This window comes from Streptomyces sp. NPDC085946 (assembly GCF_044540485.1).
GTDB lineage: Bacteria > Actinomycetota > Actinomycetes > Streptomycetales > Streptomycetaceae > Streptomyces.
In genome coordinates this window covers 1-56,664 of sequence record NZ_JBITSF010000010.1, presented here as the reverse complement: position 1 = coordinate 56,664, position 56,664 = coordinate 1, and the positions used below count along the sequence as shown (strand labels likewise).

The window sequence follows — 56,664 nt, the reverse complement described above, 5'->3', positions numbered from 1 at the left end:
CATCGGCACCGGCCTCTTCCTCGGCGCCGGCGGCCGCCTCCACAACGCCGGCCCGGCGCTCGCGCTGGCCTACCTGGTCTGCGGCGTCTTCGCCTTCTTCGTGGTCCGTGCGCTCGGCGAGCTGGTCCTGTACCGGCCGTCGTCGGGCTCCTTCGTGTCGTACGCGCGCGAGTTCCTCGGCGAGAAGGGCGCCTACGTCGCCGGCTGGATGTACTTCCTGAACTGGTCGACCACCGGCATCGCCGACATCACCGCGATCGCGCTGTACACCCACTACTGGAGCCTGTTCACCGACATCCCGCAGTGGGTGCTCGCCCTGATCGCCCTCGCGGTGGTGCTGGCCGTGAACCTGATCTCGGTGAAGATCTTCGGCGAGCTGGAGTTCTGGTTCGCGATCATCAAGGTGGCCACGCTGGTCGGCTTCATGCTGATCGGCGTCTTCCTGCTGGCCACCCGGCACGAGGTGGGCGGCCAGACCCCGGGTCTGAGCGTGATCACCGACAACGGCGGTGTCTTCCCGCACGGCCTGATGCCCGTCGTGCTGGTCATGCAGGGCGTGATCTTCGCCTACGCGGCGCTGGAACTGGTCGGCGTCGCCGCGGGCGAGACCGCCGAGCCGGAGAAGGTCGTCCCGCGCGCGGTGAACTCGATCATGTGGCGGGTCGGCCTGTTCTACGTCGGCTCGGTCGTCCTGCTGGCCCTGCTGCTGCCCGGCTCGGTGTACTCCGCCGACCAGAGCCCCTTCGTCACGGTCCTCTCCAAGATCGGCGTCCCGGCGGCCGGCGACGTGATGAACCTGGTCGTCCTCACGGCCGCGATGTCCTCCCTGAACTCCGGCCTGTACTCCACCGGCCGCATCCTGCGCTCCATGGCCATGGCCGGCTCGGCGCCGAAGTTCACCGCCCGCATGAACCGCAGCCAGGTGCCCTACGGCGGCATCCTGCTGACCTGCGCGGTGTGCGTGCTCGGCGTCGGCCTGAACTTCCTCGTGCCGAGCCAGGCCTTCGAGATCGTGCTGAACGTCGCCTCGCTCGGCATCATCAGCACGTGGGTGATCATCATGGTCTGCCACCTGGTCTTCGTCCGCCGCGCCAAGGCCGGCCTGGTCACCCGGCCGCACTTCCGGCTGCCCGGCAGCCCGGTCACGGAGATCGCCACGATCGCCTTCCTGGTGGCCTGCCTCGGCATGATGGGGAACGACCCGGAGGTCGGCCGCAAGACGCTGCTGCTCGTCCCGCTGATCGCCGTGGCGCTGGTCGCGGGCTGGTTCGGCGTCCGGCGCCGCGTGGCACGCGACGCCGACCGGGAGCTGTCGCAGCTCACCGAATAGCGGGCCGGGGCCATTGTCAGTGGCTCCGTCTACGGTGGCGTCATGTCGGGGATCACGTACGTCCGGGGTGACGCCACCGCGCCGTCGGCGAAGGGCGTCAAGATCATCGCCCATGTCTGCAACGACGTCGGCGGGTGGGGGAAGGGCTTCGTCGTGGCGCTGTCACGGCGCCGGCCGGAGCCGGAGGCGGCCTTCCGGGCCTGGTACCGGGGCCGGTCCTCCAACGACTTCGGCCTGGGCGCAGTCCAGCTCGTCCAGGTCGAGCCACATGTGTGGGTGGCCAATATGGTCGGCCGGCGCGGCATCCGGACCGGCAGCAAGGGGGTGCCGGTCCGCTACGAGGCGATCGACACCGCCCTCGGCCGGCTCGCCGGCCGGGCCGCCGGGCTCGGCACCTCCGTGCACATGCCGCGCATCGGCTGCGGCCTGGCCGGCGGCCGGTGGTCACGCGTCGAACCGCTCGTGGCCGACCGCCTGGTCCGCCGGGGAATACCCGTGACGGTGTACGACCACGAGGGCTGACCGGGCCGGGCGGAGGGCCCGGGCCTGCCCTCCGGAACGGTGCGGTTCCGCCCGTCTCGGCGTGCATCCGTGCCGACCCGTACGGGCGAGCGGGTAAGGCTCCGGCATGGAGTTCATTCCCATGGAGATCGGCCCGCTGAACCCGCGCGTCCGGGAGACGGTGCTCGCGGGCGTCCTGTTCGCCGTCTGCCACCTCGTCCTGACCCGGCTGCTCCGCAGGATCGACCGCGTCCTGGACGCCCGCGAGCAGGCGACGAGCGGGGCCGGCCGGCGGGCCGAGGAGGTGCGGGCCCACGCCGCGGACGTACGCGAGCGGACGCACGCCCTGCTCGCCGAGGCCCGCCACGACGCGGCCCGCATCCGGCAGCGGGCCCGGCAGGAAGGCGCCACCCTGCTCGCCGCCGCCCGCGACGACGGACTGCGCGAGCGCGACAGGCTCCTGGCCGAGGCCGGCGCCCGTCTGGCGGCCGAGCGCGAGGCGGCCGAGGCCGAGCTGCGAACCCGCGTCCCGCACCTCGCGGCGGAGCTGGCCGGCCGCGTCGTGGGGGAGCCGGTCGGCCCCGCGGCGCGGATGCCCTCGGCCGACGGCCGGCAGATCCCCGGGCCCTGATCACCGCCGCTCACGGCGGGGCGGGCCCGAGCGCGGTGCCCCGCCCGCCGGACGCGGGAGCCGCGCGGAGGCGTACGGGCGTCGGGGAGCCGGTCGGCCCCGCGGCGCGGATGCCCTCGGCCGACGGCCGGCAGATCCCCGTGCCCTGATCACCGCCGCTCACGGCGGGGCGGGCCCGAGCGCGGTGCCCCGCCCGCCGGACGCGGGAGCCGCGCGGAGGCGTACGGGCGTCGCCGGGGGCGTGGGCCCGCGTCGGAGCCGGGCGTGCGGCGGTGGCAGCGAGACGCGGCCCGGGCCCGAGAGGGCCGTGGCCCGCAGGGGTCGCGGTCGGCCCTCCGCCGTGGTCGGCCCTCCGCCGCGGACGGCCGGTCGGGAGGCGCCGCGTCGCCCGCCGCAGCCGAGGACGTGCCCGGGTGCGAGTCCCACGGGGTCGGCCGGACCGGTCACACCTCCGGTGCGAACGCCCGCAGCAGACACGCCGTGAACCGTGCCGCGATCTCCCCGTCCGGGTCCAGCCGGGGATTGAAGATCGTCACGCCCAGGCCGGCGGCACCGGTGTCCGACAGGGCCGTCCGCAGGACCGTCTCCAGCTCGCTCCAGCCCAGCCCGCCGGGCAGCCGGTAGTCGACCGCGGGCATGACCGCGTCGTCCAGCACGTCGGCGTCCAGGTGCACCCAGTACCCGGCGCCCGCGCCGTCGCCGGCCAGCAGGCCGACCGCGCGGCGTGCCGCCTCCCCGGCGCCCAGCGCCCGCACGGTGTCCAGGTCCATCGCGTGCAGTCCGGGCGGCAGCGGCTGCATCCCGGCCTCCGCGGACTCCTCCCCGTCGCGGAACCCGAACGCGACGACGTCCTCGTCCCGCACCAGCGGACCGAGCCCTTCCGGATCGGTCAGGACCCGAGGGCCCCGGCCGGTCGCCAGCGCGAGCTCCATGGAGGCCACCTCACCGGCCGGCTCCGCCGAGGGCTGGTAGAAGTCGGTGTGGCCGTCCAGGAACAGCAGCCCGGGCCGGCCCCGGCGGCGCAGCGCGAGCAGGTTCCCCAGCAGGGTGCTGCAGTCGCCGCCCAGCACCAGCGGGAACCGCCCCGCGTCGATCACCCCGCCCACCGCGTCGGCCAGCGCCAGGGAGTGGGCGGCGATGCCGTCCGGGTTGAGGACCCCGGTGCCGGGGTCCCGCTCCGGGTCGTACGGCGGCGGCTCGACGCGGCCCGCCCGGACCGTCCCGAGCCCGGCGGCCAGGCCGGCCCCCAGCAGGGCCTCCGGCAGCTCCTCCACACCGGTCGGCCGCAGCCCCAGCACGGACGGAGCCTCGATGATCGCCACGTCCCGCACGTCCGGCTCCCTCGTCGGCCCGGCGACGCCGGCCGGCCCACGTGCCCGGCGCGCATGGGCCCACCGTAGAACGCCGGGTACGGCGGGGCACGCCGGAGCGCACCCGCCCCGCACGGTCCGGGCGGCGCCGGCGGACACGGGCCGCCGGCGCCCGGCGCGGGCCCGGGACCGCGCGCCTACTCGTGGTCGTGGCCGTGGCCGTGCCCCTGCCCCCGCTCGTGCACCCCGTTCGTCGCGGCGATCTTCTTCCACGACCTCGGCTGCACGGCCGCGCTCCGCCCCGTCGCGAGGGACGCCGCGCGGGCCGCCGGGGCGTCCGGCTTCGACGGCTGGAGCAGCCACGTGTCGAACAGCGCGGCCAGCGGCTGCCGGGACACCTCCTCGGCGTACCGCCGGAAGTCGGCGACCGAGGCGTTGCCGTGGGCGTACCGGCTCGGCCATCCCTTGAGGATCGTGAAGAACGCCTCGTCGCCGATCTCGTTGCGCAGCGCCTGCAGGGCCAGCGCGCCCCGGTCGTACACCGCGAGGTGGAACTGGTTCTCCGGCCCCGGGTCGCCGGGCCGCACCGTCCAGAACGGATCGTCGGCCGGGTGCGAGGCGTACACGTGGTCGGCGAGCTCCTGCGCGGTGCCCTCGCCCTCGTGCTCGGACCACAGCCACTGCGCGTACCGCGCGAAGCCCTCGTTGATCCAGATGTCCTTCCACCCGGCCACGGAGACCGAGTCGCCGTACCACTGGTGGGCCAGTTCGTGCACGACGACGGAGGTGTTGGACCCGTTGGCGAACTGGCGCGGGCTGTAGTACGGCCGGGTCTGCGTCTCCAGGGCGTACCCGGTGGTCGTGTTCGGCACGTACCCGCCGAGCGCGTCGTACGGATACGGCCCGAAGTACCCGGTCAGCCAGTCGGCGACCTCCCCGGTCCGCTCGACGCTGGCCCGCGCCGCGCCGGCGAGCGCGCCGAGGTCCTTGCTGTACGCGTTGAGGACCGGGACGCCGTGCTCGGTGCGGCCGGTGGTGATGTCGAACTTCCCGACGGCGAGCGTGGCGAGGTACGTGGCCTGCGGCTTGGCGGACCGCCAGTTCCAGCGGGTCCAGCCCAGGCGCGAACTCGTCGACTGGAGCGTGCCGTTGGAGATGGCCTGGCTGCCGTCCGGCACCAGCACCGACACGTCGTAGGTGGCCTTGTCCAGCGGGTGGTCGTTGCTGGGGAACCACCACCAGGCCGCCTCGGGCTCGTTGGCCGCGACGCCGCCGTCCGGGGTGCGGTGCCAGCTGGTGAAGCCGTACGCCTGCTGCGACGACGGCACCCCGCGGTAGCGGACCACGACGGTGACGGAGGAGCCCTTGGCGAGCGGGGTCCTCGGGGTGATCTCCAGCTCGTGCTCGCCCGAGGCCGTGAAGGACGCCTTCGCGCCGTTGACCCGCACCTCGGACACGTCCAGCAGGAAGTCCAGGTTGAAGCGGGACAGGTCCTGCGTGGTGCGGGCCAGGAGGGTGGCCGTGCCCTCCAGTTCGTCGGTCGCCGGCTGGTACTTCAGCCGGAGGTCGTAGTGCGAGACGTCGTAGCCGCCGTTGCCGTAGGCCGGGTAGTAGGGGTCACCGACGCCCGGCGCGCCAGGGGTGTGGCTCGCCGCCGATGCCGGGATCGCCAGCAGCAGGGCGGCCGAGGTCAAAGCGCCCGGAACGATGATTCTGCGGTGCACGGAGAACTCCAAGTCGTCGGGTCACGAACGATGTCGGGAGCCTATTCAGACCCGGTGCCTCTCGGCATGTCCATGGCCACCGCTGTCACACGATCGCCATTCGGCCGTCACGCCGGGCCCGGCACCAGGAGTGCTTTCCGGCCACGGCCGACCCGCCGCTCCGTCAGGTGCGCCCTTCTGCACGGGAGTTGACCGTTGTACCGTCCGCGCATGCCGAAACGCATGCGCTTCCCGACCTGGAGACCGCTCGCGACGGCGGCCACCGCCGCCCTGACGGCCACGCTGCTCACCCCGGCCGCGGCGGACGCCGCCCCGCGGGAGAGCCGGCCCGTGTACTCCTACGACGACGCCGTCCGCGAGGCCGTCTGGGTGGACACCGGACTCGACGAGGACGGCGACGGCCGCACCGACCGGGTCGCCGTCGACGTCGTCCGCCCCCGCGAACCCGCCCGGCAGGGCCGGAAGATCCCCGTCATCATGGACGCCAGCCCGTACTACTCCTGCTGCGGGCGCGGCAACGAGAGCCAGAAGAAGACGTACGACGCCGACGGCGACGTCGTCGGCATGCCCCTGTACTACGACAACTACTTCGTGCCCCGCGGCTACGCCTTCGTCGGCGTGGACCTGGCCGGGACCAACCGCTCCGACGGCTGCGTCGACGTCGGCGGCCGCTCCGACGTCCGCTCCGCGAAGGCCGTCGTCGACTGGCTCAACGGCCGGGCGCGGGCCTACACCACCCGCACCGGCGGCGTCCGCGCCGAGGCCGGCTGGTCCAACGGCCGGACCGGCATGATCGGCAAGAGCTACGACGGCACGGTGGCCAACGGCGTCGCCGCCACCGGCGTCGAGGGCCTGGAGACCATCGTCCCGATCGGCGCCATCTCCTCCTGGTACGACTACTACTTCTCCCAGGGCGCCCCGCTCTACGACTCCGGCCCCGACTGGCTCTCGCACTACGTGGAGAGCCCCGACGCCCGCGCGCGGTGCGCCGCCGTCCAGCGCGCCCTCGTCGAGGGCGCCCCACGCACCGGCGACCGGACGCCGCTGTGGACCGCGCGCGACTACGTCCGCAGCGCCGCGAAGGTGCGGGCCAGCGTCTTCGCCGTGCACGGCCTGCAGGACCTCAACGTCCGCGCCCAGCACCTCGGCCCGTGGTGGGACGCCCTCGCCCGGCACGGCGTCGACCGCAAGATCTGGCTCTCGCAGACCGGGCACGTCGACCCCTTCGACTTCCGGCGCGCCGAGTGGGTCAGGACCCTGCACCGCTGGTTCGACCACGAACTCCTCGGCTACGACAACGGCATCGACCGCGAGCCGATGGCCGACATCGAACGCCACCCCGACCGGTGGGTCACCTCCGCGGTGTGGCCGCCGCGCGGCACCCGGGCGGCCACCCTCCGCCCGGCCCCCGGCGACCGTCCCGGCGCCGGCACCCTCGGACCGGCCCGCGGCCGCGGCACCGCGGTCTTCACCGACGACCCGCGGCTGGGCGAGACCGACTGGGCCGCGCGGATCGACACCGCGACACCGGACAAGGCCGGTTTCACCACCCGCCCCCTCACCCGCGACCTGCGCCTCGCGGGCTCCTCGCGGGTCACCGTCACCGCGACCCCCAGCACCCCGACGGCCCACCTGTCGGCCGTCCTCGTCGACCTCGGCCCGGCCACGATCCGCGACTACGCCGACGCCGGCGAAGGCATCACCACGCTCGCCGACCGCACCTGCTGGGGCGCGAGCACCACCGGCGACAGCGCCTGCTTCAAGGAGACCCGGGCGAAGACCGCCGACGTCGGCCACACGATCGTCAGCCGCGGCTGGGCCGACCTCGGCCACCGCGCCTCCGACGGCAAGGGCGCCCCGCTCACCCCGGGCACGCCCGTCACCGTCACCCTCGACCTGGCGCCGACCGACCACGTGGTGCCCGCGGGCCACCGCCTGGCGCTGATCGTCGCGGGCACCGACCAGGGCCTCCTCGAACCGCCCGCGGACACCCCGACGCTCACCCTCAACCTGGCGCGCACCTTTGCGCGCGTCCCGTTCGTCGGCGGCACGGCCGCGTTCGCCCGCGCGACCTCCGGCGCACCGGCCGGCCTTCCCGCGGTCACCGTGCCGGACGGCGTGCGCGAGCCGCGCACCGCCTCCCGCGTCCCGGAGGGAGGCCGGTGAACCGCCTGCGCGCCCTGACCCTCGCCGCGGCGGCGGTTCTCGCCGCCGGTGCCGTCGCGGTCCCCGCCCACGCCGCCGACGCCCCGCCGCGCACCGGCTTCGAGCGGACCGGCGGCGCCCGCTGGACCAGCCAGCCCGAGGAACAGGAGTTCCTCGCGGCCGTCGACCGGGCGAGCGACCGGGTGACCCTGGCCCGCATCGGCACGACGCGGCAGGGCCGCCCCCTCCGGCTCGTCCGGATCGGCACGCGCCCGAGCCCGCACAAGGTGCTCCTGGTGTGCAGCCAGCACGGCGACGAGCCCGCCGGCCGCGAGGCCTGCCTCACCACGGTCCGCGACCTGGCGTACGCCCGTGACCCGGGCACCCGCCGCTTCCTGGAGCGCACCACCGTGCTCGTCGTACCGACCGCCAACCCCGACGGCCGGGCCGCCGGCACCCGCGGCAACGCCGACGGCGTCGACGTCAACCGCGACCACCTCGCCCTCGCGACCGCCGAGGGCCGGGCCCTGGCCGCCGTCGTCCGCGACCGGCGGCCCGACGTGGTGTACGACCTGCACGAGTACGGCGCCACACCGTCGTACTACGACGAGGACCTGTTCGACCTGTGGCCGCGCAACCCGAACACGGCCGCAGCCGTCCACCGGGAGGCGCGCACCCTCTCCCGGGACTACGTACGCCCCGCCGCGTGGGCCGCCGGGTACTCCGCCGGCACGTACGGCATCTGGACCGACCCCGTCACCGGCGAGCCGGTCCGGCAGGTGGCCGGGGACGGCCAGGAGCGGATCCTGCGGAACACCTCCGGTGTCAAGCACGCGGTCGGCCTGCTCGTCGAGAGCCGCGTCGACCCCCTCACCGACGCCGAACAGGCGGACGAGGCGCTGAACAACCGGCGCCGCGTGCACTCCCAGCTCGCCGCGCTGAAGGGCTTGTCCGGCTTCGCGGACGAGCGCCGCGGACGCGTCGAGGCGGCCACCGGCGCCGCCCGGCTCGCCGGCTTCGCCGACACCGGCCCGGTGTACCTCGGCGGCGCCGACAACGACCCGCCCGAGGAGTCCGAAACCCTCCGGAACCCGCCCTGCGGCTACCGGCTCACCGCCGGCCAGTACGCGCAGGTCGGCGACGAACTGGCCCTGCACGGCGTCCACGTCCACCGGGACCGCCACGGCGTGCTCGTGCCGCTGCGCCAGTCCCTGCGCGCGCTCGTGCCGCTGCTGCTCGACGCGCGTGCCGCGTACCACCTGACGGCGGGCGAGCCCGACACGGACTGCTGAGAAAGGGGGTCTATTTTCCGCCACACGTGGTAGGGGCGTACCGGAGGACTGTGTTCCACCTCCCTCGCCCCGACGAAAGGTGCCACGTGTGACGGACGACCAGCACAGAGACAAGGAACGCCATGCGGGAGGCGCGCTGCCGGGCTCGGAAGCGGGCCTGGCGGGTCGGCAGCGGCCCCGGACCGACCGGATCGTGTTCGGGGTCACCGCCGCGCTCACCCTGGCCTTCGTGATCTGGGGCGCCGCCGCCACCGACTCGCTGGAGGCCGTCTCCACCAGCGCGCTCGGCGGGCTGATGCACAACGGCGGCTGGGCGTTCATGCTGGCCGCTTCGGGCTTCGTCGTCTTCGCGCTGTGGCTCGCCGCCAGCCGCTACGGCCGCATCCGCCTCGGCGCCGAGGGCGAGGAGCCGGAGTTCCGGACGGTGTCGTGGGTCGCGATGATGTTCAGCGCCGGCATGGGCATCGGCCTGATGTTCTACGGCGTGAGCGAGCCGCTCGCGCACTACGCGACGGCCCCGCCCGGCACCGACCCGGCCGACTCCGGCGCCCGCATGGAGACGGCCATGGCCACCACCCTCTTCCACTGGACGCTCCACCCCTGGGGCATCTACGCCGTGGTCGGCCTCGGCATCGCCTACAGCACCTTCCGCAGGCGCCGCCGGCAGACCATCAGTGCCGTCTTCACCCCGCTCATCGGGGAGAAGCACGCCAACGGGGCGGCCGGGCGGGTCATCGACATCCTCGCCATCGTCGCGACCGTCTTCGGCTCCGCCGCCTCACTGGGGCTCGGCACGCTCCAGATCGGCTCCGGCGTGCGGGAACTGGGCTGGATGGACGAGGTGAGCACCGCGCTGCTGGTCACCATCATCGTGGTGCTGACCGCCGCGTTCGTCGCCTCCGCGGTCTCGGGCGTGGAGCGGGGCATCCAGTGGCTGTCCAACACCAACATGGTGCTGGCGCTGGTCCTCGCCCTGTTCGTGTTCGTGGCCGGTCCGACCATCATCGTCCTCGACCTGCTGCCCACCTCCGTCTTCGCCTACCTCGGCGACCTGCCGCAGCTCGCCGGCCGCACCGAGGCCAGCGGCGGCGACGGGGTCGCGGACTGGCTCGGCAACTGGACCGTCTTCTACTGGGCGTGGTGGATCTCCTGGACGCCCTTCGTCGGCATGTTCATCGCCCGCATCAGCCGGGGCCGGACGATCCGGCAGTTCGTCGGCGGGGTCATCCTCGTGCCCAGCACGGTCAGCCTGGTGTGGTTCGCGGTCTTCGGCGGCTCGGCGATGAAGATGCGCGAGCAGGGCCGCCTCGGCGACGAGTCGACCCCGGAGGGCCAGCTCTTCGCCGTGCTGCGGGAGTTCCCGCTCGCCACCGTCACCAGCCTGCTGGTCATGATCCTCGTCGGCATCTTCTTCGTCTCCGGCGCCGACGCGGCCTCCATCGTGATGGGCAGCCTCTCCCAGCGGGGCGCGCTGGAACCGAGCCGCCCGGTGGTGGTGTTCTGGGGCGTGCTCACCGGCGCCGTGGCCGCGATCATGCTCCTGGTCGGCAGCGGGCAGGGCGACGCGCTGACCGGCCTGCAGAACCTCACGATCCTCGCGGCGGCCCCGTTCGTCGTCGTCATGGCCGTCATGTGCGTCGCCCTGCTGCGCGACCTGCGCAGGGACCCGGTCATCGTCCGCGGCGAGATGGGCTCCGAGGCCGTCGAACTCGCCGTCATCGAAGGCCACCGGAAGTACGACGGCGAGTTCGCGCTCCGCGTCGGCCCGGGCCGCGGCCCGGACGTGGAGGGCGACCCGATCGGCAAACACTGAGGCACACCGCCGCCGGCCGGGCCGGTCCCCCCGGGGGACCGGCCTGGCCGCGTTGCGCGCGCCCTCGGCCGGTCGCGTCCCGCGCGCACCCCGGGCCGGTCTTCCCCGCCGGATGAGCGCGGCCGGGTTCTCCCCGCGCCGCGGGCCCGTCCCCACCCACCCCCGGCCCGCCCCCGGCCGGGCATCGACCAACCCGCGCCCCGCACACGCCCCGTCCACCCCCTCAGCCGCACGCCAGCGCAGCCGCCTCCCGCGCGCACCCCCAGGCCACCGTCACGCCCGCGCCGCCGTGGCCGTAGTTGTGCACCAGCGCCCGGCCGTCCGGCAGGTCCTCCCGCTCCAGCCGCACCGCGGGCCGCGCGGGCCGCAGTCCCACCCGGTGCGCCAGCACCCGCGCCCCGGCGATCTCCGGCCGCAGCGCCGCGCACCGCGCGACGATCGCCTCCGCCACCGCCGGGTCCGGCTCCGTCGACCAGACGTCCTCCTGCGCGGTGCCGCCCAGCACGAGCCGCCCCGGCTGCGGGAAGACGTACGCCATCTCCGCGTCACCGGTGCCGGCGACGAGCCAGGTGTCGACGCCGGGGTTCGTCACGACGACCAGCTGCCCGCGCACGGGCCGCACGGCCGGGTCCGGCACCAGCTCCCGCGCGCCCAGCCCCGTGCAGTTGACCACGACCGGCGCCTGCGCCTCCGGGAACCCGGGGGAGACGGCACGGGTCTCGACCGTCCCGCCCGCCGCGAGCAGCCGCTCCCGCAGCCAGCGCAGATGAACCGGCATGTCGATGAGCGGCAGCCGCGCCCGGATCCCCGTCCCGGCGTACTCCTCGGCCGTCGCCGCCCGCAGCCCCGGCACCCGGCCGGCCGCCCACGCGTCCGCCTCGTCGAGGCCGGTCCCGCCCATGACCCCCTCGACCAGGCGGACGCCGGTCTCCCCGGGCCGGGCCGCCAGCTCCGCGTACACGTCCAGCGACCGCAGCGCCCACTCCCGGGCCGGCGCGAGCGGCTCGATGCGGTACGGCCACCACAGGGCCCCGGCCACCGCCGAGGTGGTCGCCTCGGCCGGCTCCCGCGTCCACACCCGCACCCGCGCGCCGCGCTCGGCCAGCAGCACGGCCGTCGTCAGCCCGACGACCCCGCCGCCGACGACCACGATCCCGCCACCCGCTCCACCCGCCATGCCGGGACCGTAGCGGAATCCGGCATGACGCGCTCAGATCACGCCCGGTGTGGGGATACTCACCGTATGTGTGCCCCGTACGCGACCTTCGGCCTGGCACCGGCGACGCGGGCCGGCGCGGTCCGGGCGGGCGGTGACGTCCAGGTCCACCGGGACTTCGTGGACTTCGTCGTCGACGGACGCCCGCTGCTGTTCCGGCTCTCCGACCTGGACGCCGTCTCCCCGCTCGCCTCCGACGTCCCGCCCGCCATCTTCACCGCGCAGGTGCGCAGCCTGCTCCTGGAGGCGGACGCCCCGCTGCCCGGCGGCCGCCACGTCATCTACGGCTGTCCCGAGTGCGAGGACCTGGCCTGCGGCGCCGTCACCGCCGTCATCGAGCGCGACGGCGACGACTTCGTCTGGCGGGACTTCGCCTGGCAGACCGGCGACCACGCCGACCTGGAGCTCAACGGCTACCACGGCATAGGCCCGTTCCGGTTCCGCGGCACCGAGTACCGGGCGGCGCTCGGCCCCCTGCTGGACCGCCCGGCCGCGGGGGAGCGGCGCCGCGTGCTGCTCATCGGCGCCCGCGTCGCCGTGCTCGCCAAGCTCGCCGCCGCCCTGCGCACCATCGGCATCGGCGCGGACATCGCCCACGACGCGACCGGTGTGCCCGCCGACGAGCTGCGCGGCTACGGCGCCGTCGTCTTCGGCCGCGCCGTCGGCGAGGAGCAGCGCGCCGCCGTCCGCCGCGCCTTCGCCGAGGCCGGGGTCGACGTGGCGTACGTCGACGGGCTCGCCCCCGTCGTCCCCCTCCTCGTCGCCCAGATCGAACACGCCCTGGAGCGCGGCCCGCTCGACCGGCGCCGCCTCACCGCCCTGTCCGCCGCAGGCGGCGCCGCGGACGTCGAGGTCACCTCCCCGTGCCGGGTGCAGCTCACCGCCTACCGCCTCGACCGCCTGCGCCGCACCCACGTCCACGAACTCTTCGACGGCGTCCTGGAACCGGGCCGGCACCGCATCGCCCTGGACGCGAAGGCGGTCAAGGGGGAGTCCTTCGTGGTGGCGCGCACCTCGGGGAGCGTGCTGGTGGCGGCCGTGGCGGCCTGAGACCGGCCCCGCGGCGCGCGCCACCCCCCGGCCGTTAGGATCTGCCCCCTGATGACTGCCACCCTCGTCGCCAAGAACCTCGCCGCCGGCCACGGCGACCGCTCCCTCTTCTCCGGACTCGACCTCGTGGTCGCCCCGGGGGACGTGATCGGGCTGGTCGGCGCCAACGGCGCGGGCAAGTCCACCCTGCTGCGGATGCTCGCCGGGCTGACCGCCCCGGAACAGGGCGAGCTGCGGCTGTCCCCGCCGGCCGCGACCGTCGGGCACCTGCCGCAGGAGCCGGAGCGCCGCCCGGGCGAGACCGTACGGGCGTTCCTGTCCCGCCGCACCGGCGTGACCGAGGCGCAGCGGGTGATGGACGAGGCCACCCAGGCCCTGGTCGACGGCGCGCCCGGCGCCGACGACGCGTACGCCACCGGTCTGGAGCGGTGGCTGGCCCTCGGCGGCGCCGACCTGGACGAGCGCGCCGAGGAGGTCGCCGCGACCCTCGGCCTGGCCGTGGACCTGGACCAGCCGATGACGTCCCTGTCCGGCGGCCAGGCGGCCCGGGCCGGCCTGGCCTCCCTCCTGCTGTCCCGTTACGACGTCTTCCTGCTGGACGAGCCGACCAACGACCTCGACCTCGACGGCCTGGAGCGCCTGGAGCGCTTCGTCACCGGCCTGCGCGCGGGCACGGTGGTCGTCAGCCACGACCGCGAGTTCCTCACCCGGACCGTCACCAAGGTCCTCGAACTGGACCTCGCCCAGCAGCGGATCAACCTCTACGGCGGCGGCTACACGGCCTACCTGGAGGAACGCGAGGTGGCCCGCCGCCACGCCCGCGAGGAGTACGAGGAGTACGCCGACAAGCGGTCCGCCCTCCAGGACCGCGCGCAGATGCAGCGCGCCTGGATGGACAAGGGCGTGAAGAACGCCCGCCGCAAGGCGGGCGGCGACAACGACAAGATCGGCCGCAAGTTCCGCAGCGAGGCCAGCGAGAAGCAGGCCGCCAAGGCCCGGCAGACCCAGCGCATGATCGAGCGGCTGGACGTGGTCGAGGAGCCGCGCAAGGAGTGGGATCTGCGCATGGAGATCGCGGCCGGCCCGCGCTCCGGCGCGGTGGTGGCCACCCTGCGGGACGCCGAGGTGCGGCGCGGCGGCTTCGTGCTCGGCCCGGTCTCCCTGCAGATCGACTGGGCGGACCGGGTGGCGGTGACGGGCGCGAACGGCGCCGGCAAGTCCACCCTGCTCGGCGCCCTGCTCGGCCGCGTCCCGCTCGACGCCGGACACGCCTCCCTCGGCTCCGGCGTCCTGCTCGGCGAGGTCGACCAGGCCCGGGTGCTCTTCCACGGCCCGGAGGCCCTGCTCGACGCGTTCGGCGCGGCCGTCCCCGACACCGAACCGGCCGAGATCCGCACCCTGCTGGCCAAGTTCGGGCTGAAGGCGGACCACGTCCTGCGCCCGGCGGCGACCCTCTCCCCGGGCGAGCGCACCCGCGCCGCCCTCGCCCTGCTCCAGGGCCGGGGCGTCAACCTGCTGGTCCTCGACGAGCCGACCAACCACCTCGACCTGCCCGCCATCGAGCAGCTGGAACAGGCCCTCGACGCCTACGAGGGCACGCTGCTGCTGGTCACCCACGACCGGCGGATGCTGGACGCGGTCCGCGTCACCCGGCGTCTGGAGGTCGCGGACGGCAAGGTGACCGAGCGCTGACCGGCGCCGCCGGCTAGCGGACCGTCAGGCGGCGGGCCAGGCCGGGGTAGTCGACGACGCAGCCGTCCGCGTCGAACTCCAGGTCGCTGCGGAAGGTGCCCGAGGCGAACCGCACCCGGCCGCCGCCGTCGGTCCGCGCCAGGTGGGTGTAGGTCTGCCGCGACCGCCGCACCGTCAGCCCCGGCACCGACACCCACGCCATCAGGAACTCCTGTTCCCCGGGGGCCCGGTGCAGGCCGTGACGCAGCACCGGCATGGTGTTGGTCAGCGGGCACAGCCCCAGGTCGCAGTCGAGGGCGCCGTCCATGTCCGGCAGCCGTTCCCCGTCGGCGCTCCAGCCGCCCCGGCCGTCGTGCCGCAGGTCCAGCGTGCGCGTACGGGCCGCCGTCTCGGCCGTCACCAGCAGCCGCCGCGTCACGAACCCCTCGCCGGTGTCGAGCTCGTACGCGATCCAGTACGGCTCCGGTTCCGTGCCGACCGCCCGGCCGCGGGCCCGCAGGGTGCCGGCACCGACGTCCGCCCAGGCGGTCTCGTAGCCCCGGCTCGCCGTGATCTCCCAGGTGATGACACGCGAAGTGGCCATACCGCCACCCTACGAGCGGGGCCGGGTCCGGGCCCCCGCACGGCGGCGGGGGCCCGGACGCGGGCGGGTCAGCGCCTGCCGTTCTTCGGGTCGAGCAGGCCGGCGCGGCGCAGGGCGTCGGCCATCGCGCTGTTGGCGGGCGCCGGCGCCTGACGCGCGCCGCCGGCGGCGGCACCACGGCCCCCGCCCCCGCCGCTCCCGGCACCGCGGCCGCCCTGGCGCTGCTGCGGCGGACGCCCGCCGCGCTGCCGCCGCTCGCCCGGGGCCTGCTGCTGCGGGGCGGCCTCGTCGTCCAGCCGCAGCGTCAGCGCGATCCGCTTGCGCGGGATGTCGACGTCGAGCACCTTCACCTTGACGATGTCACCGGGCTTGACCACGTCCCGCGGGTCCTTCACGAACGTCTTCGACATCGCGGAGACGTGCACCAGACCGTCCTGGTGGACGCCGACGTCCACGAACGCGCCGAAGGCCGCCACGTTGGTCACGACCCCCTCCAGCACCATGCCCGCGGACAGGTCGGAGATCTTCTCCACGCCCTCCTTGAACACGGCCGTCCGGAAGGCGGGCCGGGGGTCGCGCCCGGGCTTCTCCAGCTCCTTGAGGATGTCGGTGACGGTCGGCAGGCCGAACGTCTCGTCCACGAAGTCCTGCGGCCGCAGCGACCGCAGCACCGCCGTGTTGCCGACCAGGGCGGCGACCTCCTGACCGGTGGTCTTCACCATGCGCCGCACCACCGGGTACGCCTCCGGGTGCACGCTGGAGGCGTCCAGCGGGTCGTCCCCGCCCCGGATCCGCAGGAAGCCCGCGCACTGCTCGTACGCCTTGGGGCCCAGCCGCGGCACCTTCTTCAGCTCGGAGCGGGACCGGAACGGGCCGTTGGCGTCCCGGTGCGCCACGATGTTCTCGGCGAGGCCGGAGGTGATGCCGGACACCCGGGCGAGCAGCGGCGCGGAGGCGGTGTTGACGTCCACGCCCACGCCGTTCACACAGTCCTCGACCACCGCGTCCAGGGAGCGCGACAGCTTCACCTCGGACAGGTCGTGCTGGTACTGGCCGACGCCGATCGACTTCGGGTCGATCTTCACCAGCTCGGCCAGCGGGTCCTGGAGGCGGCGGGCGATGGACACCGCGCCGCGCAGCGACACGTCCAGGCCGGGCAGCTCCTGCGAGGCGAACGCCGAGGCCGAGTACACGGACGCGCCCGCCTCGGAGACCATCACCTTGGTCAGCTTCAGCTCGGGGTGCCGGGCGACCAGTTCCCCGGCGAGCTTGTCGGTCTCGCGCGAGGCCGTGCCGTTGCCGATCGCGATCAGCTCGACCGCGTGCTCCTTCGCCAGCCGCGCCAGCTTGGCGATCGCCTCGTCCCACCTGTTGGCCGGCACGTGCGGGTGGACCACGTCGGTCGCCACCACCTTGCCGGTCGCGTCGACCACGGCGACCTTCACACCCGTGCGGAAGCCCGGGTCGAGGCCGAGGGTCGCGCGGGTGCCGGCCGGGGCGGCCAGCAGCAGGTCGCGCAGGTTGGCCGCGAACACCCGGACGGCCTCGTCCTCGGCGGCGGTGCGCAGCCGCAGCCGGACGTCGATGCCGAGGTGGACCAGGATGCGGGTGCGCCAGGCCCAGCGGACCGTGTCCGCCAGCCACTTGTCGGCGGGCCGGCCGCGGTCGGCGATGCCGAACCGGCGGGCGACGATGCCCTCGTACGACGACGGGCCGTCCGTGGGCTCCTCCGGCTCCAGGACGAGGTCGAGGACCTCCTCCTTCTCGCCGCGCAGCATCGCCAGGACGCGGTGCGAGGGCAGCTCGGTGAACGGCTCGGCGAAGTCGAAGTAGTCGGCGAACTTCGCGCCGGCCTCCTCCTTGCCCGCGCGGACCTTCGCGGCCAGCCGGCCGCGCACCCACATGCGCTCGCGCAGCTCGCCGATCAGGTCGGCGTCCTCCGCGAACCGCTCGGTGAGGATCGCCCGGGCGCCGTCCAGGGCGGCCTGCGGATCGGCCACGCCCTTGCCGGCGTCGACGAACGCGGCGGCCGCGGCCAGCGGGTCGACGGAGGGGTCGCCGAGCAGCCCCTCGGCCAGCGGCTCCAGCCCCGCCTCGCGCGCGATCTGCGCCTTGGTGCGCCGCTTGGGCTTGTACGGCAGGTAGACGTCCTCCAGGCGCGCCTTGGTCTCCGCGCCCCGGATCCGCGCCTCCAGCTCGGCGGTGAGCTTGCCCTGCTCGCGCACCGACTCCAGGATGGCCGCCCGCCGATCCTCCAGCTCCCGCAGATAGCGCAGCCGCTCCTCGATCGCGCGCAGCTGCGCGTCGTCGAGCATCTCGGTGGCTTCCTTGCGGTAACGGGCGATGAAGGGCACCGTCGAACCGCCGTCGAGCAGTTCCACGGCGGCCTTGACCTGCCGCTCCCGTACGCCGAGTTCCCCGGCGATCCTGCTTTCGATGGACCCTACTTCGAGGGACCCGGGTGTCGTCACGATCCCGTACCGCCTTCTCCACTTCGGGGGTGCGCGGCAATTGTGGCAGGTGGCGCCGACAACCGGGATCAGGACGGCGGCCCGGCGGGCCGCCGGGTCGGTCAGGCCCGGTGGCCGCGGGCGGAACCGGAGGCGCCGCCGAACAGCCGGGCCAGGGCCCGGAACGGCAGCGTGACGACGGTGGCGACGGCGCCGCCGACCTGGCGCAGTACATCAGCGATGGCGCGAAACACGAAGTGCCCCTTTCCCTTGTCCGGGCCGGTCACCTCGACCGGACCCCGTCCGGCCGCCACGGCCGGACGGGGTCCGGGTACCACGTCACCGCTTTGGCATGCTCAGGCCTTGCCGATCAGGTCCGCGGGGAAGGCGCCCGCGGCGGACGCGGTGCGCGCGAACGCCGTGCCGAGCTCGGTCAGACGCGCCACGCCGTCCGCGCCCAGGTGCGCGTAGGGGGCCGCGTCCAGCCGGTCGGTCTCCTGCTCGATCTCCTCGCGCAGGGCGACGCCCCGCGCGGTGAGGTCGCCGGAGGCGTCCAGCAGCCCCCGGTCCCGCAGCCGCGCCGACGCGGCGTCCCACTCCTCCCGGCTCCAGCCGCGGGTGCTGGACACCCACTTCGGCGTCATGCCCCGGCCGGTCGCCGTGTGGGTCACCAGTGCCTCCAGGCCGTCGAGCCCGGCGGACACCAGCGCCATCAGGTGGCCGTCGCCCCGGTGCTCGCGCAGCAGGGTCGCGGCGTGCCAGAAGGCCAGGTGCGGGGCGTCGGGGACGGGCAGGTCGGCGTGGGCCGCGTACAGCGGCCGGGCGCCGCGCGCACAGGCCTCGGCGGCGCGCAGCGCGAGGCGCGCGGCCTCGGCCATCTCCGGCGACGCCACGGCCTCCTCGCCCAGCAGGCGGCGCAGCGTGGCGTCGACGGCGCGCAGCCGGGCCGCGAGCACCTGTTCGGGCGCGGCGGTCCGCCACACCGCGGGCACGTGCCGGGCGACCAGCTCGTACTTGTAGTTGTAGAAGGCCGCGGCGACGGCGCCCGGCCCGACCGGCCCCAGTGCGGCCGCCCGGACCGCGAAGTTCACGGCCCGGGGGTGCGTGATCCCGATCGCCTCCGCCTCCCGCCCGAGGTCGGGCGAGAAGTAGTGCGTCGAGTGCAGCGAGTTCAGCGCGTTGTGGCACCGTCGGCCGGCGCGCGGCCCGGTGGCGGCAGTCGTCATGGGCCGGAGGTTACCAACCGCTTGGTATGTCTTCCAGGGGTGGACCGCGCAGGGCAGGAAAGGTGGGGAACCCGTCATTGCCGCCACGCGCCGGGCCCGCGAACAATCGTCGGCATGGCGCACCGCACCGTTCTCGTCGTCCTCTTCGACGGCGTGCAGAGTCTCGACGTCACCGGGCCCGTGGAGGTGTTCGCCGGAGCGGAGAAGCACACCCCGGGGACCTACCGGATCCGCACCGCCTCCCTGGACGGCGCCGCCGTGCGCACCAGCAGCGGCCTGACCCTCGTCCCCGACCTCCGCCTGGCGGCCGCGCCCCGGCCGCACACCCTCCTCGTCCCCGGCGGGCAGGGCACCCGCCGTCCCGACCCGCTCCTGGTCGACTGGCTGCGCGACCACGGCCCGCGCGCCGCACGGCTGGTCTCCGTGTGCACCGGCGCGGCCCTGCTCGCCGGGGCCGGCCTGCTGGACGGCCGCCGCGCCACCACCCACTGGGCGTACTGCGCCGAGCTGGCCCGCGACCATCCGGCCGTCGACGTCGACCCCGATCCCGTGTACGTCCGCGACGGGCACGTCGCCACCTCCGCCGGCGTCACCGCCGGCATCGACCTGTCCCTCGCCCTGGTGGAGGAGGACCTGGGCCGCGAGGCCGCCCTGACCATCGCCCGCCACCTGGTGGTCTTCCTGCGCCGGCCCGGCAACCAGGCCCAGTTCAGCGCCCAGCTCGCCGCCCAGACCGCACACCGCGAGCCGCTGCGGGAGGTGCAGCGCTGGATCACCGAGCACCCGGGCGGCGACCTGTCCGTGGAGGCCCTCGCCGCCCGCGCCCGCCTCTCGCCGCGCCACTTCGCCCGCGCCTTCCGCGCCGAGACCGGCACGACCCCGGGCCGGTACGTCGACCGGGTCCGGCTCGAACACGCCCGCCGCCTGCTGGAGGACACCGCCGACGGCGTCGAGGAGATCTCCCGCGCCAGCGGCTACGGCACACCGGAGGCCATGCGCCGCGCCTTCGTCAAAGCCCTCGGCACGCCCCCCGCGGAGTACCGCCGCCGGTTCCGCCCCGCCCCCAGCCCTTTCTGAGGAGCCCCGTGCAGATCGCGATCTTGCTCTTCGACCGCTTCACCGCCCTCGACGCCGTCGGCCCGTACGAGACGCTCGGCCGCCTCCCGGGCGCCGAGACCGTCTTCGTCGCCGAGCGGACCGGCCCCGTCCGCACCGACACCGGGAACCTCGCCCTCACCGCCGACCGCACCCTGGCCGAGGTGCCGCACCCCGACCTCGTGGTCGTGCCCGGCGGACCGGGCCAGTCCGCGCTGATGACGGACGCGACGCTCCTGGACTGGCTGCGCGCCGCCGACGCCACCAGCACCTGGACTACGTCGGTGTGCACCGGCTCGCTGCTGCTGGCCGCCGCGGGACTCCTCACCGGCCGCCGCGCGACCTCCCACTGGCTGGCCCTGGACCACCTGAGGTCCTACGGCGCCGAGCCCACCCGGGAGCGGGTGGTCGTCGACGGCAAGTACGCCACCGCCGCCGGCGTCTCCGCCGGCATCGACATGGGGCTCGCCCTGCTCGGCAGGATCGCCAGCGACGACCACGCCCGCACCGTCCAGCTCGCCACCGAGTACGACCCCCAGCCGCCCTACGACGCCGGATCGCCCGGGAAGGCGCCCGCACACCTCGTCGAACTGCTCCGGTCGCGCAGCCGCTTCATCCTGACGTAGGCGCCGGTGCCGGTGCGGGCGCCGGCACGCTCCACGTGAAGCGCGGCTCCCGGCGCTCCAGGAACGCGGCGACGCCCTCCGCGGTGTCGCCGCTGCCGCGCGCCTGCGCGGTCCAGTGCTCCTGCCGGTCCTCGCGCCCGTTCGCGAACTCCTTCGCCGCGGCCTGGGTCAGCTGCGAGCGGGACACCAGGATCCGCGTGAACGCCCCGACCCGCCCGGCCAGTTCGCCCGCCGGCAGCACCTCGTCGACCAGGCCGGTGCGCAGCGCTCGCGCCGCGTCGATCAACTCCCCGGAGAACAGCAGGTACTTGGCGGTGGCCGGTCCGACCAGCGACACCAGCCGCCGGGTCGCGGAGGCCGGGTACACCACCCCGAGCCGGGCGGGTGTCACCCCGAACAGCGCACCCTCCTCGGCGAACCGCAGGTCGCAGGCGGCCGCCAGTTGCGCCCCGCCGCCCACGCAGTGCCCGCGCACCGCGGCCAGCGTCGGCTTGGGGAACGCGGCGAGCGCCTCCTCGGCCCGCACGGCGAGCCGCTGCGCCTCCTCCGCGGAGCCCCGCAGCGTCGCGATGTCGGCGCCCGCGCAGAACGTCCCGCCCTCCCCGGTGAGCACCAGCGCCCGGACGGCCGGATCGGCCGCCAGCGCGTCCAGCAGCGGCGGCAGGGCACCCCACATCGCGGCCGTCATGGCGTTGCGCTTGGCGGGGTTGCGGATGACGACGGTGGCGACCGAGTCGGCGACGCGGTGCAGCAGCTGCGGCTCCATGCGGCGGATGCTATCCGCCCCGCCCGCGCCGCCCGTGGGCAGGAGCCCCGCCGGGCGTTACGGCCCCCCCGGCGCAGGGGACCCGGAGGGCAACCGCGCGAGGAGGCGCCCATGGACAAGTCCACCCGGCCCGCCCGGCCCGGGGACGAGGCGGCGAGACTGAACCGGGACTTCGGCCGGCTCGCCGCACTCGGCGCGATCCTGGCCGTCGCGGGCCTGGTCGGCCTCGTCCACACCGCCGTCGCCACCCTGACCTCGATGCTCCTGTTCGGCTGGCTGCTGCTGACCGGCGGCCTGGTCGGGCTGGTGCACGCGGTCCAGGCCCGGGGCTCCGCCTTCTTCTGGCTGGGCGTCGTCGTCGCGGCCCTGAACATCGCCGCCGGCATCGTGGTCGTCAGGATGCCGGGGACGGCGGCCGAGGCACTGACCATGTTCGCCGCGCTGCTGTTCCTGACCGGCGGGGTGTTCCGGCTGGTGGGCAGTCTGGTGGTGCGCGGACCGCAGTTCGGCTGGACCCTCGTCCAGGGCGCCTTCGGGCTGCTCCTCGGCGTGCTCGTCCTGGCCGACCGGCCGGACAGCAGCCGGTACGTCATCGGCGCGTTCATCTCGCTCGCCCTGCTCTTCGACGGGCTGAGCCTGATCGCCACCGGCTTCGGCGGACGCAGGATCGTCGGCCTGGTCTCCGGCCGGCTGACCGGACCGGACGCGGCCGCCGCCCGGCCCGTGTCACCCGAGGAGTCCGCCGAGTCGACACAGCGGGGACAGGATCAGTCCCACAACTGACCGTGTCATACGCCAACGGTCAGAACCGCTCGATAGTCGCTGACTTGTGTTCAGAACTGCGGGAGGAAGCGGCCCACTGCCAACACTCGTCGCGTGGTGACAATCGAGCGCGAGGGTGGCGAGCGGACGATGGACGACGACGGGCGCGGGCCCGGCCCACGCCCTCAGGGCGGCGAAGCACCGTACGACGTCAGGCCCGCGGACCCGCTGCCGTACGAAGGCGTGTGGCGGTTCACCGCGCCCTCCGTCGACGCCTCCGTCCCGCAGGCCCGGCACGCCGTGCGCGACCTGCTGCTCCGGCAGGGCGTCCCGGTCTCCGCCGACCTGGCGCAGGGCCTGCTGCTGATCGTCTCGGAGCTGGTCACGAACGCGGTCCGGCACGCGGCGGTGCTCTCGCCGACGCTCGGGGTCGAGGTCGCCGTCGGCGCCGAGTGGATCCGGGTGTCCGTGGAGGACAACCACCCCTACCGCCCCACCGCCCTGGAGGCGGACCACGGGCGGACCGGCGGACGGGGACTGCTGCTGGTGCGCGAGATCACCCGGGAGGCGGGCGGCGCCTGCGACGTCGAGTACACCGCGAGCGGCGGCAAGGTGATCTGGGTCGCCCTGCCGCTCACCCCCGCGCAGGCCCTGGTCACCAGCCGGCCGACGGACCCGTCAGTTCCCTGACCGCCGGGCGGGCCGCGTCCAGCACGGTCATGAACCACGACGAGAACGTGTCCCGCGCGTGCCGCTCGGCGAGCTCGGCCGGGGTCACGAACGCGGTCGCCGCCACCTCGTCCCCGTCCGGCCGCGGCGAGGACTGCACCAGCCCGACGAACAGGTGGTTGTACTCCTGCTCGACCAGGCCCGACGCCGGGTCCGGGTGGTTGTAGCGGACCGTGCCCGCCGCGGCGAGCAGCGACGGGGACACGCCCAGTTCCTCGAAGGTCCGCCGGGCCGCCGCCGCGAAGGGCGCCTCGCCCGGGTAGGGGTGGCCGCAGCAGGTGTTGGACCACACACCGGGGGAGTGGTACTTGCCGAGCGCCCGCTGCTGGAGCAGCAGCCGGCCCCGCTCGTCGAACAGGAACACCGAGAACGCCCGGTGCAACCGCCCCGGGGGCTGGTGGGCCGCGAGCTTCTCCGCGGTGCCGATCGTCACACCGTCCTCGTCGACGAGTTCCAGCAGAATCGCGTCAGCGGTGCCGTTCGACGACGTGTGCGTCGCGGTGGCAGGTGTGATCGGCATACCCATCCTTCACTTCGGTCTTCGCGCCCCAAGTCTGCCGTACGAATCCGGCACACCCGGCATTCGCGGGCACCCGCATGTCCCGCACGGTGACGCGGACCACGGCGGCTCTCCGGACGACGCGGGAGAGGCCCGGGAGGTGATCGTGCCCGTCCCGCCGGACCGGAAATCGTCCCCGCCCGGGCCGGCGAGGGTCAGGGCGCGGACGCCCGGCGGGCGTCCGCGCCCCCGGCGCACGCCCACGCCGCCCGCCCTCCGCCGCGCCCCGGCGCGCTCAGTGGCACAGCCGCGCCTCGTGCTCCGCGTGACCGGTCGGCTCCAGCTGGAAGGTGCAGTGCTCGACGTCGAAGTGGTCGCCCAGGCAGCCCTGGAGCTCGTGGAGCATCTTCTCGTGGCCGATCCCGCTCAGCACCTCCGGGCTGACGACGACGTGCGCCGAGAGCACCGGCATGCCGGAGGTGATGGTCCACGCGTGCAGGTCGTGGACGTCCTCCACACCGTCCAGCGCGAGGATGTGCGCCCGCACCTGCGCCATGTCGACGTCCTTGGGGGCCGCCTCCAGCAGCACGTCCAGGGTCTCGCGCAGCAGCTTCCACGTCCGGGGCGCGATCATCAGCGCGATGACCAGCGAGGCCACCGGGTCGGCGGCCTGCCAGCCGGTGGTCAGGATCACCACCGCCGACACGATCACCGCGAGCGAGCCCAGCGCGTCCGCCGCCACCTCCAGGAACGCGCCGCGCACGTTCAGGCTCTCCTTGCGCCCGCGCATCAGCAGCGTCAGCGACACCGTGTTCGCGACCAGGCCGACCGCGCCGAACACGACGGTCAGACCGCCCTCGGTGCCGGCCGGCGTGACGAACCGCTGGACGGCCTCGTACAGGACGTAACCGCCCACCCCGAGCAGCAGCAGGCAGTTGGCCAGGGCGGCGAGGATCTCCGCGCGGGCGTACCCGAAGGTGCGGCGCTCGCTCGGCGGGCGGCCCGCGAAGTGGATCGCCAGCAGCGCCATGCCCAGCCCCAGCGCGTCGGTCGCCATGTGCGCCGCGTCCGCGACCAGCGCGAGCGAGTCGGCGAGCACCCCGCCGACGATCTCCACGACCATGACGGCGAGCGTGATCGACAGTGCCACGCGCAGCCTGCCGCGGTACGCGGCGGCCGCCGTGGCGCCAGCCGGCGCGCCGTGCGCGTGCCCGTGATCGTGCCCAGCCCCCATGGAAAGCCGCCTCCCGTGTCCGCCCGGATCTTGCCCGGCCCCCACAGTGAACTACGGGCGGGGGGTATGTGCAACGCGGTACTGAAGACCGTTGTCATCTGCTCTGACCTGCGGAAACGAGCCGCAGGTCAGAGGGCGGACGAGGACGGGGCCACCGCTGGGCGGCCCTGGTGCAGCAGCCACCCCCGCCACGCCGACTCCACCATCTCGCGCACCCCGCGCCGGGCGCTCCAGCCGAGCTCCTCGGCGGCCCGGGCGGCCGAGGCGACCGCGCGCGGGGCGTCGCCGGGCCGGCGGCCGTCCACGACCGGAGCCCGCCGGTCACCGGTCACCTCGCCGATGACCGTGATCAGTTCGCGGACCGAGACGCCCTCGCCCCGGCCGATGTTCACCGTCAGATCGCCCCGCACGCTCCCGTCGGCCAGCCGCCGGGCCGCCGCCAGGTGCGCCTCGGCCAGGTCGGCGACGTGGATGTAGTCGCGCACGCAGGTGCCGTCCGGGGTCGGGTGGTCGTCGCCGAAGATCCGCGGGGCCTCGCCGCGGGTGAGCCGGTCGAAGACCATCGGCACGATGTTGAACACGCCCGTGTCGGCCAGCTCCGGCGCCGCCGCGCCCGCCACGTTGAAGTAGCGCAGGCACACCGTGGCGATGCCGCGGGCCCCGCCCGCCGCCCGCACCAGCCATTCCCCGGCGAGCTTGGTCTCGCCGTAGGGGTTCACCGGCGCGCACGGCGCGTCCTCCGTGATGAGGTCCACCCCCGGGTCGCCGTACACGGCCGCCGACGAGGAGAACACGAACCGCCGGACGCCCGCCTCGGCGACCGCGTCCAGCAGCGTCGCGAGCCCGCCCACGTTCTCCCGGTAGTAGCGGGCCGGCTGCGCCACCGACTCGGCGACCTGCTTGCGCGCGGCCAGGTGCACCACCCCCGTCACGCCGTGCTCGGCGCACACCCGTCCGAGCAGGCCGGCGTCGTACGCGGACCCCTCGATCAGCGGGACGTCCGCGGGCAGCCGCGCGGGGACCCCGGCCGAGAGGTCGTCCAGCGCGACGACGCGCTCACCGGCGCCGGTCATGGCCCGCGCCACGTGTGCCCCGATGTAACCGGCTCCGCCTGTGATCAGCCATGTCATGGTCGCCCACCCTATGCCGGAGCAGCCGGGCGGTACGCATTGTCACCTCTTGTCCGGTGCCGTCCGGTCCGTGGGGCGCGGTGCGCGGGACGCGGTTTGTGGGGCGGGCCCCCGATCCCCGATGATGACCGCGGCACGGGCCCGGCGAACCCCGCAGATCGGGCCGTCGAACAGGCGGTGAACACAGCCTTCCCGGCATCCGATAGCCTCTGCCGACATGCCGCCCGGTCCCCATCGGCACGGGCACCCCCACCGTGTACACGACCGGCGCGGACGCGTCGGCACCCAGGGAGTGAGTTCGGTTGTCGACCGCCATCCTCACCGGTCAGCCGGTCCCCGGTTCGTCGATCGAGGACGACCTGCGCTCCCTCGGCTTCGACGTCCGGGCCGCGTCCGGCCCCGCCGAGGCCGAGACCGTGCTCGCCGCCGTGCCGGCCGGGGAGCGGGTCGCCCTGGTCGACGCGCGCTTCGTCGGCCACCTGCACGCCCTGCGCCTCGGTCTCACCGACCCCCGCTTCCCGCTCGCCGCGATCCCCGGCGCCGTCACCGCCCAGCCCGCCGGCCGCCAGGCCCTGACCCGGGCGGTGGCCCGGGAGAACTCCGCGGGCGGCGGCACCACCCTCGTCGACAGCCTCGCCGACCGGGTCGTCACCGCGCTCGACGCCGACGGCGCCGGCCCGTACCGTCCCGAGCTCGGCAGCCTGGTCGCCACCGTCCCCGCCGACCCCCAGGCCCGCAACGAGGCCCGGCAGGCCGTCGCCGCCGTCGACGACGAGGCGGTACGCCTGAAGTCGGCCGTCAAGGCCCGCGACGGCTTCTTCACCACGTTCTTCATCAGCCCGTACTCGCGCTACCTCGCCCGCTGGTGCGCGCGCCGCGGCCTGACCCCCAACCAGGTCACCACCGCCTCGCTGCTCACCGCCCTCATAGCGGCGGCCTGCGCGGCCACCGGCACCCGCGGCGGCTTCGTCGCCGCCGGTGCCCTGCTGATCCTCTCCTTCGTCCTGGACTGCACCGACGGGCAGCTCGCCCGCTACTCCCTGCAGTACTCGACCCTCGGCGCCTGGCTCGACGCCACCTTCGACCGCGCCAAGGAGTACGCCTACTACGCCGGCCTCGCGCTCGGCGCGGCCCGCGGCGGCGACGACGTCTGGGCCCTCGCCCTCGGCGCGATGGTCCTCCAGACCTGCCGGCACGTGGTGGACTTCTCCTTCAACGAGGCCAACCACGACGCCACCGCCAACACCAGCCCCACCGCCGCCCTCTCCGACAGGCTGGACAGCGTCGGCTGGACGGTCTGGGTCCGCCGCATGATCGTCCTGCCGATCGGCGAACGCTGGGCGATGATCGCCGTCCTCACCGCCGTCACCACCCCCCGGATCACCTTCTACGCGCTGCTGATCGGCTGCGCCTTCGCGGCCACGTACACCACGGCCGGCCGGGTGCTGCGCTCGCTGACCCGCAGGGCGAAGCGGACCGACCGGGCGGCGCGGGCGCTGGCCGACCTCACGGACAGCGGGCCGCTGGCCCAGGGCTTCGCCGCGGCGTTCGCGAACCCCGCGCGCCGGCTGCCCGGCTTCACCGCCCCGGCCGTGGCCCTGCTCGGCGGCCTCGCCGTCGTCGGCACGGCGGCGTCCGCCGGCTTCGGCGGTCCGTGGCCGGCCGTCGCGGCCCTCGCGTACGCCGTGACCTCGGGCCTGGCCGTGGCCCGCCCCCTCAAGGGCGCCCTCGACTGGCTCGTCCCGCCCCTCCTGCGCGCCGCCGAATACGGCACGGTCCTGGTGCTGGCGGCGAAAGCCGGGGTGAACGGGGCCCTTCCCGCGGCTTTCGGGCTGGTGGCGGCCGTCGCCTACCATCACTACGACACGGTGTACCGCATCCGCGGCAACGCGGGCGCGCCGCCGCGGTGGCTGGTGCGCGCGATCGGGGGGCACGAGGGCCGCACCCTGGCGGTCGCCGTACTCGCCGTGCTGCTCACCGCCTCGCAGTTCACGGTCGCGCTCACGGTCCTCGCCGTGGCCGTGGCCCTGGTGGTGCTCGTCGAGAGCATCCGCTTCTGGGTGTCCGCCCACCGGGTCGGGGCACCTGCCGTACACGATGAAGGAGAACCCGCATGATCGGCCTCGTGCTGGCGGCCGGCGCCGGACGGCGTCTGCGCCCCTACACCGACAGCCTTCCCAAGGCGCTGGTGCCGGTGGGCCCCGCGGGCATAGACGGCGAACCGACGGTCCTCGACCTCACCCTCGGCAACTTCGCCGAGATCGGCCTGACCGAGGCGGCGATCATCGTGGGCTACCGCAAGGAGGCCGTGTACGCGCGCAAGGAGGCCCTGGAGAAGAAGTACGGCCTCAAGCTCACCCTCATCGACAACGACAAGGCCGAGGAGTGGAACAACGCCTACTCCCTGTGGTGCGGCCGTGACGCCCTCAAGGACGGCGTGATCCTCGCCAACGGCGACACCGTGCACCCGGTCTCCGTCGAGAAGACGCTGCTCGCCGCCCGCGGCGAGGGCAAGCGGATCATCCTCGCCCTCGACACGGTCAAGCAGCTCGCCGACGAGGAGATGAAGGTCGTCGTCGACCCCGAGCGGGGCATGACGAAGATCACCAAGCTGATGGACCCGGCGGAGGCGACCGGCGAGTACATCGGCGTCACCCTCATCGAGGGCGACGCCGCCCCCGAGCTGGCCGACGCCCTGAAGACCGTGTGGGAGACCGACCCGCAGCAGTTCTACGAGCACGGCTACCAGGAGCTGGTCAACCGCGGCTTCCGCATCGACGTGGCGCCGATCGGCGACGTCAGGTGGGTGGAGATCGACAACCACGACGATCTCGCCCGTGGACGGGAGATCGCGTGCCAGTACTGACCCGGCTCATCCCCTCGCCGCTCGTCGTGGACATCCGCCCGGGTGCCCTCGACGACCTGGCGTGCGTGCTCGCCGACGAGCGCATCTCGCACTCCGGCCGCCTCGCGGTCGCCGTCAGCGGCGGCTCCGGCGCGAAGCTGCGCGAGCGCATCTCGCCGAGCATGCCCGGCGCCACCTGGTACGAGGTCGGCGGCGGCACCCTCGACGACGCGGTCCGGCTGGCCAGCGACATAAAGGCCGGCCACTACGACGCGGTCGTCGGACTCGGCGGCGGCAAGATCATCGACTGCGCCAAGTTCGCCGCGGCGCGCGTCGGCCTGCCACTGGTCGCCGTGCCGACGAACCTCGCGCACGACGGCCTGTGCTCGCCGGTCGCGACCCTCGACAACGACGCGGGCCGCGGCTCCTACGGCGTGCCCAACCCGATCGCGGTCGTCATCGACCTCGACGTGATCCGCGAGGCCCCGGTGCGCTACGTGCGCGCCGGCATCGGCGACGCCGTGTCCAACATCTCCGCGATCGCGGACTGGGAGCTCGCCAACCGCGTCAAGGGGGAGCGCATCGACGGCCTCGCCGCCGCGATGGCCCGCCAGGCCGGCGAGGCGGTGCTGCGGCACCCGGGCGGCATCGGGGAGAACGACTTCCTCCAGGTGCTGGCCGAGGCCCTCGTCCTCAGCGGCATCGCCATGTCGGTGTCGGGTGACTCGCGGCCGTCCTCCGGGGCGTGCCACGAGATCAACCACGCCTTCGACCTGCTCTACCCCAAGCGGGCGGCCGCCCACGGCGAGCAGTGCGGCCTGGGCGCCGCCTTCGCCATGTGGCTGCGGGGCGCCCACGAGGAGTCGGCCTACATGGCCGGGGTGCTGCGCCGGCACGGGCTGCCGGTGCTGCCGGACGAGATCGGCTTCACGACGGACGAGTTCGTCAAGGCCGTCGAGTTCGCCCCGGAGACCCGCCCCGGCCGCTACACCATCCTCGAACACCTCGACCTGAACACCGAACAGATCAAGGACACCTACACCGACTATGTCAAGGCCATCGGTAGCTGAACTACGCCCCGTCGTTCACCCCGCCGGGGTGAAGGACCGGCGCAGCGGTGAGCACTGGATGGGACGCCTCTACATGCGCGAGGTATCCCTGCGGGTCGACCGCTACCTGGTCAACACCAGGGTCACACCCAACCAGCTCACGTACCTGATGACCGTCTTCGGTGTGCTCGCGGCCCCGGCACTGCTCGTGCCGGGGATCCCGGGCGCCGTCCTCGGCGTGGTGTGCGTCCAGATGTACCTGCTGCTGGACTGCGTCGACGGCGAGATCGCGCGCTGGAAGAAGCAGTACTCGCTCAACGGCGTCTACCTGGACCGCGTCGGCGCCTACCTCACCGACGCCGCGGTGCTCACCGGCTTCGGCCTGCGCGCCGCCGACCTGTGGGGCAGCGGCCGCATCGACTGGCTGTGGGCCTTCCTCGGCACCCTGGCCGCCCTCGGCGCCATCCTCATCAAGGCCGAGACCGACCTCGTCGGCGTCGCCCGCCACCAGGCCGGCAAGCCGCCGGTGCAGGAGGCCGCCGCCGAGATGCGCTCCTCCGGCATGGCGCTGGCCCGCAAGGCCGCCGCCTTCCTGAAGTTCCACCGCCTCATCCTCGGCATCGAGGCCTCCCTGCTGATCCTGGTCCTGGCCATCGTCGACCAGGCCCGCGGCGACCTGTTCTTCTCCCGGCTCGGCGTGGCCGTGCTGGCCGGCATCGCCCTGGTGCAGACGCTGCTGCACCTGGTGTCCATCCTCGCTTCGAGCAGGCTGAAGTGAGCGGCATGAAGGTCGGCGCCGTCATCATCACCATGGGCAACCGCCCCGACGAGCTGCGCGCCCTGCTCGACTCGATCGCCAAGCAGGACGGCGACCCGGTCGAGGTCGTGGTCGTCGGCAACGGCTCGCCAGTCCCGGACGTCCCCGAGGGCGTCCGCACCGTGGAGCTCCCCGAGAACCTCGGCATCCCCGGCGGCCGCAACGTCGGCATAGAGGCGTTCGGCCCCGGCGGCCGCGACGTCGACGTCCTGCTCTTCCTCGACGACGACGGCCTCCTCGCCCACCACGACACCGCCGAGCTGTGCCGCCGGGCCTTCGAGGCCGACCCGGAGCTCGGCATCATCAGCTTCCGCATCGCCGACCCGGACACCGGGGTCACCCAGCGCCGCCACGTCCCCCGGCTGCGCGCCTCCGACCCGATGCGCTCCTCCCGCGTCACCACCTTCCTCGGCGGCGCCAACGCCGTGCGCACCCGGGTCTTCGCCGAGGTCGGCGGCCTCCCGGACGAGTTCTTCTACGCCCACGAGGAGACCGACCTGGCCTGGCGGGCCCTCGACGCGGGCTGGATGATCGACTACCGGTCCGACATGGTGCTGTACCACCCGACGACCGCGCCCTCGCGGCACGCGGTCTACCACCGCATGGTCGCCCGCAACCGGGTCTGGCTCGCCCGCCGCAACCTGCCCGCCCCGCTCGTGCCGGTCTACCTCGGCGTCTGGCTGCTGCTCACCCTGGCCCGGCGCCCCTCGCGCCCGGCGCTCAAGGCCTGGTTCGGCGGCTTCCGGGAGGGCTGGACCACCCCCTGCGGACCCCGCCGGCCCATGAAGTGGCGTACGGTGTGGCGGCTGACCCGACTGGGCCGGCCCCCCGTCATCTGACAAGCTCGTGTCCGGGAGGCCGGACGGTCTCCGGCCCCGGCAGGCTCATGCCAGGCCCGCACAGGCCGCGCATCTCGAAGACGAAAGTTTCCAACTGGTGAGTGAGACAACGCACGACGGCCCGGTCGCGGTGAGCGCGCCCGCGTCGCCCGACGAGGACCTCACGGCGGCGCAGCTGGCCGCCAAGTACGGGCTGTCCGTCAGCGGTGCCCGGCCCTCCCTGACGCAGTACGTCCGGCAGCTGTGGGGACGGCGCCACTTCATCCTCGCCTTCTCCCAGGCGAAACTGACCGCCCAGTACAGCCAGGCCAAGCTCGGCCAGCTCTGGCAGGTCGCGACACCGCTGCTCAACGCGTTGGTGTACTACCTGATCTTCGGGCTCATCCTGGACGCCGGCCGGGGCATGCCGAAGGACGTCTACATCCCGTTCCTGGTCACGGGCGTCTTCGTGTTCACCTTCACCCAGAGCTCGGTGATGGCGGGCGTCCGCTCGATCTCCGGGAACCTGGGCCTGGTGCGCGCGCTGCACTTCCCGCGCGCCTCGCTGCCGGTCTCCTTCGCGCTGCAGCAGCTCCAGCAGCTGATGTTCTCGATGATCGTCCTCTTCGTCGTGGCCGTCGCCTTCGGGAGCTACCCCGGCCCGTCGTGGCTGCTGATCGTGCCGGTCCTGGTCCTGCAGTTCCTCTTCAACACCGGCCTGGCGCTGATCATGGCCCGGCTCGGCTCGAAGACCCCGGACCTCGCCCAGCTGATGCCGTTCGTGACGCGGACCTGGATGTACGCCTCGGGCGTGATGTTCTCCATCCCCGTGATGCTCGCCGACCACCCCGGCTGGATCGCGGACGTCCTGCAGTGGAACCCGGCCGCGATCTACATGGACCTCATGCGGTTCGCCCTGATCGACGGCTACGGCTCGGAGAACCTCCCGCCGCACGTCTGGGCGGTCGCCGGCGGCTGGGCCGCGCTCGTGATGATCGGCGGCTTCGTGTACTTCTGGAAGGCGGAAGAGAGGTACGGCCGTGGCTGAGGCACGCGTCCCCACCGTCATCGCGGACGACCTGCACATCGTCTACCGGGTCAACGGCGCCAAGACCGGCAAGGGCAGCGCGACGGCCGCCCTCAGCCGCATCCTCAAGCGCGGCGAGGAGCGCGGGGTCCGCACGGTGCACGCCGTGCGCGGCGTCTCCTTCGTCGCCTACCGCGGCGAGGCCATCGGGCTGATCGGCTCCAACGGCTCCGGCAAGTCCACCCTGCTGCGCGCCATCGCCGGGCTGCTGCCCGCCGAGAAGGGCAAGGTCTACACCGACGGCCAGCCCTCGCTGCTCGGCGTCAACGCGGCCCTGATGAACGACCTGACCGGCGAGCGCAACGTCATATTGGGCGGGCTCGCCATGGGCATGTCCCGCGAGCAGATCAAAGCCCGCTACCAGGACATCGTCGACTTCTCCGGCATCAACGAGAAGGGCGACTTCATCACCCTGCCGATGCGCACGTACTCCTCCGGCATGGCGGCCCGGCTGCGTTTCTCCATCGCCGCCGCCAAGGACCACGACGTCCTCATGATCGACGAGGCCCTGGCCACCGGCGACCGCAAGTTCCAGAAGCGCTCCGAGGAGCGCATCCGGGAGCTGCGCAAGGAGGCCGGCACCGTCTTCCTCGTCAGTCACAACAACAAGTCGATCCGCGACACCTGCAACCGCGTCCTGTGGCTGGAACGCGGCGAACTGCGCATGGACGGCCCCACCGACGAGGTCCTCAAGGAATACGAGAAGTTCACCGGCAAGTGACCCGGTGCCGAAGGGCCCCGCCGGAACTGTTCCGGTGGGGCCCCGCGTCTGCGAAGGAGACGTCAACTCCGGCCCGTGCCGGGAACCTTGGGCCCGGGCGGTGTGCTGTGGCGGTGCGCGGGAGACCCGCGTGCGCCCGACCGCGTTGTACGACGTAAGCTGTACCGGTCCTGAAACGCGGCAAGTAGGGCCATAACGCGCGACACCGTACACCGGGGCAGCCGTGCGGACATCCGGGCGGCGTGTCCGAAATAGTATGTATTGGGTCCGCAGTGTAGAACGGGAGATGTGACGGCAATGGCTACGGAAACTCCCCGGCTCCCCGCAGCGTGCGCCGTCCCCGCCCCGGGCAGCCGGCGGTGACGGGTACCGGCACGGCGCGCGCCGCCGATCCGGCGCGCGGCACCCTGGACAAGGCCGCGGGCGAGAACTTCCCCGTGGCCCCGTTCTTCCTGCCCCGGGCGTGGCGCGAGGACCTGATGGCCATCTACGGCTTCGCCCGCCTGGTCGACGACATCGGAGACGGCGACCTGGCCCCCGGCGGCGCCGACGCCCGGCTGCTCGGCGTCTCCCCGCGGGAGGCCGAGGACCGGCTGGTGCTGCTCGACGCCTTCGAGGCCGACCTGCGCGCGGTCTTCGACCCGGCGGGCCCGGGGCCCCGCCACCCCCTGCTGCGCCGCCTGCGGCCCACCGTCCGGCGTCACTCGCTCGGCCCAGCGCCCTTCCTCGGCCTGATCGAGGCCAACCGGCAGGACCAGCTCGTCACGCGGTACGAGACCTGGGACGACCTGCTCGCCTACTGCGAGCTGTCCGCCAACCCGGTCGGCCGCCTGGTCCTCGCCGTGACCGGCACCTCGACGCCCGAGCGGATCCGCCTGTCCGATTCCGTCTGCACGGCCCTGCAGATCGTCGAGCACCTCCAGGACGTCGCCGAGGACCTGGCCCGCGACCGCGTCTACCTGCCCGCCGCCGACATGAAGCGCTTCCACGTCCAGGAGGCGGACCTCGCCGCGCCGTCCGCCGGCGCGCCGGTGCGCGCCCTGGTCGCGTACGAGGCGCAACGCGCCCGCGAACTCCTGGATGAAGGAGCCCCCCTGGTGGGTAGCGTCCACGGCAGGCTCAGGCTGCTGCTCGCGGGATTCGTGGCAGGGGGAAGGGCGGCCGTCCGCGCGATCGCCGCCGCCGACCACGACGTACTTCCCGGCCCGCCCAAACCCGGCAGGATCCAGTTGCTGCGTGAGGTGGGCGTGACTCTGCGAGGAGAGAGGTGATCCGGACCGTGGAGTCCCCGGCACCACCCGCGTCCGCACCGGTACTCGCCGCCTACAGCTACTGCGAGGCCGTCACCGGGCAGCAGGCCCGCAACTTCGCGTACGGCATCCGGCTGCTGCCGACGCCCAAGCGCCGCGCGATGTCCGCGCTGTACGCGTTCTCGCGGCGGGTCGACGACATCGGCGACGGCGCGCTGACCGACGACGTCAAGGCCGCCCGGCTGGCGGACACCCGGGAGCTGCTCACCCGGATCCGCGAGGGCCGGGTCGACGAGGACGACACCGACCCGGTCGCGGTCGCCCTCGCCCACACCGCCGAGCACTTTCCGATCCCGCTCGGCGGCCTCGACGAGCTCATCGACGGCGTCCTGATGGACGTCCGCGGCGAGACCTACGAGACCTGGGACGATCTGAAGGCGTACTGCCGCTGCGTCGCGGGCGCCATCGGGCGGCTCTCGCTCGGCGTGTTCGGCACCGAACCGGGGGCGCGCGGCGCCGAGCGCGCGCCGGAGTACGCCGACACCCTCGGACTCGCGCTCCAGCTCACCAACATCCTCCGGGACGTCCGCGAGGACGCCGAGGGCGGCCGTACCTACCTGCCCGCCGACGACCTCGCCAAGTTCGGCTGCTCGGCCGGGTTCAGCGGGCCGAACCCGCCGGAGGGTTCCGACTTCGCGGGCCTCGTGCACTTCGAGGTGCGCCGGGCGCGCGCCCTGTTCGCCGAGGGCTACCGGCTGCTGCCCATGCTCGACCGGCGCAGCGGCGCCTGCGTCGCCGCCATGGCCGGGATCTACCGCCGCCTCCTGGACCGCATCGAGCGCGACCCGCTGGCCGTGCTGCGCGGCCGGGTGTCGCTGCCCGGACACGAGAAGGCGTACGTCGCCGTGCGGGGGCTGTCCGGCCTCGACGCGCGGCACGTGTCGCGACGGGCCGTCAGGAGGCGCGCCTGATGGGCCGGTCGGGCGGGGCCGCTCCCGGCGCCGCGCACAAGCGGCGGGCAACCCTCCGCGGCGGGACGGCGTCCCTGTCGGAGGCGGCCGGGCGTGCACCGTTCGGGCGGCACGGCGGCCGCGCGGGGGAGGGGGCGTGATGACCCACGGCACCCATGGCACGCGGTCCGGCGGACCGGCGGCGGACGGCACCGGACCGGGCGGCCGGCACGCCGTCGTGGTGGGCGGCGGGCTCGCCGGCGTCACCGCTGCGCTCGCGCTCGCCGACGCGGGCGTGCGCGTCACCCTGCTCGAAGGCCGGCCGCGCCTGGGCGGGCTCGCCTTCTCCTTCCGGCGCGGCGACCTGACCGTCGACAACGGCCAGCACGTGTACCTGCGCTGCTGCACCGCCTACCGCTGGTTCCTCGACCGCATCGACGGGGCGGCGCTGGCGCCGCTGCAGGACCGGCTCGACGTGCCCGTCGTGGACGTCGCGCGGCCCGCGGGGCGGCGGCTCGGCAGGCTGCGGCGCGACGCGCTGCCCGTGCCCCTGCACCTCGGGCGCAGCCTCGCCACCTACCCCCACCTGACCCTGGCCGACCGCGCCAGGGTCGGCCGCGCCGCCCTCGCGCTCCAGGGGCTCGACCCCGCCGACCCCGCCCTGGACGCCCAGGACTTCGGCAGCTGGCTGGCCGCGCACGGCCAGTCGCGCCGCGCGGTGGAGGCCCTGTGGAACCTGGTCGGGGTCGCCACCCTCAACGCGGTCGCGGGCGACGCCTCGCTGGGGCTGGCCGCGATGGTGTTCAAGACCGGTCTGCTGTCCGACCCGGGCGCGGCCGACATCGGCTGGGCGCACGTCCCGCTGGGCGACCTGCACGACCGGCTGGCCCGCGAGGCGCTCGACGCGGCGGGCGTGCGCGTCGCGCTCCGCACCCGGGCCACCGCCGTCTCCCGCCGTGGGGACGGGCGTTGGGACGTCGGGGTCCCCGGCGAGCGGCTCGCGGCCGACGCGGTCGTCCTCGCCGTACCGCAGCGCGAGGCCCACGGCCTGCTGCCCGCCGGGGCGCTGGACGCGCCCGAGCGGCTGCTGGAGATCGGCACCGCGCCGATCCTCAACGTCCACGTCGTCTACGACCGCAAGGTGCTCGCCCACCCGTTCCTCGCGGCACTCGGCACCCCCGTGCAGTGGGTGTTCGACCGCACCGACGCCTCCGGGCTGCGCGACGGCCAGTACCTGGCGCTGTCGCAGTCCGCCGCGCAGGACGAGATCGACGCGCCCGTGGCCGTGCTGCGCGAGCGGTACCTGCCCGAACTGGAGCGGCTGCTGCCCCTCACGCGCGGCGCCGCGGTGAAGGACTTCTTCGTCACCCGGGAGCGCACCGCCACGTTCGCTCCCGCCCCCGGCGTCGGGCGGCTGCGGCCCGGCGCCCGCACCAAGGCATCCGGCCTGTACCTGGCCGGAGCGTGGACCGCCACCGGGTGGCCCGCGACCATGGAGAGTGCGGTCCGCAGTGGAGTCGGCGCGGCGGACGCCGCGCTGAGCGCCCTGGGCCGGCCCCGCCCCCGCCACCTCTTCGCGTTCGAGGAGACGGCCCACCGCCCCGCCCCGGGGGACGGCCCCCGCACCCCCGGCCGCCGGCCGGAGGGGGCCGGCGTGTCCCTGCGAGGTGGGCTCCGGTGAGGACCGAACAGCGCGCGGCAGGCTCCCGCGCCCCCGGTACCGCAACAAGAGGAGAGACTGTGCCCACTGTGCCCCCGGCCTCGACGGCCGCTCGAGCGACCGCGGCGGACGTGACCGCGCTCCTGGAGCGCGCCCGGACCCTGGCCACCCCGGTACTGAGGGCGGCCGTCGACCGCCTGGCACCTCCCATGGACACGGTCGCCGCCTACCACTTCGGCTGGATCGACGCCCAGGGCAACCCCGCGGCGGGCGACGGCGGCAAGGCCGTGCGCCCCGCCCTCGCGGTGCTGTCCGCCGAGGCCGCCGGCGCCGCGCCCGAGACCGGCGTCCCCGGCGCGGTCGCCGTCGAACTGGTCCACAACTTCTCGCTGCTGCACGACGACCTGATGGACGGCGACGAACAGCGCCGGCACCGCGACACCGTCTGGAAGGTGCACGGCCCCGCCCAGGCCATCCTGGTCGGCGACGCCCTGTTCGCGCTGGCCAACGAGGTGCTGCTGGAACTCGGCACCGTCGAGGCGGGCCGCGCCACTCGCCGGCTGACCACCGCGAGCCGCGCGCTCATCGACGGCCAGGCGCAGGACATCTCCTACGAGCACCGCGACCGCGTCAGCGTCGAGGAGTGCCTGGAGATGGAGGGCAACAAGACCGGCGCCCTGCTGGCCTGCGCCAGCTCCATCGGCGCCGTGCTCGGCGGCGCCGACGAGCGCACCGCCGACACGCTGGAGAAGTACGGCTACCACCTGGGCCTGGCCTTCCAGGCCGTCGACGACCTCCTCGGGATCTGGGGCGACCCGGAGGCCACCGGCAAGCAGACCTGGAGCGACCTGCGCCAGCGCAAGAAGTCGCTGCCGGTGGTGGCCGCGCTCGCGGCGGGCGGCTCCGCCTCCGAGCGGCTCGGCGAGATCCTCGCCGCCGACGCCAAGAGCAGCGACGCCGACTTCTCCGAGGAGGAGTTCGCGGCCCGCGCCGCCCTCATCGAGGAGGCGGGCGGCCGCGAGTGGACCGCCGAAGAGGCGCGCCGTCAGCACACCATCGCCATCGAAGCCCTCGACGCCGTCGACATGCCCGACCGGGTGCGGGCGCGGTTCACGGCGCTCGCCGACTTCGTCGTCGTACGAAAGAGATGATCACTATCGGTCGAATAGCTCTCGCGTAGTCGCCGGCCGGTGCCGCGCGCACCGACCACAGCACCGGCCGACGGCGGACCCACAGCAGACACCACTCGCAGGACTGCACGAAGGGGAAGCCATGACAGCGACGACCGACGGAAGCACCGGGGCCCTGCCGCCCCGCGCTGCCGCGGCCAGCGAAACCGACACCGACATCCCCGGGGCGGCCGGGGTCCACGAAGCCGCCGCGCGCGCGGTCCGGCGCGCCACCGACGCGCTGCTCGCCCGGCAGGATCCCGAGGGCTGGTGGAAGGGCGACCTCGAGACGAACGTCACGATGGACGCCGAGGACCTGCTGCTCCGCCAGTTCCTCGGCATCCGCGACGAACGGACCACCGAGGCGGCCGCGCTCTTCGTCCGCGGCGAGCAGCGCGAGGACGGCGCCTGGGCCACCTTCTACGGCGGACCGGGCGACCTCTCCGCCACCATCGAGGCGTACGTCGCCCTGCGCCTGGCCGGTGACGCGCCCGACGCCCCGCACATGGCCCGGGCCTCCGCCTGGGTCCGCGAGCGGGGCGGCATCGCCGCCTCCCGCGTCTTCACCCGGATCTGGCTCGCCCTGTTCGGCTGGTGGAAGTGGGAGGACCTGCCCGAACTCCCGCCCGAGCTGATCTACCTGCCGAACTGGGCGCCGCTCAACATCTACGACTTCGGCTGCTGGGCCCGGCAGACCATCGTCCCGCTGACGATCGTCTCCGCCAAGCGGCCGGTGCGGCCCGCGCCCTTCCCGCTCGACGAGCTGCACACCGACCCGGACCGTCCCAGCCCGCCCAGGGCCCTGGCCCCGGCGGCCAGCTGGGACGGCGCCTTCCAGCGGCTCGACCGGGCGCTGCACCGTTGGCGCAGGGTGGCGCCGCGCCGCCTGCGCCGGGCCGCGATGAACACCGCCGCCCGCTGGATCATCGAGCGCCAGGAGAACGACGGCTGCTGGGGCGGCATCCAGCCCCCGGCCGTGTACTCGATCATCGCGCTGCACCTGCTGGGCTACGACCTGAGGCACCCGGTGATGCGCGCCGGGCTGGACTCCCTGGACCGGTTCGCCGTGTGGCGCGAGGACGGGGCCCGGATGATCGAGGCCTGCCAGTCGCCGGTGTGGGACACCTGCCTGGCCACGATCGCGCTCGCCGACGCCGGGCTGCCCGCCGACCACCCGGCGCTGGTGAAGGCCGCGGACTGGATGCTGGGCGAGCAGGTCGTGCGGCCCGGCGACTGGTCGGTGCGGCGGCCGGGACTGGTGCCGGGCGGCTGGGCGTTCGAGTTCCACAACGACAACTACCCCGACATCGACGACACCGCCGAGGTGGTCCTCGCGCTGCGCCGGGTGAGGCACCACGACCCGGAGCGCGTGCAGCACGCCATCTCCCGCGGCGTGCGCTGGAGCCTCGGCATGCAGTCGAGGAACGGCGCCTGGGGGGCCTTCGACGTCGACAACACCAGCCCGTTCCCCAACCGGCTGCCGTTCTGCGACTTCGGCGAGGTCATCGACCCGCCGTCCGCCGACGTCACCGCGCACGTCGTGGAGATGCTCGCGGTGGAGGGCCTCGCCCACGACCCGCGCACCCGGCGCGGCATCCGCTGGCTGCTGGCCGAACAGGAGCCGGACGGCTCCTGGTTCGGACGCTGGGGCGTCAACTACGTCTACGGCACCGGGTCCGTGGTGCCCGCCCTGGCGGCGGCCGGCCTGCCCGGCTCGCACCCGGCGATCCGGCGGGCCGTGGCCTGGCTGGAGTCGGTGCAGAACGACGACGGCGGCTGGGGCGAGGACCTGCGCTCCTACCGGGACGCGGACCGGTGGAGCGGGCGGGGCGCCTCGACCGCCTCGCAGACGGCCTGGGCGCTGATGGCCCTGCTGGCGGCGGGGGAGCGGGACTCGCGGGCCGTCGAGCGCGGCGTCCGGTGGCTGGTGGCCGCCCAGCGGGAGGACGGCACCTGGGACGAGCCGTACTTCACCGGCACCGGCTTCCCCTGGGACTTCTCCATCAACTACCACCTGTACCGGCAGGTCTTCCCGCTGACCGCGCTCGGCCGGTACGTCCACGGGGAGCCCTTCGCCGACCGGCCGCCGGTCCTCCGGCCGGCGACGGCCGGACGGCCGCTGGCCGAGGCCAAGGGGAGCTGATGAGCGCCCAGCCCGCCCCGGCCCCGCTGCTGGTCGCCTGCGCGCTCGGCATCGAGCGGCTCGCCCTGCGCGCCGGCGGCCGCGCCGGCGGCCGCGGCGGCGCCGGCGGGCCGGTCACCGTGCTGCGCACCGGCATGGGGCCCACGGCCGCCGAGCGCTCCGTCACCCGGGTGCTGGCCGACCCGGCCCTGCGGGACGCCGCCGTGCTCGCCACGGGCTTCTGCGCGGGCCTCGCCCCCGGCATGCACCCCGGTGACCTCGTCGTCGCCGAACAGACCCGGGACCCGCGCGGCACCGTCCCCTGCGTCGGCACCGAGCTGCTCGTCGAGGAGCTCGGGCGGGCCGTGCCGGGGCGCACCGTGCACACCGGGCCGCTCACCGGCTCCGACCACGTGGTGCGCGGCCAGGAGCGGGCCGGCCTGCGGGCGACCGGCGCGATCGCGGTCGACATGGAGTCGGCGGCCACGCTCCTGAGCGCCGTGCGCACCGGCGGGCGCGCGGTTGCGGCCGTCCGGGTGGTCGTGGACGCTCCAGAACACGAACTCGTCCGGATCGGCACGGTGCGCGGTGGAATATCGGCTTTCCGTGTTCTCCGGTCCGTCCTGCCCGCATTCTTCGAATGGCACCGTTCTCTGCTGCTCCCCCGGAGGTGAGCCCGATGGCCATGCCGCTGCGCCAGTCCCTCAAGGTCGCTACCTATCTGGCCGAACAGAAGGTGCGCGGGCGGGAGAAGTTTCCGCTCATCGTCGAACTGGAACCGCTGTACGCCTGCAACCTCAAGTGCGAGGGCTGCGGGAAGATCCAGCACCCGGCGGGTGTGCTCAAGCAGCGCATGCCGGTCGCGCAGGCCGTGGGCGCGGTGCTGGAGTGCGGTGCGCCGATGGTCTCCATCGCCGGCGGCGAACCGCTGATGCACCCCCAGATCGACGAGATCGTCCGGCAGTTGGTGGCCAGGCGGAAGTACGTCTTCCTGTGCACCAACGCCGTGCTGCTGCGCAAGAAGATGGACAGGTTCACGCCGTCGCCCTACTTCGCCTTCGCCGTGCACATCGACGGGCTGCGCGAACGGCACGACGAGTCTGTGGCCAAGGAAGGCGTGTTCGACGAGGCCGTGGCGGCCATCGAGGAGGCCAAGCGGCGCGGCTTCCGGGTCACCACCAACTCGACCTTCTTCAACACCGACACCCCGCAGACGGTCATCGAGGTGCTGAACTACCTCAACGACGACCTGAAGGTCGACGAGATGATGATCTCGCCCGCCTACGCCTACGAGAAGGCCCCCGACCAGGAGCACTTCCTGGGCGTGGAGCAGACCCGCGAACTGTTCAGGAAGGCCTTCGCGGGCGGCAACCGGCGCCGCTGGCGGCTCAACCACTCCCCGCTGTTCCTCGACTTCCTGGAGGGCCGGGCCGACTTCCCGTGCACCGCCTGGGCCATCCCGAACTACTCCCTCTTCGGCTGGCAGCGCCCCTGCTACCTGATGAGCGACGGGTACGTGCCGACGTACCGGGAGCTGGTCGAGGAGACCGACTGGGAGAAGTACGGCCGGGGCAAGGACCCGCGCTGCGCCAACTGCATGGCGCACTGCGGCTACGAGCCCACCGCCGTCCTGGCCACCATGGGCTCCCTGAAGGAGTCCCTGCGGGCCATGCGCGAGACCGTCGCGGGAAGCAAGGGGTAGCGCGGTGACCCCCGTGCCCCTGGGCGTCTGCGAGGTGCCGGCCCGGCCGGTCGCCCCGCGGCGCCCCTCGCGGCAGATGCGGGTCGGGTCCGTGGCGGTCGGCGGGGACGCCCCCGTCTCGGTGCGGTCGATGACCACCACCCGTACGTCCGGCATCGGTGCCACGCTCCAGCAGATCGCGGAACCGACCGCGTCGGGCTGCCAGATCGTGCAGGTGGCCTGCCCCGCGCAGGACGACGCCGACGCGCTCGCGGTCATCGCGAGGAAGGCGCGGATCCCGGTGATCGCCGACATCCGCTTCCAGCCGAAGTACGTCTTCGCCGCGATCGAGGCGGGCTGCGCGGCCGTCCGTGTCGACCCCGGCGACATCAAGCAGTTCGACGACGAGGTCGGCATCCAGATCCTGGAGTCGCTGAACCCGCGCCGGCGCGGCCTGGAGATCGTCTCCTGCCCGTCCTGCGGCCGCGCCCAGGCCGACGTCCACGAGCTCGCCGAAGAGGTCACCGCCGGCCTGACCGGCATGGAGGTGCCGCTGCGCGTCGCCGTGATGGGCTGCGTCGTCAACGGCCCCGGCGAGGCCCGCGAGGCCGACCTCGGCGTCGCCTCCGGCAACGGCAAGGGCCAGATCTTCGTCAAGGGCCAGGTCATCAAGACCGTCCCCGAGTCCAGGATCGTGGAGACGCTCATCGAGGAGGCCGTGAAACTGGCCGAGCAGATGGAGAAGGACGGCGTGGCCCCCGGCGCCCCGGCCGGCGCGGGGACACCCGTGGTGACGGTGGGTCCGAGCGAGGCACGGACCGAGAGGGGGCCCGGGCGTGACGATCCCGGAGAGCGTCCGGCGACCGCGTGACCCGAAGGCGCTGCCCGAGGCGGAACTCGGCGAACCGCCCGCCGGGACGAGGGAGTTCCTGGTGCACGCGGCCGCCGGGACCGGCGGCCGCCTCGGACCCGGCCCGGGCGCGGTGGAACTCGCCGTCGCCCCGCACCGGGTCTTCGAGTCGCCGGCCGACCGCATCCTGTGCGACACCGGCCACCAGAGTTACGTGCACAAGTTGCTGGCGAACCGTCAGGGATTCTCCGGGCTGCGCGGGACGGTCGCCGTGGGCGACGCGCCGGCCCTCGTCCGCTTCCCGAAGCGGTCCGCCGGCCCGCCGGTGCCGGCGGTGGCGCTCGCGCTCGGCGACGCCGACGCCGACATGCCGGTCCGGCGGTTCGGCATCCCCGGGCGGTCCCTCGCGCACGCCGGGCGCGCCGAAGCGCTCGCCGGCACCGGCCTCACCCCTGTCGAGACCGCCGGACGGATCGGCGCGCGCCCGGCCGTCGAGGAAGAGCAGTCCAAGGAGACGCACGGATGACCACCGCTGAATCCGCAGCCGGAACCGGGGAGTTCGACCTCGGCAGGCTCCTGGCCGAGCGTGGCGGCGAACGCTACGACCTGCACGCCCGGTACCTCAACCACCAACTCCCGCGCATGCTCCACACCCTCGGCTTCGACAAGGTCTACGAACGGGCCGAGGGCGCCCTGTTCTGGGACGCGGAGGGCAACGAGTACCTCGACATGCTCGCCGGATTCGGGGTGATGGGGCTCGGGCGCCACCACCCCGTCGTCCGCAAGGCCCTGCACGACGTCCTCGACGCCTCCCTCGCCGACCTCACCCGGTTCGACTGCCAGCCGCTGCCCGGACTGCTGGCCGAGAAGCTGCTCGCGCACAGCCCGCACCTGGACCGGGTGTTCTTCGGCAACAGCGGCACCGAGGCCGTCGAGGGCGCCCTGAAGTTCGCCCGGTACGCCACCGGCAAGCCCCGCGTCCTGTACTGCGCGCACGCCTTCCACGGCCTGACCACCGGCGCCCTGTCCGTCAACGGCGAGCCCGCCTTCCGCGACGGCTTCGCCCCGCTGCTGCCCGACACGCCCGTCCCCCTCGGCGACCTCGACGCGCTGGAACGGGAGCTGAAGAAGGGGGACGTCGCCGCGCTGATCGTCGAGCCGATCCAGGGCAAGGGCGTGCACGAGGCGCCGCCCGGCTATCTGCGCGCCGCGCAGGACCTGCTGCGCCGCCACAAGGCACTGCTCATCGCCGACGAGGTGCAGACCGGCCTCGGCCGGACCGGCGACTTCTACGCCTACCAGCACGAGGACGGCGTCGAACCGGACCTGGTGTGCGTGGCCAAGGCGCTCTCCGGCGGCTACGTGCCGGTCGGCGCCACGATCGGCCGGGACCGGATCTTCAAGAAGGTCTACTCGTCGATGGACCGGGTGCTGGTGCACTCGGCGAGCTTCGGCTCCAACGCGCAGGCCATGGCGGCGGGCCTGGCCGTGCTGTCGGTCATGGAGGACGAGCAGGTCGTGGCGAACGCCCGCGCCACCGGTGAGCTGCTGAAGTCCCGGCTCACCGCGCTCGTCGACCGCTACGAGCTGCTCGCCGACGTCCGCGGCCGGGGCCTGATGATCGGCATCGAGTTCGGGCGGCCCGCGTCGCTGAAGCTGCGCGGCCGCTGGGCCATGCTCCAGGCCGCCCGCAAGGGGCTGTTCGCGCAGATGGTCGTCGTCCCGCTGCTCCAGCGGCACCGGATCCTCACGCAGGTCTCCGGCGACCACATGGAGGTGATCAAGCTGATCCCGCCGCTGATCATCGGCGAGCGGGAGGTGGACCGGTTCGTCGAGGCCTTCACCGCCGTGATGGACGACGCGCACGACGGCGGGCTGGTGTGGGACTTCGGCAAGACACTGGTCAAGCAGGCGGTCGCCCACCGCTGACCACCGGGCACGGCCGAGGTTTTTGCCTCTGAGGCAAAAAATTTGCCACAGAGGCAAGATTTCGGCTGAATGGAGGCATGAGCTCCTCCGAGACCGGGCACTCCGCCGCGCCCGATCCGGCGGCCGGGGCGGCCGACGCCCTGCCCGCCGTCGCGCCGCAGCTGCGCGCCCTGCGCCGCCGGTCCTCCCTCACCCTGGAGGCCGCGGCCCGCGCCGCCGGGCTGTCGCCCGCCCACCTCTCCCGGCTGGAGACCGGACAGCGCCAGCCCTCGCTGCCGATGCTGCTCGCGCTCGCCCGTATCTACGGTACGACCGTCGCGGAGCTGCTCGGCGAGACGGCCGCCGGCCGGGACGCCGTCATCCGCGCGGCCGACATGGAGCCGACCGCCGCCGGCGGCTGGACGTACTATCCGGCCGGAGCGCCCGGACGCGGGATGCAGGCCCTGCGGGTCCACGTCCCCCACGGCTCCCAGGGCGACATCGTGCGCGTCCACCCCGGCGAGGAGTGGCTGTACGTGCTCAAGGGGCGGCTGCGGCTGTGCCTGGGGGACGCCACGCACCGGCTCGCCCCGGGCGACAGCGCGCACTTCGACTCGCTCACCCCGCACCGCATCGCCGCCCAGGACCCCGACGGAGTCGAGCTCCTGTTCGTCCACACCCTGCTGCAGAGCCCCACGGCCGCCCTGTGCCTGGGGCAGGCCCCCGGAGACGCGCCCTGAGCGGCGTGGAGGAGCGGTACCCCCGCGCCCTGTGGGCGCGGTCGATCATCCACATCGCGGTGGGGCACGTCTTCGCCGCCTTCGTCCACCTGCTGTCCGGAGTGGGCGCGCAGCGGCCCCGCCGCGGCCTCAGTCCAGCAGGCGCTCGCGCAGCCGCTCCCGGACCTCAGGGGTGACCCCGAGGCCCTTCTCCAGGTAGGCGTCGACGCCGCCCCAGGTCTCCTCGATGGTCTCGAAGGCCGCCGCCAGGTACTCGGCGCGCGCGTCGAACAGCGGGCTGAGCAGCTCCATGACCTCGGGGGAGTACGCCGAGGCGGAGGAGCTGCTGCGGTGCACCTTGTAGCGGCGGTGCTTGGCGTTCGACTTCAGGTAGTCGTCGAGGATCGCGTCGCGCTCGACGCCGAGGGCGAGCAGCGTCACCGCGACGGACAGGCCCGCGCGGTCCTTGCCGGCCGCGCAGTGCATCAGGGCGGGGACGCTGTCCTCGGCGAGCGCGTGCAGCACCCGGGAGTGCTCGGCGGTGCGTTCCTTCACGATCGTGCGGTACGAGGCGATCATCCGGTCCGCGGCCTTGCCGTCCGCGAGGATCTCGCGGAGCTGGTCGATGTCGCCGTCGCGGACCATCCGCCAGAACTCGGCGCCGTCGGCGGGGTCGGACAACGGCAGGTTCACGTTCCGCACGCCCGGCAGCTCGACGTCCGGCCCCTCCAGCTTCTGGTCGGCGGCGTTGCGGAAGTCGAAGACCGTGTGCAGGCCCAGCGAGGAGAGGAAGACCGCGTCCTCGGCGGTCGCGTGCGCGAGGTGACCGCTGCGGAACAGCACGCCGTGCCGCACCCGTCGGCCGTCCACGGTCGGGAGCCCGCCCACGTCGCGGAAGTTGCGCACTCCGGCCAGCTCGGGCTCGGTCGACGGGACCTGCTGCGTCACGGGGGCTCCCTCCCACGTCGCCCCGCCGGCGCGGCTCGTCGACGGGCACCACTCGAAGATACGGCATGGCCGCCGGGGCCGATCGGGTCGTCCACAGGCGTTGCCCCGCGGGCCCGGCCACCCCGATCATGGACGTGATCGGCCGTTGCTGTTCGACGCTGTGAGGGTCTGATGCCGGAGATCTCCGAAGACGGGCGCACGTGGCTGCTGTCCGGGCCGGCCAGCGGTTACGCCCTCCACCTGACCGACCGCGACGAGCTGGTGCACCTGCACTGGGGGCCGCGGATCGCGCTCGCCGACGCCGAGGCCCTCGCGGTCCGTCCGCTGCCGGATTACTGGCCCTTCGAGTCCCCCCTCGACGGACGCGAGGAGTACCCGGTCGAGGGCGGCCCCCGGTTCGTCCGCCCGGCCCTGTCCGTCCGCAGGGCCGCGGACGGGCGGCGCGGCACGCAGTGGACCTACGCCGGGCACGAAACGGCCGGGGACGGCGAGTTACGGCTCCGCTTCCGCGACGGCGGCCTGGCCGTCACCCTGCACTACCGGATGCGCGGCGACGTGGTGGAGCGGTGGGCCCACCTCGCCAACGACGGGCCGGCGGTCGAGGTGCTGCGCGCCGACTCCGCCGTCTGGACGCTGCCCGACCGCGAGGGCTGGCGGCTGTCCCAGCTGCACGGCCGCTGGGCCGCGGAGTCCCGCCTGGTGCGCTCGGACCTCACCTACGGCGAGAAGGTCCTCGGCAGCCGCCGCGGCCACACCGGCCACCAGCACCTGCCCTGGGTCGCCCTGGACACCGACGCCACCGAGGAGCACGGCGAGGTCTACGGCTGCGCCCTGGCCTGGTCCGGCTCCTGGCGCCTGTGCGTGGCCCAGCTCCCGGACGCGCGCGTGCAGATCACCGGCGGCGCGGGTCACGACGACTCCGGCCTGCTGATGCTGGCGGCGGGGGAGTCGTACACCACCCCGGTCTTCGCGGGGCTGTGGAGCGACGGCGGCTTCGGCGGTGCCAGCCGCGCCTGGCACGCCTACCAGCGGACGTACGTCGTCCCGGACGCGGACCGGGACCGGCCGGTGCTGTTCAACTCCTGGGAGGCCACCGGGTTCGACATCTCCGAGGAGCGGCAGCGGGCGCTCGCCAAGCGGGCCGCCGCGCTGGGCGTGGAGCTGTTCGTCGTCGACGACGGTTGGTTCGGGGCCCGCACCGGCGACCGGGCCGGGCTCGGGGACTGGGCGCCCAACCCCGACCGGTTCCCCCGCGGTCTGAAGCCGCTCGCCGACCACGTGCACGCGCTCGGGATGCAGTTCGGCATCTGGGTCGAGCCGGAGATGGTCAACCCGGACAGCGACCTCTACCGCGCGCACCCGGACTGGGTGCAGTTCCAGCCGGGGCGCACGCGCACGGAGTTCCGCAACCAGCTGGTGCTCAACCTGGCCCGCGAGGACGTCCGTGAGCATCTCTGGCAGCGGCTCGACGAGCTGCTGGCCGGCGCCCCGATCGACTACGTCAAGTGGGACTTCAACCGCTGCTTCACCGACGCCGGCTGGCCCGGGGAGCCGTATCCGCAGCGGCTGTGGACCGACCACGTGCACGCCCTGTACGCCCTGCTGGACCGGCTGCGGGCGGCCCACCCGGGCGTCGCCTTCGAGTCCTGTTCGGGCGGCGGCGGCCGGATCGACCTCGGGGTGCTGAGCCGCACGGACCAGGTGTGGACCTCGGACAACACCGATCCGCTCGACCGGCTCGCCGTCCAGCACGGCTTCAGCCAGGTCCATCCCGCGCGGGTCATGGCCGCCTGGGTCACCGACAGCCCGAACGCCATGCTCAACGGGCGGGTGAGCTCGCTGCGGTTCCGGTTCGTCAGCGCCATGGCCGGGGTGCTGGGCCTCGGCGGGGACCTGACCCGCTGGAGCGCGGAGGAGCTCGCCGAGGCGCGGGAGTGGGTGGCGCTCTACAAGGAGATCCGGCCCGTGGTGCAGCGCGGCGACCTGTACCGGCTGCGCCCGCCGACGGGCGGCCTGAGCGCCGTGCAGTACGTCCTCGGCGACGAGACCGTCGTCCTCGCCTGGCTCCAGGCACAGCACTACGGGGAGCCCGCCGCCGCGCTCAGGCTGCGGGGCCTCGACCCGGCCGCCTCCTACGAATGCCGCGAAACGGGCGAAATCCATCGAGGTGCGGTGCTCCTGCACCACGGGCTGCGGACCGGGCTGCGCGGGGACCTCGACGCCGCCGTGGTCCGGCTGCGGCGCCTCGATTCGTAGCGAATGGGCGAACTGTCCGAATAAGGAGTTTCGCTCTAACGTGCCCCGGAAGCGGGGGAGATGGCCGCCGGCTGGTGAGCAGCGTCATATCCGTGACGATCCGTTGTCGCCATGCTCACGTAATTCATGCCTTTTTCCTGGCCGTTTGAGGAAAACGGAAGATCATTGATCCACGCACCGTCACCACGGACGTCCACAGGAATCCCTGGAACGCGCAGGTGCGGACAACCGCACGCTTGTCCCCGCGCGTCCTGTTCGCTTACGTTCGCCACCGATCCGGACGGACGCCTAATCCTGCCGCCGCCCGGAGCCCGCACACACTGACCCGTGTACGGCAGGAGCGGGGGACCCACAGGTACGACGCCTGTTCCGGTTCCCGGAACGGCTTGGGGTTAAGCCGCGCCTCGGCGCGGCCGGGCATCTCCAGTCCGCACCCGACAGCTCACCTCGTAGGCGCCGGAGAGGAAATCGCCATGCCCGCGAAGGGTAAGCACCGCCGTCCGAAGACCCTGCGCTTCACCCGTTCCATCGCCGTCGCCGGAACCGGCGGCGCCGCACTCGCCCTGCCGCTGCTGGGCGCCACCGGTGCCCACGCCGCCACCCCGCAGTCCGCCCCGGAGAAGGCCGTCCAGTCCGTCCAGGCCGCCGGGAAGAAGGCTGCCGGCGAGAAGGCCGACGACGTCCGCACCTACACGGTGAAGGCCGGCGACTACCTCGCGAGGATCGCCGACGAGCAGGACGTCGACGGCGGCTGGAAGCAGCTGTACGCCGACAACCGCGAGGCCGTCGGCGCCGACCCGTCGCTGATCCACCCGGGCCTGGAGCTGTCCATCGGCGAGAAGGCGGCCGGCGCCACCAAGCCGTCCTCCGCGGCCAAGTCCTCGGCGGCCAAGTCCTCCGCGGCCAAGCCCTCGGTCCCGGCCAAGTCCTTCGCCCCGGCGAAGTCCTCCTCCGAGCAGTCCGCGGACAAGCCGGCCGAGCAGTCCTCCGCCGAGCAGACCACCACCGCGAGCGACGCCGCCGAGTCCGCGGGCACCGCCGGCGGTTACGCCGCCCCGGTCTCCGGCGGCGTCGGCACCGCCTACAAGGTGGCCGGCAGCATGTGGTCCAGCGGCTACCACACCGGCGTCGACTTCTCCGTCCCCACCGGCACCTCCCTCAAGGCCGTCGGCGCGGGCACGGTCGTCTCCGCGGGCTGGGCCGGCGCGTACGGCAACCAGGTCGTCATCAAGCTCGCCGACGGCTACTACGCCCAGTACGCCCACCTGTCCTCGCTGTCCGTCTCGGCCGGCCAGGCCGTGACCGCCGGACAGCAGGTCGGCCTCTCCGGCTCGACCGGCAACTCGACCGGACCGCACCTGCACTTCGAGATCCGCACCACGCCGGACTACGGCTCGGACGTGGACCCGGTCGCCTACCTGAACGCGCACGGCGTCAGCATCGGCTGACCCGCACGACCGCCCGCCTGACACGCCGTCGGAGGCCGGACCCGGTTCCCCGGGTCCGGCCTCCGGCGTGTCGGCCGGCCCCGGTCCGGGACCGGGGCGGACCGGCCCTCAACGCCTGTGACCAGGCACCTATTCCGCAGTTGGGGAACACTTGGGGAGTGGCTTATCTCACCGCCCGTCAACCCCTTCCTACGGTCGCGTAGGTCACATTCGACGGTGAAAGATGAGCTGCTGTGGCAGACGATTCGAAGAGTGACAGCAGATCAGTGATCGGGTCGTACGTGGCGGTGGGGGACAGCTTCACCGAGGGCGTCGGCGACCCCGGCCCCGACGGGGCGTTCGTCGGCTGGGCCGACCGGTTCGCCGTGCTGCTCGCGGACCGCCGGCCCGAAGGCGACTTCGCGTACACCAACCTCGCCGTGCGCGGCAGGCTCCTCGACCAGATCGTGGCGGAACAGGTGCCGCGGGCCGTCGAACTCGCCCCGGACCTCGTCTCGTTCTGCGCGGGCGGCAACGACATCCTGCGCCCCGGCAGCGATCCGGACGAGGTGGCCGAGCGCTTCGAGGCGGCGGTGACCGCGCTCACCGCGGTGGCCGGCACGGTCATGGTGACGACGGGTTTCGACACCCGGGGCATCCCCGTGCTCAAGCACCTGCGCGGCAAGATCGCCACCTACAACGGCCATGTGCGGGCCATCGCCGACCGGCACGGCTGCCCCGTGCTCGACCTCTGGTCGCTCCGCAGCGTCCAGGACCGCCGGGCCTGGGACTCCGACCGGCTGCACCTGTCGCCCGAGGGGCACACGCGCGTGGCGCTGCGGGCCGGGCAGGTGCTCGGGCTGGAGGTCCCGGCCGACCCGGAGCAGCCCTGGCCGCCGCTGCCGCCGCGCGGCACCCTGGAGGTCCGGCGGGACGACGTCCAGTGGGCGCGGGAGTACCTGGTGCCGTGGATCGGGCGCCGGCTGCGCGGGGAGTCGTCGGGCGACCACGTCACGGCGAAGGGGACGCTGTCGCCGCGCGACATCCGGATGCGGATCGCCGCGGTGGCGTGAGGCGCCGGCCGGGTCCCGCGGCCGCACCCGCGGCGACCGCGGCCGCACCCTGTCCGGGAGCGTCCGCGGCGGGACCCCCGGACGATCCGCGCCGGGCCGTCCACCGTCCACCGTGCTCCGGGTGGCCCGGGGGCAGGGAAGGGGCCCGACCATAATGGGAGGTCCGACGACTCCACCTGGAGGTAGCGTGGCCGGTTTCCGATCGACGAACTCCGGGCTGCGCGCCCTGCGGCCCGCGGCCTTCGGCGCGGACCCCGGCGGAGAGCGCATGGCCCGCATCCGCAGATCGCCGCACTTCGGGGACGGGGTCTTCCAGAATCCCGGCGGCACCGCCCGGACCCGGCCGTCCGGCTCGACGCGTGACTTCGCGAAGGTCTACTTCGACAGGGAGGCCCGGCCCCGCCGCACCCCGAAGGGCCCGGTCCCGGTCCACGCCACCACGCTCGCCGACCTCGCTCGGCCCCCGGCGAGCGGACTGCGGCTCACGTGGATGGGGCACTCCAGCGTGCTGGCCGAGATGGACGGGCAGCGGGTGCTGTTCGACCCGGTGTGGGGCGAGCGCTGCTCCCCGTTCCCCTTCGCCGGGCCGAAGCGGCTGCACCCCGTGCCGGTGCCGCTCGCCGCGCTGGGCCCGGTCGACGTCGTCGTCATCTCGCACGACCACTACGACCACCTGGACATGCCCACCGTCAAGGCGCTGGCCGGCACCGGCACGCTCTTCGCCGTGCCGCTCGGCGTCGGCGCCCACCTGGAGCACTGGGGGGTCCCGGCGGACCGGCTGCGCGAGCTGGACTGGCACGAGGAGACGCGGGTCGGCGGCCTGACCCTGACCGCCACCCCGGCCCGTCACTTCTGCGGCCGGGGCCTGCGCAACACCCAGCACACCCTGTGGGCCTCCTGGGTGGTTGCCGGAGCCGAGCACCGGATCTACCACAGCGGCGACACCGGGTACTTCGACGGTTTCCAGGACATCGGCGCCGACCACGGCCCGTTCGACGCCACGATGATCCAGATCGGCGCGTACTCCGACTTCTGGCCCGACATCCACATGACCCCGCAGGAGGGCATGCGGGCCCACCTCGACCTCCAGGGCGGGCCGGAGCACGGCCCGATGCTCCCGATCCACTGGGCCACCTTCAACCTGGCGCCGCACCCGTGGGCGGAGCCCGGCGAGGGCAGCCTCGCGGCGGCCCGCGCGGCGGGTGCGCGCGTCGCCCTGCCCCGCCCCGGCGAGCCCTTCGAACCCACCGCGGGGACCGTGCCGTCCGAGCCGTGGTGGCGCGGGGTGGCGCGGGCCCCGGCGGGCGGCTGGCCCGCGCAGGAGGCCGTCACCGGCGCCGTCGTCAAGACCCGGGCCGACGACGCAGCCCTGGCCCAGGGTGACACGGTGAGTGACGATGCGAAGGGTGCCGTACGGGGCACCGAAGATCCCGAAACCCTCCCGGCGGGCTGACCGGGAGGCGGGCGAGGGGGGGGGGGGGGGGGGGGGGGGGGGGGGGGGGGGGGGGGGCCCCCCCCCCCCCCCCCCCCCGGCCGTGGACCCCTCAGGAGGCCTGCGCCCGGGACGGCCGGGACAGCAGCATCAGGCTGCGCGCGCCGACGCTCAGCCGGGTGCCCGCCTTGTGCTCCGCCTCGTCCGGGCCCTCGGGGTCGGCGGTGTCGATCAGCGCCGTCCAGCGCTCGCCGTAGGCGGCGTCCGGCAGGCGGAACTCCACCGGCTCCCAGTGACTGTTGAGGAGCAGGAGGAAGGAGTCGTCGACCACCCGCCGGCCGCGCGGGTCGGGCTCGGCGATGGCGTCGCCGTTGAGGAAGACCGCGACGGCGTGCGCGTCGCCGCGCTGCCAGTCGTCGTCGGTCATCTCCCGCGCGTCCGGCGCCAGCCACACCAGGTCCGGCAGCGGCTGGCCGGCGTGGGTCACCGTCTCGCCGAGGAAGAAGCGGCGCCGCCGCAGCACCGGGTGTGCGGTGCGCAGCCCGATGACGTACCGGGTGAAGTCCAGCAGGCCGCGCTGCTCGGCGGTCAGCCGCCAGTCGATCCAGGAGATCTCGTTGTCCTGGCAGTAGGCGTTGTTGTTGCCGCGCTGGGTGCGGCCCAGTTCGTCGCCGTGGCAGAGCATCGGGATGCCCTGCGACAGCAGCAGCGTGGCGATGAAGTTGCGCTGCTGGCGGGCGCGCAGCTCCAGCACGGCCGGGTCGCGGGTCTCGCCCTCGGCCCCGCAGTTCCAGGACCGGTTGGTGCTCTCGCCGTCCGCGTTGCCCTCGCCGTTGGCCTCGTTGTGCTTGTCGTTGTACGAGACCAGGTCGCGCAGGGTGAACCCGTCGTGCGCGGTCACGAAGTTGACGCTGGCCCGGGGGCGGCGCCGACTGTGGGCGTACAGGTCGGACGAGCCGGTCAGCCGGGAGGCGAACTCGCCGAGCGTGTGCGGCTCGGTGCGCCAGAAGTCCCGGACGGCGTCCCGGTACAGGCCGTTCCACTCCGACCACAGCGGCGGGAAGTTGCCCACCTGGTAGCCGCCCTCGCCGACGTCCCACGGCTCGGCGATCAGCTTGACGCGGCTGATCACCGGGTCCTGCTGGATGAGGTCGAAGAACGCCGACAGCCGGTCCACCTCGTGGAACTGCCGGGCGAGCGTCGCCGCGAGGTCGAAGCGGAACCCGTCGACGTGCATCTCGGTCACCCAGTACCGCAGCGAGTCCATGATCAGCTGGAGCACGTAGGGGTGCCGCATCAGCAGGCTGTTGCCGGTGCCGGTGGTGTCGTAGTAGTGCTCCCAGTCGCCGTCCACCAGGCGGTAGTAGGAGGAGTTGTCGATGCCGCGGAAGGACAGGGTCGGGCCCAGGTGGTTGCCCTCGGCGGTGTGGTTGTAGACCACGTCGAGGATCACCTCGAGACCGGCCGCGTGCAGCGTCCTGACCATCGACTTGAACTCGGCGACCTGCTGGCCGCGCGTGCCGCGGGCGGCGTAGCCGTTGTGCGGGGCGAAGAAGCCGATCGTGTTGTAGCCCCAGTAGTTCGACAGGCCGCGGTCCACCAGGACGCCGTCCTGGACGAACTGGTGCACCGGCATCAGCTCCACGGCCGTGACCCCGAGCGACCGGAGGTGCTCGACGACCGCGGGGTGGGCGAGCCCGGCGTACGTGCCGCGCAGCTCGGGCGGGACGTCGGGGTGGGTGCGGGTCAGGCCCTTGACATGCGCCTCGTAGATCACCGTGTCGGCGTACGGCCGGCCGGGCCGGACGTCGTCGCCCCAGTCGAAGGACGGGTCGGTGACCACGCCGAGCATGGTGTGCCCGAAGCTGTCGGCCGGGTCGGGGCCGTCCGGGCTGCGCTCGTACAGCGAGGGGTGGTTGTCGATCTGCCCGTCCACCGCCCTGGCGTACGGGTCGAGGAGCAGCTTGGCCGGGTTGCACCGGTGGCCGGCGGCGGGGGCCCACGGGCCGTGCACGCGGTAGCCGTAGCGCTGGCCGGGGCCCACGCCGGGCAGGTAGCCGTGCCACACGAAGCCGTCGACCTCGGTCAGCGGGACCTCGGTGGGCCGGCCGTCGTCGTCCACCAGGACCAGGTCGACGCGTTCGGCCACCTCGCTGAAGAGCGCGAAGTTGGTGCCCTCGCCGTCATGGGCCGCGCCCAGCGGGTAGGGGTGCCCGCTCCACGCGGACACCCCGTCCCGGGTCTGCCGGCTCCGGGTCACCGGGCCTCCTCCAGGACCTCGTCCGGCGTACCGGCCGGATCGGCCACCTGGGTGACCGCCACTTCGCGGGGCACGTCGAGGCCCTCGCGCAGGTCGGGCTCCGGGGCGGTCGGCACCAGCGGTTCGCGGTTGCCGGCGCGGGCGCGCTGCGAGAACCAGATGACCTTGCTGCCGGTCTCGGTGGCGCAGCAGCCCCAGCCGTCGCTCATCGCGGCGAGGTGCTGCAGGCAGGCGCGCAGCTCGTGGTCCGGTCGCAGCGTGCGGTTGTTGTCACCGATGGCGGTGATGAGGTGCTGGCCGTTCCACCACATCTCGATGGAGGTGTTCTTGTCCGTGGCGTGCTCGTCGATGGCCTCGAGCAGCATCTCGGCGCCGTGGCAGACGGGTTCGACCAGGTTCTCCAGGTCCCAGAACCTCAGGTGAGCGGCCAGAATGCGGCTGACCTGACCCACCCGTTCCGGGCTGACTTCCACGTCGAGGTGGTAGTAGCAGGGCACTGCGGTCTTCATCGGTTGGCTCCTCACCGCGACGCTCCACGTTCCTCCTCACCCCTGCGGGACGAGGCCCCGAACACGGAACGTGAGCACTTATCGCTTCTGAGTCATCCCCAGCGTGAGGGCGGTAGTCCATTCGTGCAACACGAGCGCACACCTGAGGCGACCGGTCCGACAACCGAGCGGCCCAATGGTTGAAGATCCAACAAGACGCTGTGTCATGGCACGTGCACCATGTGTGAAGAACTCGACCGCCGTCACGGGTCCGCGCCACCGCGCACGGCCCCCACCCGACCGTCGGGAGACCGTGCCCATCCAGTCCCGAAGAGGTGAACGGCGCCATGCTGCTACCCGCCAAAGCCGAAGTCGCCCGGCAGTTGCGGCGTTACCGGGCCTGGGAACGCGTCATGCTCGCGGCGCCGGCCGACCGCACCGTGCGGGCCACCTTCGAGGACTCGGGCTACACCCTGTGCGTCCTGATGGGCGAGCGCTGCGCGCGGGAGGCGGCGGACGCGGCCGAGCGGTACCTGCGGGCCGGTGCCGTCACCCCGGTGGAGGAGCCCCCGCTGCGGGCCCCGACCCTGCTCGACCCCCGTCTGCAGGAACCCCGGCCGCGGAAGTCCCCGCCGCAGGAACCCCTGAAGGACACCCGCCCGCGGGAGTCCGCCGCGGAGCTGCCGGCAGCCGCGGTCCCGGGCGGCCCGCCGGCGGCGGAGCGGCGCTCCGCGGCGAAGCGGCAGCGGCCTGCCCGCACAGCGTGATTCCCCTGACCGGGCCCCGGCCCGGTTCCGAGCACGGCGGAGGTGAGGACCCATGAGGACGACCCGGGCCATCGGCCGGATCCCGGTGCGGGACGTGCGGCCGGCCGTGGAGTGCGGCCGGCGGCCGGCGAAGGCGGTCGTGGGAGAGACGTTCGAGGTCACCGCCACCGTGTTCCGGGAGGGGCACGACGCGGTGGCCGCCAACGTCGTCCTGAAGGACCCCGAGGGCCGCCCCGGGCCGTGGACCCCCATGCGGGAACTCGCCCCCGGCAGCGACCGGTGGGGAGCGGAGATCACCGCGGACGCCGTGGGCCACTGGACGTACCGCGTGGAGGCCTGGGGCGACCCGGTCACCACCTGGCGCCACCACGCCCGGATCAAGATCCCCGCGGGGATGGACACCGAGGTCGTCCTGGAGGAAGGCGCCGAACTGTACGAGCGGGCCGCGGCCGGCATCCCGATGGAGGCCGGCCGGGACGTGGTGCTGGAGGCGGTGGGGGCGTTGCGGGACGAGGGCCGGCCGGCCGCGGCGCGGCTGGCGGCGGCGCTGACGCCGGAGGTGG

Annotated in this window: 50 protein-coding genes, 2 pseudogenes and 1 riboswitch (1 of these 53 only partly in view); of the genes and pseudogenes, 38 read left to right on the top strand and 14 right to left on the bottom strand. The window is 74.0% G+C overall.

The window, feature by feature from the left end:
- From ACIF8T_RS20805 to ACIF8T_RS20795, 3 genes are all read left to right on the top strand, one after another.
- Positions 1-1,330, top strand: the 3' portion of a protein-coding gene (locus ACIF8T_RS20805; protein WP_400037079.1) for an amino acid permease. It extends 131 nt beyond the left edge of the window; only the last 1,330 of its 1,461 coding nucleotides appear in the window; its start codon lies beyond the left edge, outside the window; its stop codon occupies positions 1,328-1,330.
- Positions 1,331-1,372: 42 nt separating this feature from the next.
- Entirely contained in the window at positions 1,373-1,852 is a 480-nt protein-coding gene (locus ACIF8T_RS20800; RefSeq protein WP_400037077.1) for a macro domain-containing protein, read from the top strand.
- 106 nt (positions 1,853-1,958) lie between these two features.
- On the top strand, positions 1,959-2,462 hold the full coding sequence (locus ACIF8T_RS20795) for a hypothetical protein (protein WP_400037075.1): 504 nt from the start codon (positions 1,959-1,961) through the stop codon (positions 2,460-2,462).
- A 443-nt stretch (positions 2,463-2,905) separates the two neighbouring features.
- Here the strand turns inward: ACIF8T_RS20795 and ACIF8T_RS20790 are convergent, their stop codons facing one another.
- A complete protein-coding gene (locus ACIF8T_RS20790; RefSeq protein ID WP_400037073.1) occupies positions 2,906-3,793 on the bottom strand; it encodes an arginase family protein in 888 nt (295 codons plus the stop codon).
- 176 nt (positions 3,794-3,969) lie between these two features.
- Complete coding sequence (locus ACIF8T_RS20785) at positions 3,970-5,496, bottom strand: M1 family metallopeptidase (RefSeq protein ID WP_400037071.1); 1,527 nt, start codon at positions 5,494-5,496, stop codon at positions 3,970-3,972.
- A gap of 210 nt (positions 5,497-5,706) precedes the next feature.
- Here ACIF8T_RS20785 and ACIF8T_RS20780 point away from each other — a divergent pair, with 210 nt between their 5' ends.
- The 3 genes from ACIF8T_RS20780 to ACIF8T_RS20770 all read left to right on the top strand — a co-directional run bounded on the left by ACIF8T_RS20780 (position 5,707) and on the right by ACIF8T_RS20770 (position 10,746).
- Positions 5,707-7,662, top strand: coding sequence for a Xaa-Pro dipeptidyl-peptidase (locus tag ACIF8T_RS20780; RefSeq protein WP_400037069.1), 1,956 nt, complete (start codon positions 5,707-5,709; stop codon positions 7,660-7,662).
- Positions 7,659-8,933: a M14 family metallocarboxypeptidase gene (locus tag ACIF8T_RS20775; RefSeq protein WP_400037067.1), complete on the top strand. Its 1,275-nt coding sequence runs from the start codon at positions 7,659-7,661 to the stop codon at positions 8,931-8,933. The genes ACIF8T_RS20780 and ACIF8T_RS20775 overlap by 4 nt, the downstream gene beginning before the upstream one ends.
- Positions 8,934-9,012: 79 nt before the next feature.
- A complete protein-coding gene (locus ACIF8T_RS20770) occupies positions 9,013-10,746 on the top strand; it encodes a BCCT family transporter (RefSeq protein ID WP_400037065.1) in 1,734 nt (577 codons plus the stop codon).
- A 223-nt stretch (positions 10,747-10,969) separates the two neighbouring features.
- Here ACIF8T_RS20770 and ACIF8T_RS20765 read toward each other — a convergent pair whose 3' ends face one another.
- Positions 10,970-11,923: an NAD(P)/FAD-dependent oxidoreductase gene (locus tag ACIF8T_RS20765; protein WP_400037063.1), complete on the bottom strand. Its 954-nt coding sequence runs from the start codon at positions 11,921-11,923 to the stop codon at positions 10,970-10,972.
- A 66-nt stretch (positions 11,924-11,989) separates the two neighbouring features.
- Here ACIF8T_RS20765 and ACIF8T_RS20760 point away from each other — a divergent pair, with 66 nt between their 5' ends.
- Both ACIF8T_RS20760 and ACIF8T_RS20755 read left to right on the top strand, forming a co-directional pair.
- A complete protein-coding gene (locus ACIF8T_RS20760) occupies positions 11,990-13,012 on the top strand; it encodes an oxidoreductase (RefSeq protein WP_400037061.1) in 1,023 nt (340 codons plus the stop codon).
- Positions 13,013-13,063: 51 nt separating this feature from the next.
- Positions 13,064-14,704, top strand: a complete 1,641-nt coding sequence (locus tag ACIF8T_RS20755; RefSeq protein WP_400037059.1) for an ABC-F family ATP-binding cassette domain-containing protein — start codon at positions 13,064-13,066, stop codon at positions 14,702-14,704.
- A gap of 13 nt (positions 14,705-14,717) precedes the next feature.
- Here ACIF8T_RS20755 and ACIF8T_RS20750 read toward each other — a convergent pair whose 3' ends face one another.
- The 4 genes from ACIF8T_RS20750 to ACIF8T_RS20735 all read right to left on the bottom strand — a co-directional run bounded on the left by ACIF8T_RS20750 (position 14,718) and on the right by ACIF8T_RS20735 (position 18,963).
- Positions 14,718-15,287: a putative glycolipid-binding domain-containing protein gene (locus ACIF8T_RS20750; protein ID WP_400037057.1), complete on the bottom strand. Its 570-nt coding sequence runs from the start codon at positions 15,285-15,287 to the stop codon at positions 14,718-14,720.
- A gap of 68 nt (positions 15,288-15,355) precedes the next feature.
- Entirely contained in the window at positions 15,356-17,758 is a 2,403-nt protein-coding gene (locus ACIF8T_RS20745) for a Tex family protein (protein ID WP_400037055.1), read from the bottom strand.
- Between the two features lie 101 nt (positions 17,759-17,859).
- Positions 17,860-17,991, bottom strand: coding sequence for an LPFR motif small protein (locus ACIF8T_RS20740; protein WP_400037054.1), 132 nt, complete (start codon positions 17,989-17,991; stop codon positions 17,860-17,862).
- 102 nt (positions 17,992-18,093) lie between these two features.
- Positions 18,094-18,963 carry a hypothetical protein gene (locus tag ACIF8T_RS20735; protein WP_400037052.1) on the bottom strand — a complete coding sequence of 290 codons (870 nt, stop codon included), beginning with the start codon at positions 18,961-18,963 and terminating at the stop codon, positions 18,094-18,096.
- Positions 18,964-19,077: 114 nt separating this feature from the next.
- Here ACIF8T_RS20735 and ACIF8T_RS20730 point away from each other — a divergent pair, with 114 nt between their 5' ends.
- Positions 19,078-20,040, top strand: coding sequence for a GlxA family transcriptional regulator (locus ACIF8T_RS20730; RefSeq protein WP_400037050.1), 963 nt, complete (start codon positions 19,078-19,080; stop codon positions 20,038-20,040).
- A gap of 8 nt (positions 20,041-20,048) precedes the next feature.
- Positions 20,049-20,684 (top strand): DJ-1/PfpI family protein, encoded by a 636-nt coding sequence (locus ACIF8T_RS20725; protein ID WP_400037048.1) that lies wholly within the window; start codon positions 20,049-20,051, stop codon positions 20,682-20,684.
- Here ACIF8T_RS20725 and ACIF8T_RS20720 read toward each other — a convergent pair.
- Positions 20,671-21,450: an enoyl-CoA hydratase/isomerase family protein gene (locus ACIF8T_RS20720; protein WP_400037046.1), complete on the bottom strand. Its 780-nt coding sequence runs from the start codon at positions 21,448-21,450 to the stop codon at positions 20,671-20,673. The two genes, ACIF8T_RS20725 and ACIF8T_RS20720, sit on opposite strands and share 14 nt — an antisense overlap.
- A 111-nt stretch (positions 21,451-21,561) precedes the next feature.
- On the opposite strand from ACIF8T_RS20720, the gene ACIF8T_RS20715 reads away from it, so the two are divergent.
- On the top strand, positions 21,562-22,233 hold the full coding sequence (locus ACIF8T_RS20715; RefSeq protein WP_400037044.1) for an HdeD family acid-resistance protein: 672 nt from the start codon (positions 21,562-21,564) through the stop codon (positions 22,231-22,233).
- A 129-nt stretch (positions 22,234-22,362) separates the two neighbouring features.
- Positions 22,363-22,902: an ATP-binding protein gene (locus ACIF8T_RS20710; protein WP_400037581.1), complete on the top strand. Its 540-nt coding sequence runs from the start codon at positions 22,363-22,365 to the stop codon at positions 22,900-22,902.
- On the opposite strand, the gene idi is transcribed toward ACIF8T_RS20710, so the two are convergent.
- The 3 genes from idi to galE all read right to left on the bottom strand — a co-directional run bounded on the left by idi (position 22,868) and on the right by galE (position 25,804).
- Positions 22,868-23,461 (bottom strand): isopentenyl-diphosphate Delta-isomerase, encoded by a 594-nt coding sequence (gene idi, locus ACIF8T_RS20705; protein ID WP_400037042.1) that lies wholly within the window; start codon positions 23,459-23,461, stop codon positions 22,868-22,870. The genes ACIF8T_RS20710 and idi overlap by 35 nt on opposite strands.
- Before the next feature lie 274 nt (positions 23,462-23,735).
- On the bottom strand, positions 23,736-24,674 hold the full coding sequence (locus ACIF8T_RS20700; RefSeq protein ID WP_400037040.1) for a cation diffusion facilitator family transporter: 939 nt from the start codon (positions 24,672-24,674) through the stop codon (positions 23,736-23,738).
- Positions 24,675-24,802: 128 nt separating this feature from the next.
- Positions 24,803-25,804, bottom strand: coding sequence for a UDP-glucose 4-epimerase GalE (galE, locus tag ACIF8T_RS20695; protein WP_400037038.1), 1,002 nt, complete (start codon positions 25,802-25,804; stop codon positions 24,803-24,805).
- 302 nt (positions 25,805-26,106) lie between these two features.
- Here galE and ACIF8T_RS20690 point away from each other — a divergent pair, with 302 nt between their 5' ends.
- The 20 genes and pseudogenes from ACIF8T_RS20690 to ACIF8T_RS20595 all read left to right on the top strand — a co-directional run bounded on the left by ACIF8T_RS20690 (position 26,107) and on the right by ACIF8T_RS20595 (position 45,647).
- Positions 26,107-27,921 carry a DUF5941 domain-containing protein gene (locus ACIF8T_RS20690; RefSeq protein WP_400037036.1) on the top strand — a complete coding sequence of 605 codons (1,815 nt, stop codon included), beginning with the start codon at positions 26,107-26,109 and terminating at the stop codon, positions 27,919-27,921.
- Positions 27,918-28,670 carry a sugar phosphate nucleotidyltransferase gene (locus tag ACIF8T_RS20685; protein WP_400037034.1) on the top strand — a complete coding sequence of 251 codons (753 nt, stop codon included), beginning with the start codon at positions 27,918-27,920 and terminating at the stop codon, positions 28,668-28,670. The genes ACIF8T_RS20690 and ACIF8T_RS20685 overlap by 4 nt, the downstream gene beginning before the upstream one ends.
- A complete protein-coding gene (locus ACIF8T_RS20680) occupies positions 28,658-29,719 on the top strand; it encodes an iron-containing alcohol dehydrogenase family protein (protein ID WP_400037032.1) in 1,062 nt (353 codons plus the stop codon). The genes ACIF8T_RS20685 and ACIF8T_RS20680 overlap by 13 nt, the downstream gene beginning before the upstream one ends.
- Positions 29,697-30,476, top strand: coding sequence for a CDP-alcohol phosphatidyltransferase family protein (locus ACIF8T_RS20675; RefSeq protein WP_344535158.1), 780 nt, complete (start codon positions 29,697-29,699; stop codon positions 30,474-30,476). The genes ACIF8T_RS20680 and ACIF8T_RS20675 overlap by 23 nt, the downstream gene beginning before the upstream one ends.
- 5 nt (positions 30,477-30,481) lie before the next feature.
- On the top strand, positions 30,482-31,354 hold the full coding sequence (locus ACIF8T_RS20670; protein WP_400037030.1) for a glycosyltransferase family 2 protein: 873 nt from the start codon (positions 30,482-30,484) through the stop codon (positions 31,352-31,354).
- A gap of 97 nt (positions 31,355-31,451) precedes the next feature.
- A complete protein-coding gene (locus ACIF8T_RS20665) occupies positions 31,452-32,381 on the top strand; it encodes an ABC transporter permease (protein ID WP_400037028.1) in 930 nt (309 codons plus the stop codon).
- On the top strand, positions 32,374-33,141 hold the full coding sequence (locus ACIF8T_RS20660; RefSeq protein ID WP_400037026.1) for an ABC transporter ATP-binding protein: 768 nt from the start codon (positions 32,374-32,376) through the stop codon (positions 33,139-33,141). Before ACIF8T_RS20665 ends, ACIF8T_RS20660 begins: the two co-directional genes overlap by 8 nt.
- Before the next feature lie 359 nt (positions 33,142-33,500).
- The gene (hpnC, locus tag ACIF8T_RS20655) at positions 33,501-34,412 is read left to right on the top strand and encodes a squalene synthase HpnC (RefSeq protein WP_400037024.1); all 912 of its coding nucleotides are present in this window, start codon (positions 33,501-33,503) and stop codon (positions 34,410-34,412) included.
- Positions 34,409-35,362 carry a presqualene diphosphate synthase HpnD gene (hpnD, locus tag ACIF8T_RS20650; RefSeq protein WP_400037022.1) on the top strand — a complete coding sequence of 318 codons (954 nt, stop codon included), beginning with the start codon at positions 34,409-34,411 and terminating at the stop codon, positions 35,360-35,362. The genes hpnC and hpnD overlap by 4 nt, the downstream gene beginning before the upstream one ends.
- Positions 35,362-35,502, top strand: coding sequence for a DUF6380 family protein (locus ACIF8T_RS20645; RefSeq protein ID WP_400037020.1), 141 nt, complete (start codon positions 35,362-35,364; stop codon positions 35,500-35,502). Before hpnD ends, ACIF8T_RS20645 begins: the two co-directional genes overlap by 1 nt.
- The gene (gene hpnE / locus ACIF8T_RS20640; protein WP_400037018.1) at positions 35,502-37,022 is read left to right on the top strand and encodes a hydroxysqualene dehydroxylase HpnE; all 1,521 of its coding nucleotides are present in this window, start codon (positions 35,502-35,504) and stop codon (positions 37,020-37,022) included. Before ACIF8T_RS20645 ends, hpnE begins: the two co-directional genes overlap by 1 nt.
- 68 nt (positions 37,023-37,090) lie before the next feature.
- On the top strand, positions 37,091-38,152 hold the full coding sequence (locus ACIF8T_RS20635; protein WP_400037579.1) for a polyprenyl synthetase family protein: 1,062 nt from the start codon (positions 37,091-37,093) through the stop codon (positions 38,150-38,152).
- Positions 38,153-38,273: 121 nt separating this feature from the next.
- A complete protein-coding gene (gene shc, locus ACIF8T_RS20630; protein WP_400037016.1) occupies positions 38,274-40,313 on the top strand; it encodes a squalene--hopene cyclase in 2,040 nt (679 codons plus the stop codon).
- Positions 40,313-40,966 carry a 1-hydroxy-2-methyl-2-butenyl 4-diphosphate reductase gene (locus tag ACIF8T_RS20625; RefSeq protein WP_400037014.1) on the top strand — a complete coding sequence of 218 codons (654 nt, stop codon included), beginning with the start codon at positions 40,313-40,315 and terminating at the stop codon, positions 40,964-40,966. The genes shc and ACIF8T_RS20625 overlap by 1 nt, the downstream gene beginning before the upstream one ends.
- A 5-nt stretch (positions 40,967-40,971) precedes the next feature.
- Entirely contained in the window at positions 40,972-41,994 is a 1,023-nt protein-coding gene (gene hpnH, locus ACIF8T_RS20620) for an adenosyl-hopene transferase HpnH (protein ID WP_400037012.1), read from the top strand.
- Between the two features lie 4 nt (positions 41,995-41,998).
- Positions 41,999-42,745 (top strand): annotated as a pseudogene (locus ACIF8T_RS20615) (flavodoxin-dependent (E)-4-hydroxy-3-methylbut-2-enyl-diphosphate synthase); the annotation flags it as partial.
- A 64-nt stretch (positions 42,746-42,809) separates the two neighbouring features.
- A pseudogene (locus ACIF8T_RS20610) lies at positions 42,810-43,112 on the top strand (1-deoxy-D-xylulose-5-phosphate synthase N-terminal domain-containing protein); the annotation flags it as partial.
- Between the two features lie 233 nt (positions 43,113-43,345).
- Positions 43,346-44,752: an aspartate aminotransferase family protein gene (locus ACIF8T_RS20605; RefSeq protein ID WP_400037010.1), complete on the top strand. Its 1,407-nt coding sequence runs from the start codon at positions 43,346-43,348 to the stop codon at positions 44,750-44,752.
- Between the two features lie 77 nt (positions 44,753-44,829).
- Entirely contained in the window at positions 44,830-45,471 is a 642-nt protein-coding gene (locus tag ACIF8T_RS20600; RefSeq protein WP_400037008.1) for a helix-turn-helix domain-containing protein, read from the top strand.
- A complete protein-coding gene (locus tag ACIF8T_RS20595) occupies positions 45,438-45,647 on the top strand; it encodes a DUF6126 family protein (protein WP_400037006.1) in 210 nt (69 codons plus the stop codon). The genes ACIF8T_RS20600 and ACIF8T_RS20595 overlap by 34 nt, the downstream gene beginning before the upstream one ends.
- Here the strand turns inward: ACIF8T_RS20595 and ACIF8T_RS20590 are convergent.
- Positions 45,601-46,398, bottom strand: coding sequence for a tyrosine-protein phosphatase (locus tag ACIF8T_RS20590; protein ID WP_400037004.1), 798 nt, complete (start codon positions 46,396-46,398; stop codon positions 45,601-45,603). The two genes, ACIF8T_RS20595 and ACIF8T_RS20590, sit on opposite strands and share 47 nt — an antisense overlap.
- Positions 46,399-46,569: 171 nt before the next feature.
- On the opposite strand from ACIF8T_RS20590, the gene ACIF8T_RS20585 reads away from it, so the two are divergent.
- The 4 genes from ACIF8T_RS20585 to ACIF8T_RS20570 all read left to right on the top strand — a co-directional run bounded on the left by ACIF8T_RS20585 (position 46,570) and on the right by ACIF8T_RS20570 (position 52,607).
- Positions 46,570-48,654, top strand: a complete 2,085-nt coding sequence (locus tag ACIF8T_RS20585; RefSeq protein ID WP_400037002.1) for an alpha-galactosidase — start codon at positions 46,570-46,572, stop codon at positions 48,652-48,654.
- Positions 48,655-48,962: 308 nt separating this feature from the next.
- Positions 48,963-49,123: riboswitch (cyclic di-AMP (ydaO/yuaA leader) on the top strand.
- Positions 49,124-49,127: 4 nt separating this feature from the next.
- On the top strand, positions 49,128-50,102 hold the full coding sequence (locus ACIF8T_RS20580) for a peptidoglycan DD-metalloendopeptidase family protein (protein ID WP_400037001.1): 975 nt from the start codon (positions 49,128-49,130) through the stop codon (positions 50,100-50,102).
- A 266-nt stretch (positions 50,103-50,368) separates the two neighbouring features.
- On the top strand, positions 50,369-51,154 hold the full coding sequence (locus ACIF8T_RS20575) for an SGNH/GDSL hydrolase family protein (protein ID WP_400037577.1): 786 nt from the start codon (positions 50,369-50,371) through the stop codon (positions 51,152-51,154).
- A gap of 187 nt (positions 51,155-51,341) precedes the next feature.
- Entirely contained in the window at positions 51,342-52,607 is a 1,266-nt protein-coding gene (locus tag ACIF8T_RS20570) for an MBL fold metallo-hydrolase (protein ID WP_400036999.1), read from the top strand.
- Positions 52,608-52,698: 91 nt separating this feature from the next.
- On the opposite strand, the gene glgX is transcribed toward ACIF8T_RS20570, so the two are convergent.
- Positions 52,699-54,846, bottom strand: coding sequence for a glycogen debranching protein GlgX (glgX, locus tag ACIF8T_RS20565; protein WP_400036997.1), 2,148 nt, complete (start codon positions 54,844-54,846; stop codon positions 52,699-52,701).
- The gene (locus ACIF8T_RS20560; protein WP_400036995.1) at positions 54,843-55,355 is read right to left on the bottom strand and encodes a pep a2; all 513 of its coding nucleotides are present in this window, start codon (positions 55,353-55,355) and stop codon (positions 54,843-54,845) included. The genes glgX and ACIF8T_RS20560 overlap by 4 nt, the downstream gene beginning before the upstream one ends.
- A 326-nt stretch (positions 55,356-55,681) precedes the next feature.
- On the opposite strand from ACIF8T_RS20560, the gene ACIF8T_RS20555 reads away from it, so the two are divergent.
- Both ACIF8T_RS20555 and ACIF8T_RS20550 read left to right on the top strand, forming a co-directional pair.
- Positions 55,682-56,101: a DUF5133 domain-containing protein gene (locus ACIF8T_RS20555; RefSeq protein ID WP_400036993.1), complete on the top strand. Its 420-nt coding sequence runs from the start codon at positions 55,682-55,684 to the stop codon at positions 56,099-56,101.
- 52 nt (positions 56,102-56,153) lie between these two features.
- Positions 56,154-56,664 (top strand): maltotransferase domain-containing protein (locus ACIF8T_RS20550; RefSeq protein WP_400036991.1); only part of this gene is annotated, 511 nt, incomplete at its 3' end.

Bases quoted from the DNA above. Each gene is read 5' to 3' on its own strand.
- ACIF8T_RS20800 (WP_400037077.1), top strand. From the start codon at position 1,373: ATGTCGGGGATCACGTACGTCCGGGGTGACGCCACCGCGCCGTCGGCG.
- ACIF8T_RS20795 (WP_400037075.1), top strand. From the start codon at position 1,959: ATGGAGTTCATTCCCATGGAGATCGGCCCGCTGAACCCGCGCGTCCGG.
- ACIF8T_RS20780 (WP_400037069.1), top strand. From the start codon at position 5,707: ATGCCGAAACGCATGCGCTTCCCGACCTGGAGACCGCTCGCGACGGCG.
- ACIF8T_RS20765 (WP_400037063.1), bottom strand. From the start codon at position 11,923: ATGGCGGGTGGAGCGGGTGGCGGGATCGTGGTCGTCGGCGGCGGGGTC.
- ACIF8T_RS20760 (WP_400037061.1), top strand. From the start codon at position 11,990: ATGTGTGCCCCGTACGCGACCTTCGGCCTGGCACCGGCGACGCGGGCC.
- ACIF8T_RS20755 (WP_400037059.1), top strand. From the start codon at position 13,064: ATGACTGCCACCCTCGTCGCCAAGAACCTCGCCGCCGGCCACGGCGAC.
- ACIF8T_RS20750 (WP_400037057.1), bottom strand. From the start codon at position 15,287: ATGGCCACTTCGCGTGTCATCACCTGGGAGATCACGGCGAGCCGGGGC.
- ACIF8T_RS20735 (WP_400037052.1), bottom strand. From the start codon at position 18,963: ATGACGACTGCCGCCACCGGGCCGCGCGCCGGCCGACGGTGCCACAAC.
- ACIF8T_RS20730 (WP_400037050.1), top strand. From the start codon at position 19,078: ATGGCGCACCGCACCGTTCTCGTCGTCCTCTTCGACGGCGTGCAGAGT.
- ACIF8T_RS20720 (WP_400037046.1), bottom strand. From the start codon at position 21,450: ATGGAGCCGCAGCTGCTGCACCGCGTCGCCGACTCGGTCGCCACCGTC.
- ACIF8T_RS20715 (WP_400037044.1), top strand. From the start codon at position 21,562: ATGGACAAGTCCACCCGGCCCGCCCGGCCCGGGGACGAGGCGGCGAGA.
- ACIF8T_RS20710 (WP_400037581.1), top strand. From the start codon at position 22,363: ATGGACGACGACGGGCGCGGGCCCGGCCCACGCCCTCAGGGCGGCGAA.
- idi (WP_400037042.1), bottom strand. From the start codon at position 23,461: ATGCCGATCACACCTGCCACCGCGACGCACACGTCGTCGAACGGCACC.
- ACIF8T_RS20700 (WP_400037040.1), bottom strand. From the start codon at position 24,674: ATGGGGGCTGGGCACGATCACGGGCACGCGCACGGCGCGCCGGCTGGC.
- galE (WP_400037038.1), bottom strand. From the start codon at position 25,804: ATGACATGGCTGATCACAGGCGGAGCCGGTTACATCGGGGCACACGTG.
- ACIF8T_RS20685 (WP_400037034.1), top strand. From the start codon at position 27,918: ATGATCGGCCTCGTGCTGGCGGCCGGCGCCGGACGGCGTCTGCGCCCC.
- ACIF8T_RS20675 (WP_344535158.1), top strand. From the start codon at position 29,697: ATGTCAAGGCCATCGGTAGCTGAACTACGCCCCGTCGTTCACCCCGCC.
- ACIF8T_RS20670 (WP_400037030.1), top strand. From the start codon at position 30,482: ATGAAGGTCGGCGCCGTCATCATCACCATGGGCAACCGCCCCGACGAG.
- ACIF8T_RS20645 (WP_400037020.1), top strand. From the start codon at position 35,362: ATGGGCCGGTCGGGCGGGGCCGCTCCCGGCGCCGCGCACAAGCGGCGG.
- hpnE (WP_400037018.1), top strand. From the start codon at position 35,502: ATGACCCACGGCACCCATGGCACGCGGTCCGGCGGACCGGCGGCGGAC.
- shc (WP_400037016.1), top strand. From the start codon at position 38,274: ATGACAGCGACGACCGACGGAAGCACCGGGGCCCTGCCGCCCCGCGCT.
- ACIF8T_RS20625 (WP_400037014.1), top strand. From the start codon at position 40,313: ATGAGCGCCCAGCCCGCCCCGGCCCCGCTGCTGGTCGCCTGCGCGCTC.
- hpnH (WP_400037012.1), top strand. From the start codon at position 40,972: ATGGCCATGCCGCTGCGCCAGTCCCTCAAGGTCGCTACCTATCTGGCC.
- ACIF8T_RS20605 (WP_400037010.1), top strand. From the start codon at position 43,346: ATGACCACCGCTGAATCCGCAGCCGGAACCGGGGAGTTCGACCTCGGC.
- ACIF8T_RS20600 (WP_400037008.1), top strand. From the start codon at position 44,830: ATGAGCTCCTCCGAGACCGGGCACTCCGCCGCGCCCGATCCGGCGGCC.
- ACIF8T_RS20585 (WP_400037002.1), top strand. From the start codon at position 46,570: ATGCCGGAGATCTCCGAAGACGGGCGCACGTGGCTGCTGTCCGGGCCG.
- ACIF8T_RS20580 (WP_400037001.1), top strand. From the start codon at position 49,128: ATGCCCGCGAAGGGTAAGCACCGCCGTCCGAAGACCCTGCGCTTCACC.
- ACIF8T_RS20560 (WP_400036995.1), bottom strand. From the start codon at position 55,355: ATGAAGACCGCAGTGCCCTGCTACTACCACCTCGACGTGGAAGTCAGC.
- ACIF8T_RS20555 (WP_400036993.1), top strand. From the start codon at position 55,682: ATGCTGCTACCCGCCAAAGCCGAAGTCGCCCGGCAGTTGCGGCGTTAC.